At 69.5% G+C, this 55,096-nt stretch carries 52 protein-coding genes (1 of these 52 cut by a window edge); 17 read left to right on the forward strand and 35 right to left on the reverse strand.

The window, feature by feature from the left end; translation table 11 throughout:
* The first annotated feature begins 106 nt into the window (after positions 1 to 106).
* The 3 genes from AC2SGK_RS14365 to lepA all read left to right on the forward strand — a co-directional run bounded on the left by AC2SGK_RS14365 (position 107) and on the right by lepA (position 3,350).
* Entirely contained in the window at positions 107 to 607 is a 501-nt protein-coding gene (locus AC2SGK_RS14365) for an HAD family hydrolase (RefSeq protein ID WP_488324192.1), read from the forward strand.
* Positions 608 to 788: 181 nt separating this feature from the next.
* Complete coding sequence (locus AC2SGK_RS14370) at positions 789 to 1,484, forward strand: type 1 glutamine amidotransferase domain-containing protein (RefSeq protein ID WP_488324193.1); 696 nt, start codon at positions 789 to 791, stop codon at positions 1,482 to 1,484.
* A gap of 66 nt (positions 1,485 to 1,550) precedes the next feature.
* The gene (gene lepA / locus AC2SGK_RS14375; protein ID WP_488324194.1) at positions 1,551 to 3,350 is read left to right on the forward strand and encodes a translation elongation factor 4; all 1,800 of its coding nucleotides are present in this window, start codon (positions 1,551 to 1,553) and stop codon (positions 3,348 to 3,350) included.
* Positions 3,351 to 3,368: 18 nt separating this feature from the next.
* Here the strand turns inward: lepA and AC2SGK_RS14380 are convergent, their stop codons facing one another.
* The 9 genes from AC2SGK_RS14380 to guaA all read right to left on the reverse strand — a co-directional run bounded on the left by AC2SGK_RS14380 (position 3,369) and on the right by guaA (position 11,849).
* On the reverse strand, positions 3,369 to 3,758 hold the full coding sequence (locus tag AC2SGK_RS14380) for a hypothetical protein (protein ID WP_488324195.1): 390 nt from the start codon (positions 3,756 to 3,758) through the stop codon (positions 3,369 to 3,371).
* A gap of 130 nt (positions 3,759 to 3,888) precedes the next feature.
* Complete coding sequence (locus AC2SGK_RS14385; RefSeq protein WP_488324196.1) at positions 3,889 to 4,035, reverse strand: entericidin A/B family lipoprotein; 147 nt, start codon at positions 4,033 to 4,035, stop codon at positions 3,889 to 3,891.
* 62 nt (positions 4,036 to 4,097) lie between these two features.
* A complete protein-coding gene (rbsD, locus tag AC2SGK_RS14390; protein WP_488324197.1) occupies positions 4,098 to 4,481 on the reverse strand; it encodes a D-ribose pyranase in 384 nt (127 codons plus the stop codon).
* A gap of 11 nt (positions 4,482 to 4,492) precedes the next feature.
* Complete coding sequence (locus AC2SGK_RS14395; RefSeq protein WP_488324198.1) at positions 4,493 to 5,671, reverse strand: dipeptidase; 1,179 nt, start codon at positions 5,669 to 5,671, stop codon at positions 4,493 to 4,495.
* 67 nt (positions 5,672 to 5,738) lie between these two features.
* The gene (locus tag AC2SGK_RS14400; RefSeq protein ID WP_488324199.1) at positions 5,739 to 6,209 is read right to left on the reverse strand and encodes a GNAT family N-acetyltransferase; all 471 of its coding nucleotides are present in this window, start codon (positions 6,207 to 6,209) and stop codon (positions 5,739 to 5,741) included.
* Positions 6,206 to 8,020, reverse strand: a complete 1,815-nt coding sequence (locus AC2SGK_RS14405) for a M3 family oligoendopeptidase (RefSeq protein ID WP_488324200.1) — start codon at positions 8,018 to 8,020, stop codon at positions 6,206 to 6,208. Before AC2SGK_RS14405 ends, AC2SGK_RS14400 begins: the two co-directional genes overlap by 4 nt.
* Positions 8,021 to 8,090: 70 nt before the next feature.
* Positions 8,091 to 8,633, reverse strand: a complete 543-nt coding sequence (locus AC2SGK_RS14410) for a putative quinol monooxygenase (protein WP_488324201.1) — start codon at positions 8,631 to 8,633, stop codon at positions 8,091 to 8,093.
* A 58-nt stretch (positions 8,634 to 8,691) separates the two neighbouring features.
* Positions 8,692 to 10,215 (reverse strand): cryptochrome/photolyase family protein, encoded by a 1,524-nt coding sequence (locus AC2SGK_RS14415; RefSeq protein WP_488324202.1) that lies wholly within the window; start codon positions 10,213 to 10,215, stop codon positions 8,692 to 8,694.
* A gap of 74 nt (positions 10,216 to 10,289) precedes the next feature.
* Entirely contained in the window at positions 10,290 to 11,849 is a 1,560-nt protein-coding gene (gene guaA / locus AC2SGK_RS14420; protein WP_488324203.1) for a glutamine-hydrolyzing GMP synthase, read from the reverse strand.
* Positions 11,850 to 11,978: 129 nt separating this feature from the next.
* On the opposite strand from guaA, the gene AC2SGK_RS14425 reads away from it, so the two are divergent.
* Complete coding sequence (locus tag AC2SGK_RS14425; protein WP_488324204.1) at positions 11,979 to 12,494, forward strand: CAP domain-containing protein; 516 nt, start codon at positions 11,979 to 11,981, stop codon at positions 12,492 to 12,494.
* Positions 12,495 to 12,532: 38 nt separating this feature from the next.
* Here AC2SGK_RS14425 and AC2SGK_RS14430 read toward each other — a convergent pair whose 3' ends face one another.
* The 6 genes from AC2SGK_RS14430 to proS form a co-directional block, all read right to left on the reverse strand.
* The gene (locus tag AC2SGK_RS14430) at positions 12,533 to 13,867 is read right to left on the reverse strand and encodes a branched-chain amino acid ABC transporter permease (RefSeq protein ID WP_488324205.1); all 1,335 of its coding nucleotides are present in this window, start codon (positions 13,865 to 13,867) and stop codon (positions 12,533 to 12,535) included.
* Positions 13,868 to 13,879: 12 nt separating this feature from the next.
* Positions 13,880 to 14,887 carry a branched-chain amino acid ABC transporter permease gene (locus AC2SGK_RS14435; protein ID WP_488324206.1) on the reverse strand — a complete coding sequence of 336 codons (1,008 nt, stop codon included), beginning with the start codon at positions 14,885 to 14,887 and terminating at the stop codon, positions 13,880 to 13,882.
* 3 nt (positions 14,888 to 14,890) lie between these two features.
* A complete protein-coding gene (locus AC2SGK_RS14440) occupies positions 14,891 to 15,724 on the reverse strand; it encodes an ABC transporter ATP-binding protein (protein ID WP_488324207.1) in 834 nt (277 codons plus the stop codon).
* The gene (locus AC2SGK_RS14445) at positions 15,721 to 16,500 is read right to left on the reverse strand and encodes an ABC transporter ATP-binding protein (RefSeq protein ID WP_488324208.1); all 780 of its coding nucleotides are present in this window, start codon (positions 16,498 to 16,500) and stop codon (positions 15,721 to 15,723) included. Before AC2SGK_RS14445 ends, AC2SGK_RS14440 begins: the two co-directional genes overlap by 4 nt.
* A 115-nt stretch (positions 16,501 to 16,615) precedes the next feature.
* Positions 16,616 to 17,800 carry an ABC transporter substrate-binding protein gene (locus AC2SGK_RS14450; RefSeq protein WP_488324209.1) on the reverse strand — a complete coding sequence of 395 codons (1,185 nt, stop codon included), beginning with the start codon at positions 17,798 to 17,800 and terminating at the stop codon, positions 16,616 to 16,618.
* Between the two features lie 153 nt (positions 17,801 to 17,953).
* Positions 17,954 to 19,315, reverse strand: coding sequence for a proline--tRNA ligase (proS, locus tag AC2SGK_RS14455; RefSeq protein WP_488324210.1), 1,362 nt, complete (start codon positions 19,313 to 19,315; stop codon positions 17,954 to 17,956).
* A gap of 129 nt (positions 19,316 to 19,444) precedes the next feature.
* Here proS and AC2SGK_RS14460 point away from each other — a divergent pair, with 129 nt between their 5' ends.
* From AC2SGK_RS14460 to AC2SGK_RS14475, 4 genes are all read left to right on the forward strand, one after another.
* Positions 19,445 to 20,656, forward strand: coding sequence for an AI-2E family transporter (locus AC2SGK_RS14460; protein WP_488324211.1), 1,212 nt, complete (start codon positions 19,445 to 19,447; stop codon positions 20,654 to 20,656).
* A 4-nt stretch (positions 20,657 to 20,660) separates the two neighbouring features.
* Positions 20,661 to 21,365: a P-loop NTPase family protein gene (locus AC2SGK_RS14465; protein WP_488324212.1), complete on the forward strand. Its 705-nt coding sequence runs from the start codon at positions 20,661 to 20,663 to the stop codon at positions 21,363 to 21,365.
* Positions 21,366 to 21,393: 28 nt separating this feature from the next.
* The gene (locus AC2SGK_RS14470; RefSeq protein ID WP_488324213.1) at positions 21,394 to 23,559 is read left to right on the forward strand and encodes an RNA degradosome polyphosphate kinase; all 2,166 of its coding nucleotides are present in this window, start codon (positions 21,394 to 21,396) and stop codon (positions 23,557 to 23,559) included.
* A gap of 67 nt (positions 23,560 to 23,626) precedes the next feature.
* On the forward strand, positions 23,627 to 25,147 hold the full coding sequence (locus AC2SGK_RS14475; protein ID WP_488324214.1) for a Ppx/GppA family phosphatase: 1,521 nt from the start codon (positions 23,627 to 23,629) through the stop codon (positions 25,145 to 25,147).
* Between the two features lie 80 nt (positions 25,148 to 25,227).
* On the opposite strand, the gene groL is transcribed toward AC2SGK_RS14475, so the two are convergent.
* A complete protein-coding gene (gene groL, locus AC2SGK_RS14480) occupies positions 25,228 to 26,868 on the reverse strand; it encodes a chaperonin GroEL (protein ID WP_488324215.1) in 1,641 nt (546 codons plus the stop codon).
* A 41-nt stretch (positions 26,869 to 26,909) separates the two neighbouring features.
* Complete coding sequence (locus tag AC2SGK_RS14485; RefSeq protein ID WP_411836829.1) at positions 26,910 to 27,197, reverse strand: co-chaperone GroES; 288 nt, start codon at positions 27,195 to 27,197, stop codon at positions 26,910 to 26,912.
* Between the two features lie 199 nt (positions 27,198 to 27,396).
* Here AC2SGK_RS14485 and AC2SGK_RS14490 point away from each other — a divergent pair, with 199 nt between their 5' ends.
* On the forward strand, positions 27,397 to 28,401 hold the full coding sequence (locus AC2SGK_RS14490; RefSeq protein WP_488324216.1) for a TraB/GumN family protein: 1,005 nt from the start codon (positions 27,397 to 27,399) through the stop codon (positions 28,399 to 28,401).
* A gap of 9 nt (positions 28,402 to 28,410) precedes the next feature.
* Here the strand turns inward: AC2SGK_RS14490 and AC2SGK_RS14495 are convergent, their stop codons facing one another.
* Positions 28,411 to 31,251, reverse strand: a complete 2,841-nt coding sequence (locus tag AC2SGK_RS14495; protein WP_488324217.1) for a hypothetical protein — start codon at positions 31,249 to 31,251, stop codon at positions 28,411 to 28,413.
* A gap of 235 nt (positions 31,252 to 31,486) precedes the next feature.
* Here AC2SGK_RS14495 and AC2SGK_RS14500 point away from each other — a divergent pair, with 235 nt between their 5' ends.
* A complete protein-coding gene (locus AC2SGK_RS14500; protein WP_488324218.1) occupies positions 31,487 to 32,398 on the forward strand; it encodes an SIMPL domain-containing protein in 912 nt (303 codons plus the stop codon).
* 41 nt (positions 32,399 to 32,439) lie between these two features.
* Here AC2SGK_RS14500 and AC2SGK_RS14505 read toward each other — a convergent pair whose 3' ends face one another.
* Positions 32,440 to 33,726 (reverse strand): O-acetylhomoserine aminocarboxypropyltransferase/cysteine synthase family protein, encoded by a 1,287-nt coding sequence (locus AC2SGK_RS14505; RefSeq protein WP_488324219.1) that lies wholly within the window; start codon positions 33,724 to 33,726, stop codon positions 32,440 to 32,442.
* Between the two features lie 108 nt (positions 33,727 to 33,834).
* Positions 33,835 to 34,677, reverse strand: a complete 843-nt coding sequence (locus AC2SGK_RS14510; protein WP_488324220.1) for an AAA family ATPase — start codon at positions 34,675 to 34,677, stop codon at positions 33,835 to 33,837.
* A gap of 159 nt (positions 34,678 to 34,836) precedes the next feature.
* Between AC2SGK_RS14510 and dksA the strand changes: the two genes are divergently transcribed.
* A complete protein-coding gene (gene dksA, locus AC2SGK_RS14515) occupies positions 34,837 to 35,259 on the forward strand; it encodes an RNA polymerase-binding protein DksA (protein WP_411836823.1) in 423 nt (140 codons plus the stop codon).
* Positions 35,260 to 35,298: 39 nt separating this feature from the next.
* Complete coding sequence (locus AC2SGK_RS14520; RefSeq protein WP_488324221.1) at positions 35,299 to 36,420, forward strand: FAD-dependent oxidoreductase; 1,122 nt, start codon at positions 35,299 to 35,301, stop codon at positions 36,418 to 36,420.
* A gap of 64 nt (positions 36,421 to 36,484) precedes the next feature.
* Here AC2SGK_RS14520 and glmM read toward each other — a convergent pair whose 3' ends face one another.
* The 7 genes from glmM to AC2SGK_RS14555 form a co-directional block, all read right to left on the reverse strand.
* Positions 36,485 to 37,828, reverse strand: a complete 1,344-nt coding sequence (glmM, locus tag AC2SGK_RS14525; RefSeq protein ID WP_488324222.1) for a phosphoglucosamine mutase — start codon at positions 37,826 to 37,828, stop codon at positions 36,485 to 36,487.
* On the reverse strand, positions 37,825 to 38,820 hold the full coding sequence (gene folP / locus AC2SGK_RS14530) for a dihydropteroate synthase (protein ID WP_488324223.1): 996 nt from the start codon (positions 38,818 to 38,820) through the stop codon (positions 37,825 to 37,827). The genes glmM and folP overlap by 4 nt, the downstream gene beginning before the upstream one ends.
* The gene (locus tag AC2SGK_RS14535; protein ID WP_488324224.1) at positions 38,817 to 39,611 is read right to left on the reverse strand and encodes a dihydroneopterin aldolase; all 795 of its coding nucleotides are present in this window, start codon (positions 39,609 to 39,611) and stop codon (positions 38,817 to 38,819) included. The genes folP and AC2SGK_RS14535 overlap by 4 nt, the downstream gene beginning before the upstream one ends.
* 47 nt (positions 39,612 to 39,658) lie before the next feature.
* Positions 39,659 to 40,192, reverse strand: a complete 534-nt coding sequence (locus tag AC2SGK_RS14540) for a cell wall hydrolase (protein ID WP_488324225.1) — start codon at positions 40,190 to 40,192, stop codon at positions 39,659 to 39,661.
* A 366-nt stretch (positions 40,193 to 40,558) separates the two neighbouring features.
* A complete protein-coding gene (locus tag AC2SGK_RS14545; RefSeq protein ID WP_488324226.1) occupies positions 40,559 to 43,099 on the reverse strand; it encodes a putative PEP-binding protein in 2,541 nt (846 codons plus the stop codon).
* 143 nt (positions 43,100 to 43,242) lie between these two features.
* A complete protein-coding gene (locus AC2SGK_RS14550) occupies positions 43,243 to 43,923 on the reverse strand; it encodes a peptidylprolyl isomerase (RefSeq protein WP_488324227.1) in 681 nt (226 codons plus the stop codon).
* Positions 43,916 to 44,422 (reverse strand): peptidylprolyl isomerase, encoded by a 507-nt coding sequence (locus tag AC2SGK_RS14555; RefSeq protein WP_411836815.1) that lies wholly within the window; start codon positions 44,420 to 44,422, stop codon positions 43,916 to 43,918. Before AC2SGK_RS14555 ends, AC2SGK_RS14550 begins: the two co-directional genes overlap by 8 nt.
* Before the next feature lie 179 nt (positions 44,423 to 44,601).
* On the opposite strand from AC2SGK_RS14555, the gene AC2SGK_RS14560 reads away from it, so the two are divergent.
* On the forward strand, positions 44,602 to 45,804 hold the full coding sequence (locus AC2SGK_RS14560; protein WP_488324228.1) for a phosphoglycerate kinase: 1,203 nt from the start codon (positions 44,602 to 44,604) through the stop codon (positions 45,802 to 45,804).
* On the opposite strand, the gene AC2SGK_RS14565 is transcribed toward AC2SGK_RS14560, so the two are convergent.
* On the reverse strand, positions 45,801 to 46,040 hold the full coding sequence (locus AC2SGK_RS14565; protein WP_488324229.1) for a hypothetical protein: 240 nt from the start codon (positions 46,038 to 46,040) through the stop codon (positions 45,801 to 45,803). The genes AC2SGK_RS14560 and AC2SGK_RS14565 overlap by 4 nt on opposite strands.
* A gap of 214 nt (positions 46,041 to 46,254) precedes the next feature.
* Here AC2SGK_RS14565 and AC2SGK_RS14570 point away from each other — a divergent pair, with 214 nt between their 5' ends.
* Positions 46,255 to 47,187 (forward strand): class I fructose-bisphosphate aldolase, encoded by a 933-nt coding sequence (locus AC2SGK_RS14570; RefSeq protein WP_488324230.1) that lies wholly within the window; start codon positions 46,255 to 46,257, stop codon positions 47,185 to 47,187.
* 82 nt (positions 47,188 to 47,269) lie between these two features.
* On the opposite strand, the gene AC2SGK_RS14575 is transcribed toward AC2SGK_RS14570, so the two are convergent.
* The 4 genes from AC2SGK_RS14575 to scpA all read right to left on the reverse strand — a co-directional run bounded on the left by AC2SGK_RS14575 (position 47,270) and on the right by scpA (position 52,260).
* Complete coding sequence (locus AC2SGK_RS14575) at positions 47,270 to 48,559, reverse strand: homoserine dehydrogenase (protein ID WP_488324231.1); 1,290 nt, start codon at positions 48,557 to 48,559, stop codon at positions 47,270 to 47,272.
* Positions 48,560 to 48,662: 103 nt separating this feature from the next.
* Complete coding sequence (locus tag AC2SGK_RS14580) at positions 48,663 to 49,178, reverse strand: hypothetical protein (RefSeq protein ID WP_488324232.1); 516 nt, start codon at positions 49,176 to 49,178, stop codon at positions 48,663 to 48,665.
* Entirely contained in the window at positions 49,178 to 50,002 is an 825-nt protein-coding gene (locus AC2SGK_RS14585; RefSeq protein WP_488324233.1) for a glycosyl transferase, read from the reverse strand. The genes AC2SGK_RS14580 and AC2SGK_RS14585 overlap by 1 nt, the downstream gene beginning before the upstream one ends.
* Before the next feature lie 125 nt (positions 50,003 to 50,127).
* Positions 50,128 to 52,260, reverse strand: coding sequence for a methylmalonyl-CoA mutase (gene scpA / locus AC2SGK_RS14590; protein WP_488324234.1), 2,133 nt, complete (start codon positions 52,258 to 52,260; stop codon positions 50,128 to 50,130).
* A 57-nt stretch (positions 52,261 to 52,317) separates the two neighbouring features.
* Between scpA and AC2SGK_RS14595 the strand changes: the two genes are divergently transcribed.
* Together AC2SGK_RS14595 and AC2SGK_RS14600 are read left to right on the forward strand one after the other, a co-directional pair.
* Positions 52,318 to 52,845 (forward strand): DUF4174 domain-containing protein, encoded by a 528-nt coding sequence (locus AC2SGK_RS14595; RefSeq protein WP_488324235.1) that lies wholly within the window; start codon positions 52,318 to 52,320, stop codon positions 52,843 to 52,845.
* A gap of 93 nt (positions 52,846 to 52,938) precedes the next feature.
* Complete coding sequence (locus AC2SGK_RS14600) at positions 52,939 to 53,133, forward strand: hypothetical protein (protein ID WP_488324236.1); 195 nt, start codon at positions 52,939 to 52,941, stop codon at positions 53,131 to 53,133.
* Here the strand turns inward: AC2SGK_RS14600 and AC2SGK_RS14605 are convergent.
* The gene (locus AC2SGK_RS14605; RefSeq protein WP_488324237.1) at positions 53,099 to 53,761 is read right to left on the reverse strand and encodes a hypothetical protein; all 663 of its coding nucleotides are present in this window, start codon (positions 53,759 to 53,761) and stop codon (positions 53,099 to 53,101) included. The two genes, AC2SGK_RS14600 and AC2SGK_RS14605, sit on opposite strands and share 35 nt — an antisense overlap.
* A gap of 26 nt (positions 53,762 to 53,787) precedes the next feature.
* Between AC2SGK_RS14605 and AC2SGK_RS14610 the strand changes: the two genes are divergently transcribed.
* A complete protein-coding gene (locus AC2SGK_RS14610; protein WP_488324238.1) occupies positions 53,788 to 54,165 on the forward strand; it encodes a DUF4174 domain-containing protein in 378 nt (125 codons plus the stop codon).
* 4 nt (positions 54,166 to 54,169) lie between these two features.
* Here AC2SGK_RS14610 and AC2SGK_RS14615 read toward each other — a convergent pair whose 3' ends face one another.
* The gene (locus tag AC2SGK_RS14615; protein ID WP_488324239.1) at positions 54,170 to 54,538 is read right to left on the reverse strand and encodes a hypothetical protein; all 369 of its coding nucleotides are present in this window, start codon (positions 54,536 to 54,538) and stop codon (positions 54,170 to 54,172) included.
* A protein-coding gene (locus AC2SGK_RS14620) for an acetyl-CoA carboxylase biotin carboxylase subunit (protein ID WP_488324240.1) crosses the window boundary here: on the reverse strand, positions 54,535 to 55,096 show its 3' end. Its footprint extends 1,484 nt past the window's final position; the window shows 562 of its 2,046 coding nt (coding positions 1,485–2,046); its start codon lies beyond the right edge, outside the window; it ends in the stop codon at positions 54,535 to 54,537. Before AC2SGK_RS14620 ends, AC2SGK_RS14615 begins: the two co-directional genes overlap by 4 nt.

The raw sequence follows: 55,096 nt of genomic DNA on the forward strand, positions 1-55,096 counted from the left end.
CGCTTCAACGCCCTCGGCACAGCCGAGGTCGCCCGCGTCGCCTGAACCTAAAGGGGAAAGGGGAAGTCACGCCTCAAGCCGCCTTTCTGCAACAACGCCGCTCTCCATGGTCCAGACGGCGATCGAGCTGACCGACGGGCGGATCGACGGGCGGCAGATCGGCCGGATCCTGGACCTGGGGGCCGAGATGCTGGCCCATCCGGTGACGCTTCTGCCCGGGGTCGAGGATGCGCTGGACGTCTTGGCGGGGCGGCGTCTGATCCTGATCACCAAGGGCGACCTGATGGATCAGGAGCGCAAGGTCGCGGCATCGGGCCTGGCCGAGCGGTTCGGGGGCGTGGAGATCCTGGCGGGAAAGACGCCCGAGGCCTATGCGCGGGTGCTGGCGTCGCACGGGATCGCGGCGGAGCGGTTCATGATGGTCGGCAATTCGATGCGCAGCGACGTCATCCCGGTGCTGGAACTGGGCGGGACGGGGGTGTTCATTCCTCACGCGTTGACCTGGAGCCACGAGCATGCCGAGGCGCCCGATCATCCGCGCCTGCACCAGCTGCCCGACATGGCGGCGCTGCCGGACCTGGTGGCGCGCCTGGAGGCGGCGGACTGAGCCTTGGGGGAGGGGGCCGCCTTCGGCCCCATCGAGGGGCCTCGGCGGCCGCGCGATCCTGCCCGATCGCGCCGGGCGCGGGGTGCGGGCGGCGGAACCCTGAGGGAGGGCGGCGCATTAAGGCGCGTATGCCGCGCGCGAACCGCCGCGGCCCCCCATTCCCATGAAGAAGGAACATCCCATGCCCAAGGCGCTTTTCATCCTGACGTCGCATGACCGGTTGGGCGATACCGGCAAGCCGACCGGCTTTTACTGGGAGGAGGTGGCCGCGCCCTACTGGATCCTGTCGGACGCGGGCTGGCAGGTCGAGATCGCCAGCATCCAGGGCGGCAAGCCTCCGGCCGACCCGTCCTCGGAGGAGGGCGACGCGATGACGGAAGAGGTCCGCCGCCTGATGGCTGACGAGGCCGCGATGAACAAGCTGGCCCATACACAGAAGGTCGACGAGGTCGACGTCTCGGGCTGCGACATCGTCTATCTGCCCGGCGGGCACGGCACCATGTGGGACCTGCCGAAATCCGAGGCTCTGGGCCGCGTTCTGACCGAGGCCTGGAAAAAGGGCGCTGTCGTCGGCGCCGTCTGCCACGGTCCGGCGGGCCTGCTGTCGGCGCGGCTGCCGTCGGGCGATCCGCTGGTCCATGGCCGCCGCGTGGCGGGCTTCACCAATTCCGAGGAGGATGCGGTGGGCCTGTCGGATGCGGTGCCCTTCATGCTGGAGGATCAGCTGAAGGCGCAGGGCGGCAAGCATGAGAAGGGCCCGGACTGGGCGCCCTTTGCGCTGGCCGATGGCAAGCTGGTGACGGGTCAGAACCCGGCATCCTCGGCCGAGGTCGCGCGGCTGATGCTGAAGGCGGCAGGGCAGTCCGACGCCGGCTGACGCCATTTGGCGCAGGGGCCGCGAAACCCTCTTTTCGCGGCCCCTGCGCGCCTGTATAGCCCGGCCATGACCGACCTTGATCTCATCCGCAACTTTTCGATCGTGGCCCATATCGACCACGGCAAATCCACGCTGGCCGACCGGCTGATCCAGCTGACGGGCACTGTCGCCGACCGCGACATGAAGGCCCAGATGCTGGACAGCATGGATATCGAGCGAGAGCGCGGCATCACCATCAAGGCTAACACGGTCCGCATCAGCTATCCCGCCAAGGATGGTCGGACCTATGTGCTGAACCTGATCGACACGCCGGGTCATGTCGACTTCGCCTATGAGGTCAGCCGATCGATGCGCGCGGTCGAGGGATCGCTTCTGGTCGTGGACGCAAGCCAGGGCGTCGAGGCGCAGACGCTGGCCAACGTCTATCAGGCGATCGATGCGGGGCATGAGATCGTGCCGGTGCTGAACAAGATCGACCTTCCCGCCGCCGAACCCGAGCGCGTGAAGGAAAACATCGAGGAGGTGATCGGCATCGACGCGCAGGACGCGATTCCGATCAGCGCCAAGACCGGTTTGGGCATCCCGGACGTGCTGGAGGCCATCGTCACGCGCCTGCCCGCACCCAAGGGCGACCGCGACGCGCCGCTGAAGGCGATGCTGGTCGACAGCTGGTACGACACCTATCTGGGCGTGGTCGTGATGATCCGCGTGATGGACGGGGTGATCCGCAAGGGCGACCAGATCAAGATGATGCAGACCGGCGCCAGCTATCGCCTGGACAAGCTGGCCGTCCTGACGCCCGCCATGCGCGACATCGCCGAACTGGGCCCGGGAGAGATCGGCGTCTTCACCGCGTCGATCAAGCAGGTCCGCGACACGCGCGTGGGCGACACCATCACCCAGGAACGCCGCCCGGCGGACAAGGCGCTGCCCGGTTTCAAGCCCGCGCAGCCGGTGGTCTTCTGCGGGCTGTTCCCGGTCGATGCCAACGACTTCGAGCCGCTGCGCGACGCCATCGAGAAGCTGGCCCTGAACGATGCGAGCTTCAGCTATGAGATGGAGACCTCGGCGGCCCTGGGCTTCGGCTTCCGCTGCGGGTTCCTGGGGCTGCTGCACCTGGAGGTGATTCGCGACCGGCTGGAGCGGGAATACGATCTGGACCTGATCACCACGGCACCGTCGGTCGTCTTCAAGCTGCACATGCGCGACGGCGAGGTGCGCGACCTGCACAACCCCGCCGACATGCCCGACCTGACCCATGTCGACCATATCGAGGAGCCGCGCATCAAGGCCACGATCATGGTGCCGGACGAATATCTGGGCGACGTGCTGAAGTTGTGCCAGGACCGTCGCGGCATCCAGCTGGACCTGACCTATGCGGGCGCGCGGGCGATGGTGGTCTATGACCTGCCGCTGGCCGAGGTGGTGTTCGACTTCTATGACCGGCTGAAATCGGTCACCAAGGGCTATGCCAGCTTCGACTATCAGATCAGCGAGTACCGCGAGGATTTCCTGGTCAAGATGTCGATCCTGGTGAATGACGAACCCGTGGACGCGCTGTCGATCATGGTCCATCGCGACCGTGCCGAGAGCCGCGGCCGCGCGATGGTCGAAAAGCTGAAGGACCTGATCCCGCGGCACATGTTCAAGATTCCGATCCAGGCGGCCATCGGCGCCCGCGTGATCGCGCGCGAGACGCTGTCGGCGATGCGCAAGGACGTGACCGCCAAATGCTATGGTGGCGACGCGACGCGCAAGAAGAAGCTGCTGGAGAAGCAGAAGGCTGGCAAGAAGAAGATGCGTCAGTTCGGCAAGGTCGAGATCCCGCAGACCGCCTTCATCCAGGCGCTGAAGATGGACAGCTGACCCGGCCGGGTCGGTCTGTCACTCCAGAAGAAGGGGCGGGATGACCCGGCAATGGCCGGCGACCGCCGCCCCGACCGAGATCGCCTCGTCCCGCGGGCCTGCGCCGAACTGCGACAGGCCCGCGCCGGGTGCCTTGCGCGATCCGTCCAGCGTGAACAGGATGCCCTCGCCGCCCGCGCGGGGCTTGGGCGAGGCGCGCCACAGGCGCGTGCCGACGGGCTGGTCCAGCACCCGCTGTGCGAAATCCCCCGCCGCGCACCAGTAATCCGTGTCACGACGCCCGCCAGACCACGCCACCGCGATCTCGGTCGGCCCCGCCTGTGTCACGGTCATGCCGTTGCGGGCCGTGAAGGCGGCCGCCGGCAGCGGCGTCATCAGGATCAGGGCGGCAAGGATGGTGCGGCGCATGGGATCTCCGAAACGGTGGCGCGGTCAGACTGACATGGTGGGGTCGTGTGGGCAACGTGTCGAGGGTCGTGAACAAAAAACGCCCTCCGCGATGTCGCGGAGGGCGTTGGATTTGGCCGTGGAGCCGGGATCACATCCCGGCCTGAACCTCGGCGCTCTCCTGCTGAACGACTTGGCCGGCGGTGGACAGGTCGCGGCCGGCTCCCTGCACGGTCTCGCAGGCGGCGAGGGTCATCATGGCCAGAACGGCGCTGAGGCCCAGGATCTTCTTCTGCACGGCTATTCTCCTTCATGGATAAGCATATGAGCTTGCAACGCTTTCCCTGCGGGTCGGTTCCCTCAGAAGGCCACGCCGGCATGCAGGGCGATATTCGCATAGGGCGTGCATTCGCCCGTCCGCACAACCGCACGGGCGGTCCGGCTGTGCGCCTTGAACCCCTCGTGGTCGATCAGCGTCACCGCCCCGACCGCGCGTTCGGTAAAGCGCGCGCGCAGCGACGGATCGGCCTCCTGCGCCAGAAGGCTGCGCTCCACAACCAGTTCGGACAGCACCGCGTCCAGCACCTCGAAGATGCCCGGAACGCCGCGCGTCAGCGCCAGGTCGATGACGCGCACGCCCGGCGGGACGGGCAGGCCCGCATCCCCGATCACCAGCAGGTCGCCATGTCCCATGGCCGCGATCAGGCCGGACAGTTCGGCATGCAGCAGCGTCGTCTTCTTCATCGGGGGTCCTTTCAGGTCTCGGGCAGGGTCTGGGCCAGATAGGCCATCATGTTGCCGCCCATGACCTTGGCGATCTGGGCATCGGTCAGGCCCTGGTCGATCAGGGCCTGCGTCAGGGCAGGCAGATGCGCAGCGTCGAAGGGCGCGTCCACAGACCCGTCCCAGTCCGAGCCGAGCGAGACGTGATCCTCTCCGGCGACGCGGATCGCGGCGGCGATGGCCGCGGCCACGTCGGCGGGCGTCTCTCCGCAGACGACGTCGGACCAGAAGCCCACGCCGATCAGCCCGCCGGCCGCCGCGACCTGCGCCACCAGATCGTCGGGCAGGTTGCGCGGCGAGGGGCAATGCGCGCTGATCCCGGTATGGGACAGCACCGGCCGCGCGCCTGGCAGGGCCAGCACGTCGCGGACCATCCGCGGGCTGGCATGGGTCACGTCGATGATCATGCCGCGGCCGATCATCGCCAGCGCGACCTGACGCCCGAAATCGCTGAGGCCCTGACCCTCGCCCGCGCCATGCAGGCTGCCGCCCAACTCGTTGTCGAAGAAATGCGTCAGCCCTATCAGCCGGAATCCGGCGTCATGGAGGACGTCCAGATTGGCGATGTCGCCCTCCAGCGGGTGCCCGCCTTCCGACCCCAGCAATCCGCCGACCACCGTCGCGCCCTCGGCGCGATCCGCCAGCAGGGCGGCCAGATCGGCGCGGCTGCGGATCACGCGCAGGGCGGCGGGGTCGCGCGCGGCCGCGGCATGCAGCGCCTCGGCCTGGACAAGCGCGCGTTCGCGCAGCGACGTCCAGCTGCGCGGCGGGCGCAGCTGGCCGGTGAACAGGGGCGTGATGTTGTCGCCGGTCGCGGCCTCGTTGTGCTCATAGTTCTGGCCGCGCGGGCTCTTGGTGACCGTGGTGAAGACCTGCAGCGCGACATTGCCCTGGGCCAGGCGCGGAATGTCGGTATGCCCCCGGTCGTGCCGCACCAGCAGGTCGCGGTCCCACAGCAGCGCGTCGGAATGCCAGTCGCCGATCACCAGCCCTGCATGCAGGGCGCGGGCGCGGTCGCCGACCGGCCAGCCCTCGGCGGGCATGGTGACGGGGTTCATGCTGCGGTCGACTTGGGCCGGGGCCAGCGTGACGAATGCGGCGGCCCCCGCCACGACCAACAGGCCCGTGCCGATGGCGATCTTTCTCAGCATGGCGTCTCCCGGCGCTGTCCCCTTGCGCGCAGGATAGGGCGTCGCGCGGCGGATGCCACGGAAATCCTCACCGCAGGGTCAGGCGCAGGATGTGCTGGGGACCGATGCGACCGCCGAGATAGAGCGCGCCGGTATCGACGAACCCGCCGGCCAGATAGACGGCCCGGGCGACCGGGTTGGCCTGATTCACTGTCAGCACGCAGGCCGCGGCATCGGGGTAATGCCGCCGCATATGCGCGCGCAGGGCCGCGATCGCGGCCTTGCCGGTGCCGCGCCCCTGCTCCGCGCGGTCGATCATCATGCCGCGCAGGCCGACCTCGTCCGCGCGGGCCTCGGGCAGGCGGTCGGCATAGGCGCGGTCGATCTTGAAGAACCCGACCGGCACGCCGTCCGAAAGCACGGCGTGAAAGTCGCAGGAGGGTTCGTCGGCGTCGAAATGGCTGGCGATGCTGCCGCAGAACGGCTCCTGCTCGGGCGCGACGCGGATATGGGCCATGCGGGCGCGGGCGTCGCGCCCGATGCGTTCCAGTGCGATCACGCTTCCAGCGCCTCCAGCTGGTCGATGAAGCCCTCGATCATCGACAGGCCCTTGTCCCAGAAGGCCGGGTCCGAGGCATCCAGCCCGAAGGGCGCCAGCAATTCGCTGTGATGGCGCGATCCGCCTGCCTTCAGCAGGTCGAAATACTTCTGCTGAAAGTCCGGCAGCCCGTCCTCATAGGCGGCATAAAGCGCGTTCACCAGCCCGTCGCCGAAGGCATAGGCATAGACGTAGAAGGGCGAATGCACGAAATGCGGCACATAGGTCCAGAAGGTCTCGTAGCCCGGCATGTACTCGAAGACCGGACCCAGGCTCTCGTGCTGGACCGCCATCCACAGCGCGTTGATGTCGTCGGGCGTCAGCTCGCCTTCCGCGCGGGCGGCGTGCAGGCGGCATTCGAAGTCGTAGAAGGCGATCTGGCGGACGACCGTATTGATCATGTCCTCGACCTTGCCGGCCAGCAGCGCCTTCTTCTGCGCCGGATCGGTGGTGCGGGCCAGAAGCGCGCGGAAGGTCAGCATCTCGCCGAAGACCGATGCCGTCTCGGCCAGCGTCAGGGGGGTGGAGGCCAGCAGCTCTCCTTGCTCCGCCGCCAGACGCTGATGGACGCCGTGACCCAGCTCATGGGCCAGCGTCATCACGTCGCGCGGCTTGCCCAGGTAGTTCAGCAGGATGTAGGGGTGCACGGTGGTGACGGTCGGATGCGCGAAGGCGCCCGGCGCCTTGCCGGGCTTCACGCCCGCGTCGATCCAGCCCTTGTCGAAGAAGGGCCGCGCCAGATCCGCCAGCGCCGGAGAGAAGCTGGCATAGGCGTCCAGCACCGTGGCCTGCGCCTCGGGCCAGTCGATCAGGCGCGGGGTCTCGGTCGGCAGGGGGGCGTTGCGGTCCCAGACCTGCAGCTTCTCCAGCCCCAGCCAGCGCGCCTTCAGCGCATAGTAGCGGTGCGACAGGCGCAGATAGGCCGCGGTTACGGCATTGCGCAGCGCCTCGACCACCTCGGGTTCGACATGGTTCGACAGGTGGCGGCCATGCTGCGGGCTGGGCATCTTGCGCCACTTGTCCTCGATGGCCTTCTCCTTGGCCAAAGTGTTGTGGATGCGCGTGAACAGCCCGACATTGGCGGTGAAGACCGTGGCCAGCGCCCGCGCGCCTGCCTCGCGGCGGTCGCGGTCGTGATCGGTCAGCAGGTTCAGCGTGGCCTCCAGGCCAAGCGTCTCGCCCGCGACCTCGAAGGTCAGCCCGGCGGTCGTCTCGTCGAACAGGCGGTTCCAGGCGGCGGCGCCCACGACCGAATTGTCGTGCAGGAACTGTTCCAGCTCGTCGGACAGCTGATGGGGGCGCATGGCGCGCATCCGGTCGAAGACCGGCTTGTAGCGGGCAGGACCGTCGGACGCGGTGAAGACCGCGTCATAGCGGTCATCGGGGATGCGGTTGAACTCCAGCCCGAAAAAGACCAGCGGCGCGGTCAGGTCGGTGATGCGCCCCTGCAGGTCGCCCATCTGCTTGGCGCGGAGCGGATCGGTGGTGTTCTGGTAATAGCGCAGGCCCACATAGGACATGATGCGCCCTGCCAGGATGTCGATCTGCTGATAGGCCTCGACGCAGTCCAGCATCGCGGCCGCATCCAGATCGGCCAGCCGGCCCTGATAGGTGGCGGCAAAGTCGCGCACCCTGGCGTCCAGCGCCTCGATATCGGCGGTCAGCTCGGGGCTGTCCGGCGCGGGATAGAGGTCGCCCAGATCCCATTCGGGAAGCGTCCCGAAATTGCCCTTTGCCGGTTCCGCCGCGACGAACGCCATCTGTCCTGCCATGATCGGTCCTTTCCGTAACTGTCGGACCAGATGTGGACCCTGCGGGCCGGGGGTGCAAGCGGCGCGCCCGTCAGTGAGCCATCGCCGCTTTGATCCCGCGGCCGGCCAAGGCGGGATGCACCGTCACCGCGCCGGAGGCCGAGCGATGCGCGACGGGCAGCCCCTCCACATGGGCGACCAGCCCCGGCAGGGCGGAGGCGCCCACGGGCAGCAGCAGGGCCAGCGCCGCCGCGTCGGCCGCGGTCGCCGGACGGATGCGGAGCGTGACCTCGTGGCGGTGGAAATCGCGGGCGATGGCGCCGCTGCGCTGGCCCCAGGGGCTGGCAGCCGTGCGGGCCTGATGGGCGGCGAAGGCCACCGCATCGACGAAGATCTCGGACAGGGTCCAGACCATCGGGTCGTCCTCCGACTGCGCGATGTCGAAGCGCAGGCAGCCCGGCTCGGCTCGGCTGGCGGCGACGTGATTGGGCAGTAGCTCCAGCGCTGTCATCAGCTGGGCCATGTCGGCGCAGATCAGCCGCCCGTGCAGGGCGACGGGCGGTTCGGTCAGGGTCACGGGCGTGCCGGTCAGATCGGCGGTCGGGGCGTGGTGATGGCCGCAGGCGCAGTCCATGGGCAGGTCCTTTCGCGGGATGCGCAATGGTGGCCGGGCAGGGCGCCAAGGTCAAGGCTCAGACAGGCTCGCCCGCCTCCAGGCGCGCGAGGAATGCCGCCGCCTCTGCGCGGATCACGCGTCGTTTATCGGCGTCCATCCGGTCCCAGGTCGCGTAGGCGCGGCCGATGCGTGGGTTGCGTTCGAACCGCTGCCGGTGCCGCATCAGGAAATCCCAATACAGGAGGTTGAACGGGCAGGCCTTCGGGCCGGTCTTGTCAGCGACCTTATAGGCGCAACTGCCGCAATAATCCGACATCTTGTTGATGTAATTGCCTGAACTGACATAGGGCTTGGACCCGACGATGCCCCCGTCGGCGAACTGGCTCATGCCGATGACATTGGGCGCCTCGACCCATTCATAGGCATCGGCATAGACCGCCAGATACCATTCATGGACCTGATGCGGGTCGATCCCGGCCAGAAGGGCGAAGTTGCCGGTCACCATCAGGCGCTGGATGTGATGGGCATAGGCATGGTCGCGCGTCTGCCCCACTGCCTGCGCCATGCAGGTCATCTTCGTGGGCTTGCCCCAATAGACCGGCGGCAGGGCGCGGTCATGGCGCAGGATGTTGCGGGCGGTGTAATCCGGCCCCTCCAGGAAATAGATGCCGCGCATGAATTCGCGCCAGCCGATGATCTGGCGGATGAAGCCCTCGGCCGACTTCAGGCGCACGCGGCCCGCCGCATGGGCGTCGGCTGCGGCTTGGCAGACCTCCAGCGGCGAGAGCAGCCCCGCATTGATGTAGGGCGACAGGATCGAATGGTGCAGGAACGGGTCGTCCTGCAGCATCGCGTCCTGATACGGGCCGAATTCGTCCAGCGAATGGCGGATGAAGTGCCTGAGGACCTTCAGTGCGCCCTCGCGGTCGGTGGCCCAGGTGAAGGGGCGCAACCGGCCGAAATTGTCGGGAAAGCGCGCCTCGACCAGGTCCAGCACCTCGGCCGACACGGCATCGGGTTCGAAGGTCGGGGGTCGCTCGCGCAGCAGGTCGGCCTGGGCGGGCTTGCGGTTCTCGTGGTCATAGTTCCACTTGCCGCCCGCGGGCTGGTCGCCCTCCATCAGCAGGCCGGTCTTGCGGCGCATCTCGCGATAGAACCACTCCATGCGCAATTCCTTGCGGCCCTCGGCCCAGGCCTCGAACTCGGCATGGCTGGCCAGGAAGCGGTCGTCGGGCCGCTGCGTCACCGGGATGGGCAGATCGCCCAAGGCGCGGATCAGGCGCCACTCGCCCGGCTCGGTCGCGATGACGGTGTCGGCATTATGCTCCGCCGCGCGGCGCAGAAGCTCGCCGGGGATGGAATGGCTGTTCTCGGGGTCGTCCAGCGGCGTATAGGCCACGGTCAGCCCGCGGTCGCGCAATTCGGCGGCGAACTTGCGCATCGCGGCAAAGAGGAACGCGATCTTTTGCGGGTGGTGGGGGACATAGCCGGCCTCGTCCCCGACCTCGGCCATGACGATCACGTCGTCCGGCCGGGCATCGCGCAGCGCGGTCAGGTCACGGGACAGCTGGTCGCCCAGCACCAGGATCAGTCGCGTCATCATGCACCCCCGAAATGACAGGACGCGCAGGTTGCGCCGCGCGTTCCCCGGATGTCATGCGACGCGGTGCCGCGTCATTCCCACTCAATCGTGCCCGGCGGCTTGGAGGTGATGTCATAGGTGCAGCGGTTGATGCCCTTGACCTCGTTGATGATCCGCGTCGCGGTCTCGCCCAGGAACTCATGGGTGAAGGGATAGTAATCCGCCGTCATCCCGTCCACGGACGTCACCGCCCTTAGCGCGCAGGCAAAGTCGTAGGTCCGCCCGTCGCCCATCACGCCCACGGTGCGCACCGGCAGGATCGCGACGAAGGCCTGCCAGATCTCGTCATAGAGGCCGTGCTTGCGGATCTGGTCGATGAAGACCGCATCGGCCTTGCGCAGGATCTCCAGCTTCTCGCGGGTGATCTCTCCGGGGCAGCGGATGGCCAGGCCCGGGCCGGGGAAGGGGTGGCGGCCGATGAAGCTCTCCGGCAGGCCCAGCTCGCGGCCGAGCTCGCGGACCTCGTCCTTGAACAGCTCGCGCAGCGGCTCGACCAGCTTCAGGCCCATCTTCTCGGGCAGGCCGCCCACATTGTGGTGCGACTTGATCGTGACCGAGGGGCCGCCGGAGAAGCTGACGCTCTCGATCACGTCCGGGTAGAGCGTGCCTTGGGCCAGGAAGTCCGCGCCGTCGATCTGGCTGGCGTATTTCTGGAACACGTCGATGAACAGGCGCCCGATGGTCTTGCGCTTGACCTCGGGGTCGCTGACGCCCTCCAGCGCGCCCAGGAACAGGTCGCTCTCGTTCGCGTGGATCAGCGGGATGTTGTAGTTGTCGCGGAACATCTTCACCACGTTCTCGCCCTCGTTCAGGCGCAGAAGGCCGTGATCGACGAAAACGCAGGTCAGCTGATCGCCGATCGCCTCGTGGATCAGGACTGCGGCCACCGAGGAATCGACCCCGCCCGACAGGCCGCAGATGACCTTGCGGTCGCCCACCTGCTCGCGAATCTTGCGGATCGCCTCGTCCTTGTAGCTGGCCATGGTCCAGTCGCCGGTGAAGCCCGCCAGCCGGACGAAGTTCTCCAGCATGGTGCGGCCGTTCGGCGTGTGATGCACCTCGGGGTGGAACTGGACGGCATAGAAATGCCGCGCCTCGTCCGCGATCATCGCCATGGGTGCGTTGGGCGAGGTGCCGATCACCTCGAAGCCCGGCGCCAGCACGGTCACGCGGTCGCCATGGCTCATCCAGACCTCTTCGCGGCCCGTATCGAACAGGCCGGCAAAGATGCCGTCACCCTTGTGGCCCGGCGCGGGCGCGATGAAGGCGCGACCGTATTCGGCATGGTGCCCGGCCTCGACCCGGCCGCCCAGCTGCTCCATCATCACCTGCTGGCCATAGCAGATGCCAAAGACGGGGACGCCCATCTCGAACACGGCCTGGGGCGCGCGGGGGCTGCCGTCGGTGGTGACGCTGGCGGGGCCGCCCGACAGGATGATCGCCTGCGGCTCCATCTGGCGCAGCCGGTCGTCGGTCACCGTGTTGAACGGGTGGATTTCGCAATAGACGTTCAGTTCACGCAGGCGACGCGCGATCAGCTGCGTCACCTGGCTGCCGAAGTCGATGATTAGAAGGCGCTGGTGCTGGGTCATGCCATGCGCTTTAAGCGCGGTTTCATGGCCTTGCAAGGGTTTCGCGGAACCCGTGTCCCGATCGGACGTTCCGCGCCATAGACGGTCGGTCCGCAACCGGCCCCGTCACCCAGCCAGAGAGGTCCGCCAATGCTCCGTCCCAGTCTCGTCGCCGTCGGCCTGATGGCCCTGACCGCCTGCCAAGGGATCGGGCTGCCCCTGCGGACCGCTCCAACGCCCCCCGTCGAACAGGCGCTGGCGACCGAGTGTCGGGGCGATCCCGATGCGGGGCTGCGCCTTTCGGCGGCGGTGAATGCCGCGCGGCTGGCCGAGGGCAAGCCCGACCTGGCGCCCCAGGCCGATCTGGACCGCATCGCGCTGGCCCATGCCTGCGACATGGCGCGCATGGGGCGTGCCGATGTGGCCGGGTCGAACGGATCGAACGTGGTCGATCGCGCGCGCTCTGTGGGCTATCCGACCTGCGGGGTGGTGCAGCTGGTGGGCGCGGGCGGCACGCCCGAAGGCACGGTGGCCACCTGGCTGGTGCCCGGCCCGCAGCGCGAACAGGTGCTGGGCCAGTTGAGCTATCAGATCGGCAGCGGCGTCGCGCGGGGTGCGGACGGTCGGCTGTGGCACAGCACGGTCTTGGGCAACAACTGCCGCTGAATGGAGAAGGGGCGCGGTGTGACCCGCGCCCCCTTCGCTTACTTCTCGGGCAGCAGGCCCCGTGGCGCGAAGCGCAGCACCAGAAGCAGCACCGCCCCCATCGCGATAAAGCGCATGTGCGGTGCGCTGTCCAGCAGATGCGCCTTGACCGGGCCGTCGGCCATCGGGCCGGTCAGCATGGCGATCAGGGCAGGGCCCCAGACCTCGGCCTTGATCCACAGGAACCAGATGGTGACCGCGCCCAGCACCGCGCCCCAGTTGTTGCCCGACCCGCCGACGATCACCATGACCCAGATCAGGAAGGTGTAGCGCAGCGGGTTGTAGCTGGTCGGCGCCAGCAGACCGTCCAGCGTGACCATCATCGCGCCCGCCACCCCGATCACCGCCGAGCCGAGGATGAACACCTGGAGGTGGCGGCGGGTGACGTCCTTGCCCATCGCCTCGGCCGCGGTCTCGTTATCGCGGATGGCGCGCATCATGCGGCCCCAGGGCGATTTCAGCGCCAGTTCAGCCAGCAGGATGATGACCAGCAGCACCACCAGGAACAGCGACATGTAGGACAGCTTGACCCAGATGCCCGAAGCCTCGGCCGCCTGGAAGCCCCAGGACTGCGCGAAGGCCACGAAGTCGGGGTTCTGCTGCAGCGCCACCTCCTGCGCGACGGGGCGCGGGATGTTGGTGATGTTCTTGACGCCGCGGGCCAGCCAGTCCTCGTTCTTGAGGACCGCGACGATGATCTCGCCGATGCCGAGCGTCGCGATGGCCAGATAGTCAGAGCGCAGGCCCAAGGCGACCTTGCCGATGGCCCAGGCCGCGGCGGCCGCGAAGAGGCCCCCCACGACCCAGGACAGCAGCACCGGCAGGCCCAGGCCCCCGATATTGCCGTTGCGCGCGGGGTTGTTCGCCTCGATCGCGGTCACGGCGGGATCGAACAGCCAGCGATAGGCGATGAAGCCCGCGATCAGCACCACGGCGGTCAGCAGGCCGCTGCGCGTGCGCGCCCAGGCCAGCTTGGCCAAGGCCAGCGTGCCCAGCCCCACGGCCAGCGCCAGAAGCAGGCGCGTGCCGCCCGACTGCCACGCGCCCTCGACCGGCGGCAGCGAGACCAGCACGGGTGCCAGCGCGCCCATGGCCAGAAAGCCCACGACGCCCACGTTGAAGAGGCCCGCATAGCCCCATTGCATGTTCACGCCCAGGGCGGTGATCGCCGACAGGAGGCCCATGTTCAGGATGGCCAGCGACGTGTTCCAGCTGCCCGAGAACAGGCTGTTGCGCACGGTCCCCTCCAGCACGAACAGCACGGCGAGGATCGCGAACAGGATCGGCGCGCGCCAGGGGCTGGCGGATGTCGCGGCTTGACGGTTGGTTGCCATGATCTCTCCCCCTCAGACCGATTTGCCGCGGAACAGGCCGGTGGGCCTGAACAGCAGGACGACGATCAGGATGACGAAGCTGACCGCGAACTTGTATTCCGTGCCCAGAAGCTGCATCAGCCCGCCGGGTTCGTACCAGGGCGCCAGATAGCCCACCACCTTGACCCAGGGATAGGTCACCGCGACCTCGGAGAAGGCCACCAAGAAGCCGCCCGCGATGGCGCCGAGCGGATTGCCCAAGCCCCCCACGATGGCCGCCGCGAAGATCGGCAGCAGGATCTGGAAGTAGTTGAAGGCCTTGAACGACTTGTCCAGACCATAGAGCGTGCCCGCGATGGTCGCGAGGCCCGCGGCGATGACCCAGGTCATCCGCACCACGCGTTCGGGGTCGATGCCCGACAGCAGCGCCAGATCCTCGTTGTCGGAATAGGCGCGCATCGCCTTGCCGGATTTCGTACGGTTCAGGAACCAGAACAGCGCCACCATCACGATCAGGGCCACGACCACGGTCAGCGCCTGGGTCGAGCGCAGCGCCAGACCCTCCTCCAGCCCGGTCATCTCGCGGAAGTCGCGGACCGCGATCAGGAAGCGCGCGCCGTCGTCAAAGCGGATCTCGTCCACGCCGATCAGGATGCGGGTCAGGCCGTTCATCACGAACATCACGCCGACCGAGGCCATCACCAGGATGATCGGCGCTGCCTTCTGCCGGCGATAGAACTTGTAGACCGCGCGGTCGGTGCCCAGCACCAATAGCGCCGTCAGCGCGATGCCGAAGGGCAGGGCGATCAGCGCCGTGGGCAGCGGCCCTGCGCTGACGCCCAGGGATTGCAGCCCCCAGGTCAGCAGGATCACGATGCCCGTCCCAAAGGCCATGGTGTCGCCATGCGCGAAGTTCGAGAAGCGCAGGATGCCATAGATCAGCGTGACGCCAAGCGCGCCAAGCGCCAGCTGCGCGCCATAGGCGGCGGCCGGGATGAAGACGAAGTTCAGAAAGACCACGAGGGCGTTCAGGATATCCATGGCTCAGCCCCCCAGGAAGGTGCGGCGCACCTCGTCGTTCTGCATGAGTTCCCGGCCGGTGCCGGTATGGGCGTTCGCGCCCTGGACCAGCACATAGGCCTTGTCGGCGATCATCATCGCCTGGCGCGCGTTCTGCTCGACCATCAGGACGGGCAAGCCGCCCCGCGCGATGGCGATGATGCGGTCGAACAGCTCGTCCATGACGATGGGGCTGACGCCCGCGGTGGGTTCGTCCAGCATCAGCACCTGCGGCTGCGTCATCAGCGCGCGGCCCACGGCGACCTGCTGGCGCTGGCCGCCCGACAGCTCTCCGGCGGCCTGGCGGCGCTTGGCGGCGACGGCGGGGAACAGCTCATAGACCTGCTCCATCGTCGCGCGGATGTCGTCGCGGCGGATATAGGCGCCCATCTCCAGGTTCTCCTCGACCGTCATGGACGGGAAGATGTTGTTGACCTGGGGCACGACGCCCATCCCCGCCTTGACCCGGTCCTGCGGGTTCAGCGCGGTGATGTCCTGGCCGTTCAGCCGGACCGAACCTTGGCGCAGGTTCAGCATGCCGAAGATGGCCTTCATCGCGGTGGACTTGCCCGCGCCGTTGGGACCCACGATCACGGCGATCTGGCCCTGTTCGACCGCGATGGTGCAGTCGTGCAGGATGTCGGTGCCCTTGCCGTATCCGCCGGTCATGCCCTCGCCGATCAGGAAGGGATCGCCTGCGCGCCCCGCGCCCAGGGGGCCGGAACGGCGGGTGCCGTCGATCGTGCCGCGCCCGGCCGGGTTCACCACCGACAGGTCGCGGCTGCCGCGATTGCCGAAGACAGCGTCCTGGTCGCTCATCCCACCATGTCCTTGTTCTTCAGGCCGGTGCCCAGATAGGCCTCGATCACCGCCTCGTTCTTCATGATGTCCTGGGCGCTGCCCTTGGCCAGCACCTTGCCCTCGGCCATCACGATCACCGGGTCGCAGAGCTTGCCGATGAAATCCATGTCATGCTCGATCACGCAGAAGGTGTAGCCGCGCTCCTTGTTCAGCCGGATGATCGCGTCGGCGATGGTCATCAGCAGGGTGCGGTTCACGCCCGCGCCGACCTCGTCCAAAAAGACGATCTTGGCGTCGACCATCATCGTTCGGCCCAGCTCCAGCAGCTTCTTCTGGCCGCCGGACAGGTTGCCGGCCTTCTCATGGGTCAGGTGGCGGATGGTCAGGAAGTCCAGAACCTCGTCGGCCTTGCGACGCAGTTCGGCCTCCTCGCGCTCGATCCGGCCGCGCTGGAACCAGGTCTTCCAGATCGTCTCGCCGGACTGCGCGCCGGGAACCATCATCAGGTTCTCGCGCACGGTCATCGAGCTGAACTCATGCGCCAGCTGGAAGGTGCGCAGCAGGCCCTTGTGGAACAGCTCATGCGGCGGCAGGCCGGTGATGTCCTCTCCGTCCATGAAGACGCGCCCCGAGGTGGGGGGCAGCACGCCCGCGATCACGTTGAACAGCGTCGATTTGCCCGCGCCGTTCGGCCCGATCAGCCCGGTGATCGAGCCGGTCTCGATCGTCAGGCTGGCGCCGTCGACGGCGCGGAACCCGCCGAAATGTCTGTGAAGGTCCTCGACCCTGATCATTCTTCCACATCCCCGTCTTCACGTTCTGGGTGAAGATGTGCCGTCAAGCGGCTGTTATCATTGAAAATCGGCCCGGCGTCCCAAAGGATGCCGGGCCGGTCGTCAGGTGACGTCCTCAGCGGTAGCCGACGACCTCGATCTTGCCGTCGGTGAACTGGATCTCGCGGAAGGTGCCGGCGGATTCACCGGGCTCGACCAGCTCGACCGCGGTCGCGCCGACATAGTCGACATCGCCGCCGCCGTTGATGATCTCCAGCGCCTTGGCCAGCTGGCCCGGCAGGATCTGCTCGCCGGGGCCGTTGGCCACATCCATGACGTGATCCTTGTAGACCGCCGGATCGGAGGACTTGGCCTTGGCCATCGCCATCAGCATCAGCGCCGCCGCGTCATAGGCCTCGCCCGAGAAGGCGCCCGAACCGTCGAAGCCCGCGGCCTCGGCCATCTTCAGATAGGTCTCGCGGCCCTCGCCCTCGGCGGCGGGGTTCTGGCCGAAGCTGCCGTCGATCTCGGAGCCGAAATTCGTCTCCAGCGCGGCGCCGACCATGCCGTCCGGGAAGACGAAGGTGTCGAAGGCGCCGGTGTCCAGTGAGGCGCGGACCACGCCCGAACCGCCCTGATCGACATAGCCCACCACGACCAGCGCGTCGCCGCCCGCCGCGGCCAGGGCCGCGACCTCGGCCGAGTAGTCGGCCTTGCCGTCGTCATGCGCGCTGTTGGTGGTCACGGTGCCGCCCGCGGCGGTGAAGGCCGCGGCGAAGCTGTCGGCCAGGCCCTTGCCGTAGTCGTTGTTGGTATAGGTCACGGCGACGTTCTCGATCCCGCGCTCGCGCACGATCTCGGCCATCACCTCGCCCTGGCGGGCGTCGGAGGGGGCGGTGCGGAAGAAAAGGCCGTCATCCGCGATGTCGGTCAGCGCGGGCGAGGTGGCCGAGGGCGAGATCATCACCATGCCGTTCGCCTTGGCCACGTTCTCCAGCGAGGCGATGGTCTCGCCCGAGCACATGCCGCCGATCATGCCCTTGATGCCTTCGGAGGCGATCAGGCGCTCGACCGTCGCGGTGGCCGCGGCGGCGTCGATGCAGGTGCTGTCGCCGGTCACCGCGACGACGGTCGATCCGTCCAGCAGCAGGCCCGAGTCGCTGACTTCCTTCATCGCCATCTCGGCGCCCTGCTGCATCGCGGGGGCCATGGATTCCAGCGGTCCGGTGAAGCCGAGCGAGATGCCCAGCTTGATTTCTTCGGCGCCCGCGGCACCGGCCAGAAGCGCGCCGGCGGCGGTCGCAAGAAGAAGTTTTTTCATGTGGAAGTCTCCCAGTTGGAACATTGTCCTGCGCGTCACGTTAGGGGCGACCCTTCCAAAAAGAAAGTGCGTTGTCGCGCGCATTTGCATGGTTTTCGGACAGGTTGCCCGGTCCGGGGGCGGCGGTCCGGGCAGACCGCCGTCCCCTGGAGTTCACCCCGCGACGCGGCCTGCGGCCTGCACCGGCTGATAGATCTGCTCCAGCCGGGCGATGGCCTCCTGCGGGGACATCTCCTCGGTCTCGCCGCTGCGGCGGCAGGTCAGCTCGACCTTGTTCGCGGTCAGGCCGCGCGGGCCCACGGTGATGCGCCACGGCAGGCCGATCAGGTCCATGGACGCGAACTTCGCGCCCGCCCGTTCGTCACGGTCGTCATAGAGCGGGTCCAGACCCCGCGTCTGCAGTTCGGCATAGATCGCGTCGCAAGCCGCGTCGGTCGAGTTGTCGCCCTGCTTCAGGTTGACGATGCCCACGTGGAAGGGCGTCACGCCCTCGGGCCAGATGATGCCCTTGGCGTCGTGATTGGCCTCGATGATCGCGCCCAGAAGGCGGCTGACGCCGATGCCGTGGCTGCCCATGTGGACGGGCACGCGCGCGCCGTCGGGACCCACGACCGTGGCGCCCATGGGCTCGGAATACTTGGTCCCGAAATAGAAGATCTGCCCGACCTCGATGCCGCGCGCGGTGCGGCGGCGCTCCTCGGGGACCTCGGCATAGACGGCCTCGTCATGGGTCTCGTCGGTGCGGGCATAGCGGCTGGTGAACTCCTCCAGCACGGCCTGGCATTCCTCGACGCTGTCATAGTCGATCGCGCGGTCGCCGAAGGTCAGGTCGGTGATCTGGCTGTCGTAGAAGACCTCGGACTCGCCCGTCTCGGCCAGGACCAGGAACTCGTGGGTGTAGTCGCCGCCGATCGGACCGCCATCGGCGCGCATCGGGATGGCCTGCAGGCCCATCCGCTCATAGCTGCGCAGATAGCTGACCAGATGCCGGTTGTAGGCGTGCAGCGCGGCCTCCTTGGTCAGGTCGAAATTGTAGCCGTCCTTCATCAGGAACTCGCGGCCGCGCATCACGCCGAAGCGCGGGCGGATCTCGTCGCGGAACTTCCATTGGATGTGGTACAGCGTCAGGGGCAGGTCCTTGTAGCTGTTCACATGGGACCGGAAGATGTCGGTGATCATCTCCTCGTTGGTGGGACCATAGAGCAGGTCGCGCTTGTGGCGGTCCTTGATGCGCAGCATCTCCTCGCCGTAATCGTCATAGCGGCCGCTCTCGCGCCACAGGTCGGCGGGCTGCAGCGTGGGCATCAGCATCGGGATGTGACCGGCGCGGATCTGCTCGTCATGGACGATCTGCTCGATGCGCTTGAGCACCTTGAACCCCAGGGGCAGCCAGGAATAGATCCCCGCCGCCTGCTGCTTGATCATGCCCGCGCGCAGCATCAGGCGGTGGCTGACGATCTGCGCCTCCTTGGGGTCTTCCTTGAGGACGGGCAGGAAATAACGCGACAGACGCATGGGCAGGGTCCTTGATGACGGTTCCGGGCAGGGTTAGCGGATCGTCCGGGCCTTGCCAAGCACGCCGCTTGCAACGACAAGCGCGGGGCGGCACTCTGGCCGACAGACATCACCGACAGGGGCAGGCCCATGCACATTCCCATTCGCAAGCAGGTCATGTGGTGGGGCATCGCCGCCCTGACCATGGCGATCCTGCTGTGGCTTCTGGGACAGGCCGTCCTGCCCTTCATCCTTGGCGCGGGCGTGGCCTATCTGCTGGACCCGCTGGCCGACCGGCTGGAACGGGCGGGCCTGTCGCGGACCATGTCGGTGGTGGTGATCACCGTGGCCGTGGTGCTGTCCTTCGTCGCGGTCGTCCTCTTGGTCGTGCCGCTCCTGGTGCGGCAGGCCAGCGCGCTGATCGAGACCGCGCCCGCGATGATCGAGCAGGGGCGGCTGTTCCTGGACACCCGCTTTCCCGACCTGATCCCGCAGGGCGCGGGGCTGCAGCAGACGCTGACCGATCTGCAGGCGGCGGTGGGCGATCAGGCCGGGCGCGTCGCCTCGACGCTGCTGGGGTCGCTGACCGGGCTGATCGGCACGGTGGCGCTGCTGGTGATCGTGCCGGTCGTGGCCTTCTATCTGCTGCTGGACTGGGACCATCTGGTGCGCGCCGTGGACACGCTCCTGCCGCGCGAGCATGCCGCCACCATCCGCACCCTGGCCGCCGAGATCGACGAGGCGCTGTCGGGCTTCCTGCGCGGGCAGGCGGTGGTCATCGCCATCCTGGGGACGTGGTATGCGCTGGCGCTGATGCTGGTCGGGCTGCCCTTCGGCTTCTTCATCGGCATCATGGCGGCGATGCTGTCCTTCATCCCCTATGTCGGCGTCCTGATCGGGGGGGCCACGGCCATCGGCGTCGCGCTGTTCAGCTTCTGGGGCGATCCGCTGTGGATCGGCGCGGTCGTGGCGATCTTCGGCCTGGGCCAGGTGGTCGAGGGCAACTATCTGCAGCCCAAGATCGTGGGCGGCCATGTGGGCCTGCACCCGGTCTGGCTGCTCCTGGCGCTGTCGGTCTTCGGGGCGCTGTTCGGCTTCGTCGGGCTGGTCCTTGCGGTGCCGATGGCCGCCGCCCTGGGGGTCCTGGCGCGGTTCCTGATCGCGCGCTATCTGGAAAGCCCGCTGTTCACCGGGCAGGGCGTTCCGGACGAACCCGCCCAGCCCCTGCTGGTCGAGATGGTCCCCCCCGGCACGGTCGCCGAGCGCATCCGCTTGGCCCGGATGGAGGCCGACCGCGTGCGCAGCCAGCAGCACATCCAGACGATGCAGGAAGACCTGGCCCGACGCGACGACGGGGCCTGACCGCGTGACCCCGTTCCCGTCCGCCCGGCAGCTGACCCTGGACCTGACGACGCCCCCGGCCCATGCGCGCGCCGATTTCCTGCCCGCGCCCGCCAATGCCGACGCGCTGCGGGTGCTGGACCGACCGCAGGACTGGCCGTCGGGGCGGATGCTGCTGATCGGGCCGGAGGGGGCGGGCAAGTCGCATCTGGCGGCCTTCTGGGCGGCCGAGAACGGCGCGCGGCGCATCAGTGCCTCGGCGCTGCGGCCCGATGCGGCCGACCTGCTGGCCGCCGAAGGGGGCGCGGTCGTGGTCGAGGATGCCGATCATGCGGGCTTTGCCGCGGGGGCGGAACAGGCGCTGTTCCATCTGTGGAACCTCTGCGGGCCGCGCGACTGCCTGCTGCTGCTGACCGCGCGGACGCCGCCGCGCGACTGGGGGCTGGTGCTGCCCGATCTACGCTCGCGCATGGATGCGATGCCGCAGGTGCGGCTGGGCCCGCCCGACGAGGCGCTGCTGGCCGCGGTGCTGGTCAAGCTGTTCGCGGATCGTCAGCTGGCCGTGCCCGCGGGGCTGATCGAGTGGCTGGTGCTGCGCATGGACCGCGATCTGGGCCTGGCCCGCCGCCTGGTCGCCGAGATGGACGCCGCCGCCATGGCCGAGAAGGGGCCGGTCACGCGGCGCATCGCGGCCGAGCTTCTGGACAAGCTGTCCGAGGCTGACGCATGATCGGGGCCACGCCAGCCGCCGGACGATCATGACCCAAGCCGATTTCCTTCGCACCCCCTTTCCCGAACCCAAGGACCTGCCCGGAGGCACCCCCGAAGGGCCTGCGCGCTTCTTCAACCGCGAGCTGTCCTGGCTGTCCTTCAACTGGCGCGTGCTGGACGAGGCGCGCAACCCCCGCGTGCCGCTGCTGGAGCGGCTGCGCTTTGTCTCGATCAGCGCGACCAACCTGGACGAATTCTACACCGTGCGCGTCGCGGGCCTGCGCGAGCTGGTGCGCGAGGGAAGCACCACGCCCTCGGACGACGGGCTGTCCCCGGCCGAGCAGCTGGCCCTGATCAACGCCGACGCGCGCCGCCTGATGGGCGCTCAGCAGGGCGTCTGGAACACGCTGCGCCGCGAGATGGAACAGGCGGGCATCTGCATCCTCTCGCGCCAGCGCCTGACCCGGGCGGAGGAGGAGTTCCTGTACGACCATTTCCAGAACCGGGTCTTTCCGGTCCTGTCGCCTTTGGCCATCGACCCGGCGCACCCGTTCCCCTTCATCCCGAACACCGGCTTCTCGCTGGCGCTGGAGCTGGCGCGCGAGACCGATGGGCGCCAGATGCAGGCGCTGCTGCCGATCCCGGCGCAGCTGCCGCGCTTCGTGCCGCTGCCGGGCGGGCAGCGCTTCCTGAGGCTGGAGGATCTGCTGCTGATGCATCTGTCCAGCCTGTTTCCGGGCTATCGCGACACCGGCCATTGCAGCTTCCGCGTGCTGCGCGACAGCGACCTGGAGGTCGAGGAAGAGGCCGAGGACCTGGTGCGCGAGTTCGAGACCGCGCTGAAGCGCCGCCGCCGCGGCAGCGTCATCCGGCTGAAGATCACCGCTGGCGCCCCCGACCGTCTGCGCCGCCTGATCATGGAGGAGCTGGAGGTCAGCCCCGACGAGGTCATCGAGGTCGAGGGCCTGCTGGGCATGGCCGACCTGAAGGAGCTGGTGCTGGACGACCGCCGCGACCTGCTGTGGCCCTCCTTCACGCCGCGTGTGCCCGAACGGGTGCAGGACCATGACGGCGACATGTTCGCGGCCATCCGCCAGAAGGACATGCTGCTGCATCACCCCTACGAGACCTTCGACATGGTGGTGCGCTATCTGGCGCAGGCGGCGCGAGATCCGGACGTGCTGGCGATCAAGCAGACGCTCTATCGCACCAGCCGCGACAGCCCCATCGTGGACGCGCTCTGCGAGGCGGCCGAGGCCGGCAAGTCGGTGACCGCGCTGGTGGAGCTGAAGGCCCGCTTCGACGAGGCCGCCAACATCCGCCAGTCGCGCAGGCTGGAGCGGTCGGGCGCGCATGTCGTCTATGGTTTCGTGAACTACAAGACGCATGCCAAGATCAGCACCATCGTGCGGCGCGAGGGCGACGGGCTGGTGACCTATACCCATTACGGGACGGGCAACTACCACCCGATCACCGCGCGCATCTATACCGACCTGTCGCTGTTCACCTGCAACCCGGCCCTGGGGCGCGACGCGACCAAGGTCTTCAACTATCTGTCCGGCTACGTGCAGCCCGCCGGGCTGGAGAATCTGTCGATCTCGCCCATCGACCTGAAGTCGCGGCTGATCGACCTGATCGGTCGCGAGGCGGAATATGCCCGCCAAGGCCGCCCTGCCGCCATCTGGGCCAAGATGAACTCGCTGATCGAGGTCGATGTCATCGAGGCGCTCTATGCGGCCAGCGCGGCGGGGGTGCGGATCAGCCTGGTGATCCGCGGCATCTGCGGAATAAGGCCGGGCATCAAGGGGTTGTCCGAGAATATTCGCGTGAAGTCCATTGTCGGGCGATACCTGGAGCACAGCCGCATCGTCTGCTTCGGCTCGGGTCACGGGCTGCCTTCGGCCAAGGCGCGGGTCTTCATCAGCTCGGCCGACTGGATGGACCGCAACCTGAACCGCCGGGTCGAGACGCTGGTCGAATGCGTGAACGACACCGTCAAGGCGCAGATCGTGAACCAGGTGATGGCCGCGAACATGGCCGACGAGGCACAGAGCTGGCTGCTGCAGCCGGATGGCCGCTACCTGCGTTACCTTCCTGAAGGGCGCGACGATCTGTTCAACTGTCACCGCTTCTTCATGGAGAACCCGTCCCTGTCGGGCCGGGGCACGGCGGGGGCGCGTGACGTTCCGGCGCTGACCCATTCGGCGGATTGACGCTCAGGCCCGGCCGGGCCAAGACACCGGCCCGAGACGGCGAACCGACAGCAAGGAAGGCGCAAGGATGAACGGCGTGCGAACCACCACCGGACAGACGATCGAGCCATTCGGCAACACCTTCCGCAAGCTGCCCAAGCGGGCGCTGAAACGCATCGGCGTGGTCGATGTGGGGTCGAACTCGATCCGCCTGGTGGTCTTCGACGGGGCCGCGCGGTCGCCGGCCTATTTCTACAACGAGAAGGTCATGGCCGGCCTGGGCCAGGACATGGCGCGCACCGGCCGGCTGAACCCCAAGGGGATCGAGCGGGGCTTTTCCGCGCTGGCCCGCTTTGCCGCCCTGGCGCGCAGCATGGGGATCGAGCCGCTGACCTGCGTCGCGACCGCGGCCGTGCGCGAGGCCGAGGACGGGCCCGCCTTCCAGGCCCGCGTTGAGAAGGAGACCGGCCTCAAGCTGCACATCATCGACGGCGAGGAGGAGGCCCGGCTGTCCGCCCAGGGCGTACTGCTGGGCTGGCCCGATGCGCGGGGCCTGGTCTGCGACATCGGCGGCAACTCCATGGAGCTGGCGGAGGTGGCCGATGGCAAGGTCGGGCGGCGCGTGACCTCGCAGCTGGGGCCGTTCCGCCTGCAGCAGGTGCCGCCCGAGACGCTGCGCGAGCATATCGCCACCATTCTTCGCAGCCTGGCCGAACAGATGGGCACCGATCACGAACGCATCTATCTGGTCGGCGGGTCGTGGCGGGCGCTGGCGCGGCTGGACATGGAGCGGACTGGCTATCCCATGACGGTCCTGCACGAGTACCGCATGACGCCGCAGTCGCTGTCCGACACGATCGGCTGGATCGAGCGGCACGACCTGGGCAGCTTGCGGTCCAAGGTCGGCATCTCCGCCTCGCGGATCGAGCTGGTGCCGCTGGCCGCCAAGGTCCTGTCGCAGATGATCGAGGTGTTCCGCCCCAAGGAGCTGGCCGTCTCCAGCTACGGCATCCGCGAGGGGCTGCTCTATGAGCACATGTCCGACACGCTGCGCCGCCGCGACCCGCTGCTGGAGGCCGCCCGCTTCACCGAGAAGCAGATGGCGCGCCTGCCCGGTTTCGGCAAGAAGCTGTTCCAGTTCCTGGCGCCCCTGTTCCCGGACATGCCGCCCGAGCGCGAGCGCCTGGTCCGCGCCGCCTGCCTGCTGCACGACACCGCCTGGCGCGCGCATCCCGACTACCGGGCCGAGGCGTGCTTCGACAACGTGACCCGCGCCAACATGGCCGCGCTGAGCCATCCCGAACGGGTGTTCCTGGGGCTGGCGCTTCTGCACCGCTACAAGAACAGCCGCGCGGAATCGCATATGGCGCCGCTCTTCGCGCTGCTGGACGACGCGCAGATCCGCGATGCGGAGATCCTGGGCAAGGCCATGCGGTTCGGCGCGATGTTCGCCATCGACGATCCGTCGGATGCGGCCAGCCTGCGGCTGAGGGGCGACACGCTGGAACTGCGCCTGACCGCCACGGGCCGCCGCCTGATGGGCGAGGTGGCCGAGTCGCGCTTTCTGTCGCTGTGCAAGTCGATGGGCGTTCAGGGCGTCACGCGCTGAGCGTCGCGGCGACCGGCCATGAAAAAGGGCGCCCGATCGGGGCGCCCTTTTCCGTTTCCGCCGGATGGCAGAGGGGATGATTACATCATCCCGCCCATGCCGCCCATGTCGGGCATGCCGCCGCCGGCCGCAGCCTTGGGCTCGGGCTTCTCGGCGATCATAGCTTCGGTCGTGATCAGCAGACCGGCCACCGAGGCGGCGTCCTCCAGCGCGGTGCGGACGACCTTCGCGGGGTCGATCACGCCGAACTTGAACATGTCGCCATATTCCTCGGTCTGGGCGTTGAAGCCGAAGGACTTGTCGGCCGACTCGCGGACCTTGCCGGCAACCACGGCGCCGTCGACGCCCGCGTTCTCGGCGATCTGGCGCATCGGAGCCTCCAGCGCGCGGCGCACGATGGCGATGCCGGCGTTCTGGTCGCTGTTCTGGCCTTCCAGGCCTTCCAGCACCTTGCCGCCCTGCACCAGGGCCACGCCGCCACCGACGACCACGCCTTCCTGGACGGCCGCACGGGTCGCGTTCAGGGCGTCATCGACGCGGTCCTTGCGCTCTTTCACCTCGATTTCCGACATGCCGCCGACGCGGATCACGGCAACACCGCCAGCCAGCTTGGCCACGCGCTCCTGCAGCTTCTCCTTGTCGTAGTCCGAGGTGGTCTCCTCGATCTGCTGACGGATCTGGGCGACGCGGGCCTCGATCTCGGGCTTGTCACCGGCGCCATCGACGATGGTGGTGTTGTCCTTGTTGATCGTGACCTTCTTGGCGCGGCCCAGCATGTCGATGCCGACATTCTCCAGCTTCATGCCCAGGTCTTCGCTGATCACCTGACCGCCGGTCAGGATGGCGATGTCCTGCAGCATGGCCTTGCGGCGATCGCCGAAGCCCGGTGCCTTGACGGCCGCGATCTTCAGGCCGCCGCGCAGCTTGTTGACGACCAGCGTGGCCAGGGCCTCGCCCTCGACGTCCTCGGCCACGATGACCAGGGGCTTGCCCGACTGGATCACGGCTTCCAGCAGCGGAACCATCGGCTGCAGCGACGAGAGCTTCTTCTCGTGCAGCAGGATGTAGGCGTCTTCCAGATCCGCGATCATCTTGTCGGGATTGGTGACGAAGTAGGGCGACAGGTAGCCGCGGTCGAACTGCATGCCTTCGACGACTTCGACCTCGGTCTCCATCCCCTTGTTCTCTTCGACGGTGATGACACCCTCGTTGCCGACCTTCTGCATCGCGTCGGCGATCTGACGGCCGATCGAGGCTTCGCCGTTGGCCGAGATGGTGCCGACCTGGGCGACTTCGTCGCTGTCGTTCACCGGGCGCGAGGCGGCCTTGATGGCCTCGACGACCTTCGAGGTGGCCAGATCGATACCGCGCTTCAGGTCCATCGGGTTCATGCCGGCGGCGACCGCCTTCATGCCCTCTTTCACGATGGCCTGGGCCAGGACGGTGGCGGTGGTGGTGCCGTCGCCGGCCTCATCGTTGGTGCGCGAAGCGACTTCGCGGACCATCTGGGCGCCCATGTTCTCGAACTTGTCGGACAGCTCGATCTCCTTGGCGACCGAGACGCCGTCCTTGGTGATGCGGGGCGCACCGAAGGACTTGTCGATCACAACGTTGCGGCCTTTCGGGCCGAGCGTCACCTTGACCGCATCGGCCAGGATGTTGACGCCTTTCAGCATGCGGTCGCGGGCGTCCGTGCTGAACTTGACTTCTTTCGCAGCCATTTGATTCTCCTGAATTCAGTGTTGAGGAAAGGGATCGACGATCAGGCCAGAACGCCCAGGATGTCGCTTTCCTTCATGATCAGCAGTTCTTCGCCGTCGACGGTCACCTCGGTGCCCGACCACTTGCCGAACAGCACGCGGTCGCCGGTCTTGACGGACGGCGCGATCAACTCGCCGGAATCCTTGCGCGCGCCTTCGCCGACCGAGATGATCTCGCCCTCGGCGGGCTTCTCCTTGGCGTTGTCGGGGATGATCAGACCGCCCTTGGTCTTTTCTTCCGACTGGACGCGGCGGACCAGCACACGGTCATGCAGCGGTTTGAATGCCATTGTCGAACACTCCGATGTTTCAGGTTGCAGTGTTGCACTGTTGGCACTCACCGGATGCGAGTGCCAATGGCGGAGAAATAGGACGGGTGCGACCGCCTGTCAACGGGGTCGCCGCCCGTTCCGCGACCGTCGGTACTGGTTCGCGCGCCCGCGATATGTCAGCCTGTGCGCCACCCCGGCCCCCGTCGAAAGGACCCAGATGCGCCTGCTGATCGCCGCCGCCCTTCTTGCCCTCTCCGGCCAGTCGGCCCTTGCGGCCTGCACCGGACGCGACCTCATCGCCGCCCTGCCGCCCGAGCGGGCCGCCGCGATCCGCGAGGCCAGCGAGGCCGTGCCCTATCACGAGGGGCTGCTCTACCGGGCCGAGCGCGGCGATCAGCGCATCACCCTGGTCGGCACCTATCATTTCCCCGATCCGCGGCACCAGGCGACGCTGGACCGCGTCGCCCCGGCGTTGGCCGCGGCCGATGCGCTGTTCGTGGAGGCCGCGCCTGCGGATGAGGAGCGTCTGGCCAAGGCCTTGGCCGCCGATCCGACGCTGATGGTCGATCCCGACGGCCCCACGCTGCCCGAGCGGCTGGAGCCTGCGGAATGGGACGCGCTGGCGGAGGCCATGTCCGACCGCGGCACCCCCGGCGTCATCGCCGCGCGCATGCGGCCGTGGTACGTGGCGTTGATGCTGGGCGTGTCGCCCTGCATGGTGCGCGCCATGGCCGACGGCAGCGGAGAGCAGGGCCTCGACCGGATGCTGGCGCAGAAGGCGCAGAAGGCGGGCGTCCCGGTCCGGTCGCTGGAGCCGTGGGACACGATCTTCGGCCTCTTCGCGGGGCTCAGCCCCGAGGAGGAGCTGGACATGATCCGCGCGGGCCTGCCCGCCGCGCGCTATGCCGACGATTATGCGGTCACGCTGACCGACGCCTATTTCCGCGGCGAGGTCTGGAGCATCTGGGAGTTCGGCCGCTTCGACGCCTATGCGAATTCCGGCCTGTCGCGGCAGGCCGTGGACAATCAGCTGAGCCTGGTCCGCACGCGGCTGATGGACGACCGCAACCGCGCCTGGATCGCGCCGCTGGTGCAGGGGGCGGAGCGCGCCGGGCCGGACGGCATCGTCGCGGCCTTCGGCGCGCTGCACCTGCCCGGAGAGGCGGGGGTGCTGTCCCTGCTGGAGGATCAGGGCTTCACCATCACCCGCCTGGACGGGTGACGGCGGGCGTCACTGGCCGTTCAGCACGCCCAGGGCATGGGCGCGGCCCTGCTTGACATAGGTGATGCGGCTGTCGCCGATCTCGCTGATCGTGCCGCCGTTGATGCGGTCGCCGAGGCGCAGCGTCAGCACGCGCCCGTTCGACAGGCGCACCAGCGCGCGGCTGGCGCGGCCCGCGCCGATGGTGCCGATGATCTGCGTGCTGCTCAGCTGGATGCCGTCCTTGACGGTGGCGCTGGCGGCGGCGTTGCCGATGGCGCTTTGCGGGACGGCGGCGACGACCTCGGGCTCGCTGTCCACCTCCGGCGGCTGATAGCGCTGGTTGCGCGAGGCGGCGGCGCGGGCCTCGGCCTCGGCTTGGGCGCGGGCGCGGGCTTCGGCCTGGGCGCGGGCCTGCGCCTCGGCACGGGCGTCGGCGGCGGCCTGGGACCGGGCGCGCGCCTCGGCCTGGGCCTGCAGCTCGTCGTCCAGGCGGCGCTGTTCGGCGATCGCGGCCTCGGCCGACTGCGCCTCGGCGGCGGCACGCAGGTCGGGGGCCGATGGCGCCAGCGCTGCGGCTGCGGGCGCGGCGGCGGCCATCGCGTTGACCGCGGCCCCGCCGGCACGACGCGGCGGGATCGCCGACGAGGTCAGCGCGCCAAGGCCCACCGCGCCGGGTCGCGCGGGGCTGGCGTCGATGGCGGCGGCGATGGCCTGCTCCACCGCCGGATCGGCGCTGCGGCCGCCCGGCCGGGCCAGGGGCCGGGCCGAGCGGGCGATGGCACCCGCCGGGGCGGCCGTGGGCGCGGTGGCGACCGACGGTTGGGTGACCGGGGCGGCCAGGCTGGCGCGGGCGGTCGGGCGGGGGCTGCTGACGGCTTCGGCCACCGCGGCCTCGACCGCGCGCTGCGACGGGGCGCGCACCGAGACCGGCTTGCGCGTCGGACGCGCATCGGCCAGCTGGAAGACCAGCCCGCGTTCGGCCGGGCTCAGCCCGCCGTTCCCGGCCTGCGCGGTGCGCAGATCGCGCAGCTGGGCGCGGATCGCGTCGCGTTCGGCTTGCGTCATCCGCAGCGGCTGGTCACCCTCCGCCGCGCTGCCCTCCTCCAGAAGCGACAGCCGTTCGGGACGCGAGGGCGGGCGCGATCCGGCCTGACCTTCGGGGCGCTGCGGCGTGGGCGCGCTGGTCTGCGCCGTGTCGGACGCGGTGCTGCGGCCACTGGGCGGCCGGGATGCGGGTGCGGCGACCGGCGCCGCGGGCGCTGCGGCGCGGGGCGCTGCGGCCGGGCGCGATGGCGGGCGCGAGGCGGCGACCGGCGTCGGCGTGGGTCGGTTCTGGACCTCGAAGGGCAGGGGGTTCGCAGGCACCTGCGGCTGGCGGTCGGGCGCGGCCGGTGCGGCGGCTGCGGCAGGCGTCGCGCGCGGGGGGCGGGCCGAGCTGGCCAGCCGCTCGGCTACGGGAGCGGGCGCGGGGGTCGCCGCGGGACGCGGCGTCGGCGCGACCGGTGCCGCGGCATTCTCGGTCACGGGGGATCCGGTGGACGCGGTCTCCGTGGTGGCGGGCCGGGGTGCGGCGACCGGGGCTGCCAAGGCGGCGACGGATGTGGCCGCGGCCGCCTGTTCGGAGGTCGCGACCGGTGCCGCTACGGCCGGTTCGGGCAGCGGGGTCGTCGCGGGCGCGGGCGCGGCGCTGGCGGCACGGGCCTGTGCCAGCGCTTCGGCCAAAGCCAGGTCCAGCGCATCGGGTTGGGCCGGACCCTGCGGCGCGGGTGCGGGAAGGGCCTCGGGCGCGGTCTCGGCGACGGTGGCGGGTGCGGCAGGAGTGGCCTCGGGCGCCGGCAGCGGCGTCGCTTCGGGCGCGGGGGCTGCGGTCACCACCTCGCCCTCGGGCGCGGGACGGCCCAGCAGCACCAAGGCCAGCACCAGCGCCATGGACAGCCCGCCGACCAGCACCGGCAGGCGGGCCGGGTCCAGATCGCGCAGCCGCTCGACCAGGCCGGGCGCCTTGGCGGGTTCGGGTGCGGGTCCCTGACCGCGTTGGCTGCGGGCGGCGGCGGCGCGGCTGTGCACCGCCTCGGCGCGCGGCGACAGGCGGCGCGCACTGAGGGGCGGGGTGGTGCCGTGGCGGATCACCGCGCCGGGCGCGGCGGGCGCCGGATCGTCGACGGGCGCCGGGGCGGCGGCGACGGGCGCGGTGGCGACGGACGGGGCGGCGGGCGCGACCACCACATGCGGCGTGATGCGCGAAATGACGGTCGCGGGGATCGGCGCCGCGACCGCCGGGGCCTCCGCCTTCGGGGCGTCGGCGACCGGAACGTCGGTCATCGGGGCGTCGATCACCGGGGCCAGGACGCGGGCCTGGCTGAGGTCGGGTCCGCTGAAGGGGCGGCGGTTGAACCGCTCCTGCGCCAGGCGCGAGGGACCGAAGTCGGGGCAGCCGTCGAAGCGGTCGTCGCCCGGACGGGCCTGGAAGCCCGTCGGACGGAAGCCCTGGGCGCAGGCGAACTCCTCGGCCTCGTCCAGGGTGCGGCGCGAGACGGCGGCCACGCGCAGCGTCTCGATGTCGCCGTTGACGGCCGGGCACCAGTCGAAGGCCAGCTCATCCGCGCCATAGGGGGTCGCGGCCTCCAGCGCGCGGGCGATGGTGGCGGCGGTGTCCGACCCGAAGGGCACCGTCAGCACGGTGTAGAGGATCTGGTCGTCGGGGATCACCAGCACGGTGTCCAGTTCGCCGATTTGGCCGCCCGCCTGCTGACGCAGCCCGTTCAGCACCGAGGCCAGATCGCCGCGCGCAAAGCGCGCCTGGCCCAGCGGCTGCCAGTCGAGGCCGTCGCGGCATTCCAGCTGCACCGCCTCCTGGGTGAAGCTCATGGCGAATTCGGGAGGCGCGGCGTGCTGGTTCATGGCTGTCTTCACTGCTCGGGGTGCGGCGCGTGGGCGTGCCCCGCGACGTCGTTATACACGCTCCATCACTACCCCAAATTGTGGAGTGTTGAAAGAAGAACTGCCATATCTGTGATCGGATTTCGGGCATCGGGGGCTAGGAACAGGGGCGGGGGCAGGGCATCAAGGCGGCATGGATACCGCGATCAGAAAGGATCCTTCGATGCGACCCACTTTCAACGGCCGCGCCATGCGGCGCCTGACGCTGACCGCCGCGCTGGCGGCGCTGAGCGCGGGGCCCGTCCTGGCCGCCCCCATGGCCTGCGGCCCCGCCGGACCCTCGCGCCTGATCGTCACCGGCGAGGGACAGTCCCGCATCGCCCCCGACATGGCGACCATCCAGCTGGGCGTGACCACCCAGGCCGACAGCGCCGCCGCTGCCATGGAGCAGAACAGCACCCAGCAGCAGGCCGTGATCGACGCGCTGACCGGCGCGGGCATCGCCGAGGCCGACATCCAGACCTCGGGGCTGAACCTGAACCCGCTGATGCAGTATGGCGAGAACCAGGCCCCGACCGTCACCGGCTATCAGGCGACGAACACCGTGGCCGTGCGCGTCGCCGACCTGGCGCGCCTCGGCGAGGTACTGGACGCGATCGTGTCGGCCGGCGCGAACGAGATCGGCGGCATCAGCTTCACGCGTGAGGATGGCGCGGGCGCGCTGGACGAGGCGCGCGGACAGGCGGTCGCCGATGCGCGCCGCAAGGCCGAGCTGCTGGCCGAGGCGGCGGGCGTCGATCTGGGTCCCGTGCTGACCCTGCGCGACATCCAGACCGGCGGCGGCGCCCCGGCGCCGATGATGCGCATGGAGGCCGCCATGGCCGACAGCGTGCCGGTCCAGCCCGGTCAGGTGCAGATGTCGGCCCAGGTCGAGATCGAGTTCGCCCTGGCCGGCGAGGGCGCCTGCGCCCCGATGGGCCATCGCGGTCATCACGGCGGCCCCGAGGGCGGTCCGGGGAGTGGTCCGGGGGGCAAGCCGGTCCATCCGCCGATGCCCGGCGACGGTGCCCCCGCGCCCGACGAGCCGGTCGTCCCGGGCATCGTGGAGCCGCTGCCCGAGGCTCCTGCCAACTGACGTGACGCGCGCGGGCCGGGACGACCCGGCCCGCGCACCCCTCAGGCCGTGGCCTTTGCCAGCGCCTGGTCCAGGTCGGCGATCAGGTCGTCCGCGTCCTCGATGCCGACCGACAGGCGCACGACCTCGGGGGCGGCCCCGGCGGCGCGCTGCTGCTCCTCGGTCAGCTGGCGGTGCGTGGTCGAGGCCGAGTGGATCACCAGAGAGCGCGCATCGCCCAGGTTCGCCACATGGCTGAACAGCGTCAGCGCATCAACCAGCCGCACCGCCGCCTCATAGCCGCCCCTGATCGCGAAGGTGAACAGCGCCCCCGTCCCCCTGGGATAGAGCCTGCGCGCGGTCGCGTTCCACGGAGAGCTGTCCAGCCCGGCATAGGTCACCCGCTCGACCCGCGGATCGGCCTCCAGCCAGGCGGCGACCTTTCGCGCGTTCTCGACATGGCGGGCCATGCGCAGGGGCAGGGTCTCGATCCCCATCAGCGTGTAATGCGCGCCCTGGGGATTCATGGTCATGCCCAGATCGCGCAGCCCCACCGCGATGCCGTGGAAGGTGAAGGCCATGTTGCCGAAGGTCTGGTGGAAGACCATGCCGTGATAGGCGGGCTCGGGGGCCGACAGGCTGGGAAACTTGTCGCTGGCCGACCAGTCGAAGCGCCCGCTGTCCACCACAACGCCGCCCGTGACGGTGCCGTTGCCGGTCATGTACTTCGTCAGGCTGTGCACGACCAGGGTCGCGCCCATCTCGATGGGGCGGCACAGATAGGGGGTGGCCAGGGTGTTGTCCACGATCAGCGGCACCCCCGCCGCATCGGCCACCGCCGCGACGGCGGGAATGTCGGTGACATAGCCGCCGGGATTGCTGATCGATTCGCAGAAGACCGCCCGCGTGTCCGCGTCGATCGCCGCGCGCAGCGCCTCGACATCGTCCATGTCCACGAACTTCACCGACCAGCCGAAGCGGCGGATCGTGTGGCTGAACTGCGTGACCGTCCCGCCATAGAGCCGGGTCGAGGCCACGATGTTGCGCCCCGGCGCCATCAGCGGGAACAGCGCCATGATCTGCGCCGCATGGCCCGATGAGCAGCAGACCGCGCCCGCGCCCCCCTCCAGCGCCGCGATGCGCGCCTGCAGTGCCGCCACCGTCGGGTTGGTCAGGCGCGAATAGATGTAGCCCACCTCCTGCAGGTTGAAGAGCCGCGCCGCATGATCGGCGTCGCGAAAGGCATAGGCCGTCGTCTGATAGATTGGCACCTGACGCGCGCCGGTCGCCGGATCGGCCTGCGATCCGGCATGGATCGCCATCGTGTCAAAGCCCTGTGCGTCGGTCATGCTGGTCCCCCCTTGGTGATGACCGGCGAAGGGTAATCCGCCGGTGCGGGCGCTCACAACCGGGAAAGGGTTTCGCCTTTCGCGCGTCCGGACAGCAGGCGTCTTCTCTCAGCGGCCCTGCCGGCGCGCCATGAAGGCCAGCTTCTCGAACAGGGCCACGTCCTGCTCGTTCTTGAGCAGCGCGCCGTGCAGGCGGGGCAGCATGGTGGCGGGGTCGCGGGCCAAGTCCTCGGGGGACAGGTCCTCCGCCAGGATCAGCTTCAGCCAGTCCAGGAACTCGCTGGTCGAAGGCTTCTTCTTCAGGCCCGGCGCCTCGCGCAGTTCCAGGAACTGCGACAGGGCCGTCTCCAGCAGGCGCGGCTTCAGCCCCGGATGATGCACCGCGACGATGGCCTTCAGCGTCTGCGCGTCGGGAAAGCGGATATAGTGGAAGAAGCAGCGGCGCAGGAAGGCGTCCGGCAGCTCCTTCTCGTTGTTCGAGGTGATGATGACCACGGGGCGGTGAGCGGCGCGGACGGTCTCTCCGGTCTCGTAGACGTGGAACTCCATCCGGTCCAACTCCTGCAGCAGGTCGTTGGGAAACTCGATGTCGGCCTTGTCAACCTCGTCGATCAGCAGCACGACGCGGGAGGGGGCGGCGAAGGCCTGCCACAGCTTGCCCCGGCGGATGTAGTTGCCGACGTCATGGACCCGCGCATCGCCCAGCTGGCTGTCGCGCAACCGGCTGACGGCGTCATATTCGTAGAGGCCCTGCTGCGCCTTGGTCGTGGACTTCACGTGCCATTCGATGATGGGCATGTCCAGGCTGGCCGCCACCTGGCGGGCCAGTTCGGTCTTGCCGGTGCCCGGCTCTCCCTTCACCAGAAGCGGGCGTTCCAGCGTCACGGCGGCATTGACCGCCAGCGCCAGATCGGGGGGCGCGACATAACGGTCCGTTCCGGTGAACTGCATGAAAACTCTCCTTCTGTGCAGGCGCTTGGCGAAAAGGGGATGTTCGGGCCGCGAGAGCCGTTCCGCCCTTTAAGGCTAGTGACAAGCAGGACGCCATACTTTATGGGGGCGCGCAAGGTGCCGGTATTTTTGCTCCGCCCGGCACTGCCGGAGGACGTAATGAAAGCCCAGACCTTCCTGCCCCAGGACTATCGTCCCGCCGAGGACGAGCCCTTCATGAATGAACGCCAGCGCGAATATTTCCGTCGCAAGCTGGAGGCGTGGAAGCAGGAACTGCTCGACCAGTCGGCAGAGACCCTCGAAGGCCTGCAGGACAGCGCCCGCAGCGTGCCCGACCTGGCCGACCGCGCCAGCGAGGAGACCGACCGCGCGCTGGAACTGCGCACGCGCGACCGCCAGCGCAAGCTGGTCAGCAAGATCGACCAGGCCCTGCGCCGCATCGAGACCGGCGATTTCGGCTATTGCGAGATGACCGGAGAGCCGATCAGCCTGCGCCGCCTGGATGCCCGCCCCATCGCCACGATGACGCTGGAGGCGCAGGAGCGTCACGAACGCAAGGAGCGGGTCCACCGCGACGACTGATCCGCACGGGGCCCGTCGCCATACCGCAGGAGGGCTGCCGTGACCGCGCTGTCGAACCGTCCCATCACCGTCATCGGCGCGGGCATCGGCGGGCTGACCGCCGCGCTGGCCCTGGCGCGGCGCGGCGCGCGGGTCGTCGTCCTGGAACGCGCGCCGGCGCTGGGCGAGGTCGGGGCGGGCATCCAGCTTTCGGCCAATGCCGTGCGGGTCCTGGACGCGCTGGGCCTCGGTCCCGCGCTGGAGCCCGTCGCGCTGCGCAATGCCGCGGTGCAGCTCAACGATGCGCGGGGCAGGCGGGTGCTGCGCATGGACCTGCTGGCGCACCGTCCCGACGCCCGCTTCCTGCTGATCCACCGCCCGCGGCTGATCGCCCTCCTGGCCGACGCCGCGCAGGCCGCCGGCGTGACCCTGCGGCTCGGGGTGGAGGGCAGCGCTCCCGAGGACGGCCTCTGCATCGCCGCCGACGGGCTGCGCAGCGCGCATCGGGCGGTGCTGAACGGGCCGCAGGTGCCGTTCTTCACCGGCCAGACCGCATGGCGCGCGGTCATTCCCGATCCCGGAGGCCCGGCCGAGGCGCATGTCTTCATGGCCCCCGGCCGGCATCTGGTCAGCTATCCCCTGCCGCAGGGCCTGCGCAACATCGTGGCGGTCGAGGAACGCGCCGCCTGGCATGACGAAGGCTGGTCCCATCCGGGCGATCCCGACCGTCTGCGCGCGGCTTTCGCCGACATGCGCGGCCCGGTGCCCGGCTGGCTGGCAGAGGTGCGCGAGACGAACCTGTGGGGCCTGTTCCGTCATCCGGTGGCCGCGCGCTGGCATGACGACCGGCTGGTCCTTCTGGGCGACGCCGCCCATCCGACGCTGCCCTTCCTGGCGCAGGGCGCGGGCATGGCGATCGAGGATGCCTGGACGCTGGCCGCCTGCCTCGACGCGATCCCGGATCAGGGCGCGGCATTGGCCCGCTATCAGGCGCTGCGCCAGCCGCGGGTGACACGCATCGTGGCGGCCGCGAACGGCAATGCGCGCAACTATCACCTGGGCGGCGTGAAGCGGGTGGGAGCGCATGCCGTCCTGCGGGTGGCGGACCGGCTGGCGCCCTCGATCATGCCGGGGCGGTTCGACTGGCTCTACGACTTCGATCCGGTGGCGCAGCGCCCCTGAGGCCCGCCGCGCGACGCGGGGGGTCCGGGGGGCGCATAGCCCCCCGGCCGTCGCGGGACGCAGGTCACGCCGCGCGTTCGACCGCCGCGACGATGCCGTCCACGACCTCGCGCAGGACGGTCTCGTCCTCGGCCTCGGCCATCACCCGGATCAGCGGCTCGGTCCCGGACTTGCGGATCAGGACGCGTCCCGACCCGGCCAGCCGCGCCTCGGCATCGGCGATCATGCGGCGCACCGGCTCCGCGGCCAGCGGATCGGCCCCCGCGGCAAAGCGGACGTTCTTCAGCATCTGCGGCACCGGCTCGAACTGGCTGACCAGGTCGCTGGCCGTGCGCCCGGTCTCGGCCATCGCGCCCAGCACCTGCATCGCCGCGACCAGACCGTCGCCGGTGGTGGCGTAGTCGGTCATCACGATATGGCCCGACTGCTCGCCGCCCAGGTTGAAGCCGCCCTCGCGCATGCGCTCCACCACATAGCGGTCGCCGACCTGGGTCCGCTCCAGCCGCAGCCCGCGCGTGCCCAGATACCGCTCCAGCCCCAGGTTCGACATGACCGTTGCGACCAGCGCGCCGCCCGACAGGCGGCCCTGTTCGGCCCATCGCCCCGCCAGCAGGGCCATGATCTGATCGCCGTCCGCCACGCGGCCGGTCTGGTCCACGATCACCACCCGGTCGGCATCCCCGTCCAGGCTGATGCCCAGATCGGCGCCATGGGCGCGGACAGCCTCGGCGCAGGCCTGCGGATGGGTACTGCCGACGCCGTCGTTGATGTTGAACCCGTCCGGCTTGACCCCGAGCGGGATGACATCCGCGCCCAGCTCCCACAGCACGTCGGGTGCCGCGCGATAGGCCGCGCCATGGGCGCAGTCCAGCACCACCTTCAGCCCGTCCAGCCGCAGCCCGGCCGGAAAGGTCGTCTTGGCATACTCCATGTAGCGGCCGCGCCCGTCCTCGATCCGCTTGGCGCGGCCGATCTCGGCGGGTTGCGCCGGCTGCAGCGCGCCCTCGACGATCGATTCGATCTCGGCCTCGGCCTCGTCGGACAGCTTGAAGCCGTCGGGGCCGAAGAACTTGATGCCGTTATCCTCGGCCGGGTTGTGGCTGGCCGAGATCATGATCCCCAGATCGGCCCGCATGGACCGCGTCAGGAACCCCACCGCCGGCGTCGGCACCGGGCCCAGCAGCAGGACGTTCATGCCCGTGCTGGTCAGCCCCGCCGTCAGCGCGTTCTCCAGCATGTAGCCCGACAGGCGGGTGTCCTTGCCGATCACCACGCGGTGGCGGTTGCGGCCGTCGCGGCGGAAATAGCGGCCGGCGGCGGCACCGAGGCGCAGCGCCATCTCGGCGGTCATCGGAAAGCTGTTGGCGCGGCCGCGCACGCCGTCGGTGCCGAAAAGTTTCCTGCTCATGCCTCTGCCTCTTTGGTCTCGTTCAGGGCCGCGATGAGGCGCAGCGCCTGTGCATGGGGGGCCACGTCATGGACGCGGTGGATCTGGACGCCCTGGGCCGCGGCGGCCACGGTCAGGGCCAGGGTGCCGGGCAGGCGGTCCTCGGGCGCCTCGGCGCCGCCGATGCGTCCGATGAACCGCTTGCGCGACACGCCCAGAAGGATGGGGCATCCCAGCCCGTGATACAACGATATCCTGCGCAGGATCGCCAGGTTGTGGGCCTCGGTCTTGCCGAAGCCGATGCCCGGATCGACCAGGATCGCGCCGCGCGGGATGCCCGCCGCCTCGGCCCGCGCGACCCGCGCATCCAGCGCGTCATAGACGTCCAGCAGGACGTCGCCATAGCGCGGATCGTCCTGCATCGTCTCGGGCAGGCCCTGCGCATGCATCACGCACAGCGGCACGCCCCGCGCCGCGACCAGCCCGGCCAAGGCGGGGTCGAAATCCAGCCCCGACACGTCGTTGACCATGCCCGCCCCGGCCTCCAGCGCGGCCTGCGCCACCGCGGCCTTGCGCGTGTCGATGGACAGGGGCACCGCCCCCCTGACGCCGGCGATCACCGGGCGGATGCGGGCGATCTCCTCGGGGATGGCGATCTCGGCCGCGCCGGGGCGGGTCGATTCGCCGCCGATGTCCAGCAGGTCGGCACCATCGTCGATCAGGCTGCGGGCCTGCGCCACGGGGTCGTAGCGGCCGCCGTCGGAAAAGCTGTCGGGCGTCGCGTTCACGATGCCCATCAGGCGCGGCCGCGTCATCGTCAGCCCCAGCAGCGGCTGGCGCGGTACGGTCAGGGTGGCGATCACCGCATCGGGGGCGCGGTCCACGACCTGAGGGGCGCGGCCCCGTTCCAGCCGTTCCAAGAGGGTAAAGCCGGTCCAGCCGCCCGCCAGCCGCCAGCGCCCGCCCTCGGGCTGCGGGATGGGCCGGAAATAGGCACGGGGCGCGCTGCTCATGGGGTGGCGGGAACCACCCGCGCGACGGTCACGTCCAGACCGTCCGGCGCGGTGGGCAGCGGGTCGGAGGCCGGGCCGGCCACGTTAATGCGCGCCGCGCCCAGCCTGCCGGCCAGCCAGAAGGCCAGCGCGGCGGGGGTCTGGCCCGCGGCCTCGGCATCCACGGCAAGGCGGGTCGGCGCCCAGATCACCGGCTGGCGCAGCTGGATCGCGGCGTCCAGTTCGGTCCGCGTCTCGGCGACCTCGACGGCCAGATCGCCGCCCAGGGTCCAGGCCGCCCGGTCCAGCGCCAGAAGCGCCAGGCGACGGGCATGGGGGCCGCCGGTCGGCTCTGCCGCGACCTGCGGCAGGATCACGACCGCGCCCTCGGGCAGGGCCGCGCCCGGCGCGTGCAGCAGGATCGACACGGGCGCCGCGACCCCGGTCGCCGCCACCCTGCCGCGATGGCGCAGGATGCTGACCCCAAGCGCGCCGGGACCGCGGTCCAGCTTCTCGACGGTGACGGCGATGCAGGCGGCGCGGGGATGGGCCAGGACCTCGGCGGCGATGCGCTCGGCCAAGGTCTCGACCAGGTTATAGCGCTGATCGGCCAGCGCGGTCTCCACGGCCTGGGTCAGCACGTCATAGGACAGCACCAGATCGACGTGATCGCCCGCGCCTGCCACCGTGTCGCGCAGATCGACGAACAGGTTGAATCGCAGCCGCTGCGGATGACCGCGTTCGGACTGGAAGGCGCCGATCTCGGCCGAGAGGACGTGGTCGCGCAGAAAGATGCGGTCAGGATGTTCCATGTCCGCCATTCACAGCAAATCCGACGCGCGGGCAAGCCCCGCATTGGTCAGTTCGACGCGACGCGCTGATTGCCGCGATAGAAGATGTGCCGCCCGATCTGGACGGTCCGCTCGAACCGGCGGGCCCAGGGGGGACTGACGGCGGGGGTGTGGAAATAGGTCGCGCCGCCGGTCAGCTGGCGCGGCGCGCCGGCCAAGGCCTCGGCCGCGATGTCCATGGCGCGCAGATAGGCGGCCTTGTTGCGGATCGGCTTGGCGCCGCCGATGGTATAGCTGAACTGACTGGGCTGATTGATCACGCCGCAGACGGTGCGGGGGAAGGCGCCGCTGTCCACGCGGTTCAGGATCACCTCGGCCACGGCCATCTGACCCTGGCGGCCCTCGCCGCGGGCCTCGTGGTAGAGCGCCTCGGCCATGCATTCCAGATCCTCGCGCGACACGGGCTGGCTGCGGGTGCTGGCCAGCTGCAGCGTCTCGGGCGGGGTGTCGGGGGTGATCTCGGGCTCGACCGGCATGGCGTCGGCATAGAACAGCGGCGTCGGGCGGGGCGCGTTGGCGGCGGCCTTCAGCGTCGAGAACATAGCGCTGTCATCGGAGAACAGCGAACCGTTCCCCCCTGCGGCGGCAGTCGTGGACAAGAGGGGCATGGCTGTTGCGGCACATAAACAGAGGCGCGCCAGCCGGTGAGACAGCTTGGGCATAGTCAGTCCTAATACAGGTCCCGTCTTGACGGGGGATTAAGACCCGGTCCGGCGGAGGCATCCGCAGGGCGGGCGGGCTGACGAAGTGATTAGGTTTTTCACGATCGGGCCGGCCATCCCACATCGCCGTGAGGTCGGGAACGGGCCCGTTCGGCGCGTTTTTGGGCATGTTTCCGCCACAGGCATCTTGCGATTCCGGCGGGAACCGGCACAGGTGCCCGTCCGCGTCAACCGTTGGTTGAGGAATCAGTCAGCCGTCACGCCCATCCGCCCGCGGATCGCGGACTGGGCCGCGGCCAGCCGCGCGACCGGCACCCGGAAGGGCGAACAGGAGACGTAGTCGACCCCCGCGCGGTGGCAGAAGGCGATGGATTCGGGGTTGCCGCCATGCTCTCCGCAGACGCTCAGCGTGATGCCGGGGGCCTGGGCGCGGGCGCGCTGCACGCCGGTCAGGACCAGCTCCCCGACCCCGTCCTGGTCCAGGACGTGGAACGGGTCCTCGGCATAGACGCCCTGGCCGACATAGGTGCCCATGAAGCGCCCCGCATCGTCGCGCGACAGGCCGTAGGTCATCTGCGTCAGGTCGTTGGTGCCGAAGGACAGGAAGGCGCAATGCGCGGCGATGTCGCCTGCGCGCAGGGCGGCGCGCGGCGTCTCGACCATCACGCCGAGGCGATAGGTGAAGTCGGCGCGCATCTCGTTCCTGACGGCGGCGGCGACGGCGTCGATGCGGGTGCGCACCAGCTCGACCTCGCGCATGGCGCTGACCAGCGGGATCATGATCTCGGGGACGACCGGATCGCCCTTGCGGCTGGCCTGGACCGTCGCCTCGAAGATCGCGCGGGCCTGCATGTCGTAGATCTCGGGGACGGTGATGCCAAGGCGCACCCCCCGCATGCCCAGCATCGGGTTGAACTCGGTCAGCGCCTCGACGCGGCGGGTCACGTCCGACAGGGGCAGGTCCAACGATTCGGCCAGCTCGCGCAGCCCCTCGCGGTCATGGGGCAGGAACTCGTGCAGCGGCGGGTCGAACAGGCGGATGGTGACGGGCAGCCCGGCCATGATCTCGAACAGGCGGGCGAAGTCCTGGCGCTGCATGGGCAGGATGCGGTCCAGCGACAGGCGGCGGTCGCCGGGGCTGTCGGCAAAGATCATCTCGCGCATGGCGGGCAGGCGCTCGGCGTCGAAGAACATGTGCTCGGTCCGGCAGAGGCCGATGCCCTGCGCCTGAAAGCGGCGCGCGGTCTCCGCGTCCTCGGGCGTGTCGGCATTGGCGCGCACGCCAAGCCCCCCCACGCCCGCGGCCCAGTCCATCAGCTGCGTGAAGGCGTCGTCCAGCGCCGGCGGCAGCAGGACGGCCGCACCCGCCAGAACCTCGCCCGAACTGCCATCGATGGTGATCTCGTCGCCCTCGGTCAGGACCCGGCCGCCGGCGCGCAGGGTGCGGGCGCGGGCGTCGATGCTCAGCCCGCTGGCCCCCACGATGCAGGGCAGGCCCAGACCGCGCGCGATGACGGCCGCGTGGCTCGTGGTGCCGCCCCGTTCGGTCAGCACGCCGACCGAGGCATGCATGCCGCGGATGTCCTCGGGGACGGTCTCGCGGCGCACCAGGATGCAGGGCTCGCCCCGCGCATGGGCCGATTGCGCGGCGGCGGCGGTGAAGACGATGCGCCCGGTCGCGGCGCCGGGACTGGCATCGATGCCGCGCGCGATCACGTCGCGCGGCGCGCGCGGATCGACCTGATGGTGCAGGAGGTCCGCCAGCGCGCGCGGCTCGACCCGCATCAGCGCCTCCTCGGGGGGGATGATATTGTCGCGGGCGAGGCTCACGGCGATGCGCACGCCCGCCCGGCTGCCGCGGGCCACGCGGGTCGCGTCGATGACGCTGATGCGGCCGCCGGTCACGACGAACTCGATCTGCATCTCCTCGCGCAGGCGTTCGCGCGCGGCGATCCCGAAGCGGACCAGATCGGCGAAGATCTCGGGCGCGGTCTCCTCCAGCGAGGGGCCGCGCTCGTCGCGGGTCAGATACAGCGTCTCGGCCCCGGCGCCGACGGTGGGGCCGTGGCGCTGGCCGCGGAAGCGGCCCGTCACGCGCGGCGTGCCGGTGACGGGGTCGATGAACTGGATCGTGCCCGAACCGCAGATGCCGGGGCCAAGCGCCAGCGCCATCTCCTGCACCACCAGGCCCAGGGGGGCGTCGGCGGGCGCGCCCTTGGCCTGGCGCAGCAGCCGCGCGGTCGGGCCGTCCCAGGCCCGCGCCATGCTGCGCAGCACCTGGGCCAGCTGTTCGGCGGGGTCCTGGGGGAAGGGCTGATCCATCTCCGCCTGATAGGAGCGCAGGGCCTGGGACAGCGCTTCGGGGCCGTCATGGCTGAACAGGTCCGGGTCCAGCCGCGCGATGTGGATGGCATAGTTCTGCACGAAGGACAGATAGACCGCATCGGCATTGGCCTGCCCGATCTGTCCGGCCAGCCGCGCGTGCAGGTCGGCATTCACCCCCACGTTCAGCACCGTTCCCGGCCCGCCCCATTCGGGCATCGCCGCCGACGGGCGCACGCTGACCAGACCGCTGCCCGCAAAGATCGCGCGCAGCGCATCCACGGGCATGGCGCGACCCTGCGCGATCAGCCGCACGGTGTCCGCGCCGATGGCGAAGCTGGGCGGCACGGGCAGCTGCATGCGGACCAGACGCTGCAGGCATTTCGCGCGCCAGCCATGCGTCTCGCGCCCGATGGGGGCGGAGGGCGTGATCTGCTGGGCGAGGTCGGGGGTCTGGATGCTCATGTCCCGGGCATCCTAGGAGGCGCGCCGCCCGCCCCGCAAGCGGTATATGCGGCGGCGCAGCACAAACCCTGCGGCCTGTCGGCGCAGGGTTCCGTCGGGAAAAGAGGGGCCGCGTGGCCCCCCTTCATCGCATCGGCAAGGGCTCAGCCCGCGTCGGCATCCTCGGCCGGGGCATCCTCGGCGGGGGCGTCCTCGGCGGGCGCCTCCTCGGCGGGCGCCGCGTCATCGGCACCGGCGATGGTGACCGACAGCATGTAGTCGGGCTCGGTCACGGCGCCGTTGGCCGCCGCGTCGCCCTTCTTGATCGCGTCCAGAACCTCCCAGCCCTCGATCAGCTGGCCCACGACGGTGTATTCGCCGTCTAGGAAAGGCGCCGGGGCCAGGTCGATGAAGAACTGGCTGTTGGCGCTGTTGGGGTCCATGGCGCGGGCCATGCCCACCGTACCGCGGTCGAAGGTCGCGTCGCTGAACTCGGCCTCCAGGTCGGGCAGGTCGCTGCCGCCCATGCCGGCCATCGCGGTGTCGCCGTCTTGGCGGCCGTTCTCGACGTCGCCGGTCTGGGCCATGAAGCCGTCGATCACGCGGTGGAAGACCACCCCATCATAGGCGCCCTGATTGGTCAGCTCGACCAGGCGGGCGACGTGGTTCGGGGCCAGGTCCTCGCGCAGGTCCAGGACGATCGTGCCCTTGGAGTTGCCCTCGGCATCGGCGACCTCGATCACCATGTTCGGGCCGTCGGTGTCCTCGACGGCGGGGTTGGTGCCCTGCGCGGTCGCGGCGGAGCCCAGCATCAGCAGGGCGGGGATCAGGGTCAGCTTACGCATCGGCGGCCACCTTGACGCTGATCATGCGGTCGGGGTTCACCGGCGGCTCGCCGCGGGCGATCTTGTCGACATGCTCCATCCCCGAGATGACGCGGCCATAGACGGTGTACTGGCCGTTCAGGAAATGGTTGTCCTTGAAGTTGATGAAGAACTGGCTGTTCGCGCTGTTGGGGTTCTGCGACCGGGCCGCGCCCAGGGTCCCGCGGTCATGCGGTAGCTTGGAGAATTCCGCCGGCAGGTCCGGCAGGTCCGAACCGCCCGTGCCCGAACGGCCCGGGTTGTAGTTCTTTTCCATGTTCGCGTGCTCGACATCGCCGGTCTGGGCCATGAAACCCTCGATCACGCGGTGGAACGCCACGTTGTCATAGGCGCCGGCGCGGGCCAGCTCCTTCATGCGCTCGGCATGCTTGGGCGCCACGTCCTTCAGCAGCTCGATGACGACGGGGCCGTCCTTGAGCTCGATGATGACGGTGTTCTCCGGGTCCTTGATCTCGGCCATCTGGCCCTCCTTTGTCAGGTGCGACCCCTGATCTAGGGGCTGTCGCGGCCCGGTGCAACGCGCGAAACCGTGACGGGGTCCCGATGCGGTCGCGCGGGCGCGGCCCGATCGGGCGCGGTTGACGCCGCGCCCGCCATGCGGGACAAGTTCCGCCAAACTAGGACCCTGAGGGATGCGACATGGCAAAGTTCAACACCATCGACGACATGGATCTTGACGGAAAGGTCGTGCTGACCCGCGTCGACGTGAACGTTCCCGTCGAGGACGGCCAGGTCACCGACACGACGCGCATCGACAAGATCGTGCCGACGGTCAAGGACATCCAGGCCAAGGGCGGCATTCCCGTCCTTCTGGCGCATTTCGACCGCCCCAAGGGCAAGCGCGTGGACGCCATGAGCTTGCGCCAGATCCTGCCGGCGCTGGAGGCGGCCCTGGGTCAGCCGGTGGTCTTTGCCGAGGACTGCATCGGCGGCGCGGCCAAGCGGGTCGTGGCGGCGCTGGAGCCGGGGCAGGTGGCCCTGCTGGAGAACACCCGCTTTCACGCGGGCGAGGAGGAGAACGACGCTACCTTCGCCGCGTCGCTGGCGGCGCTTGGCGGGGCCTATGTGAACGACGCGTTCTCGGCCGCGCACCGGGCGCATGCCTCGACCGAGGCGCTGGCGCGCCTGCTGAATGCGGGTGCAGGCCGGCTTATGGAGGCCGAGCTGAAGGCGCTGGACGCGGCCCTGGGCGATCCGCAGCGGCCGGTGATGGCGGTCGTGGGGGGCGCCAAGGTCTCGACCAAGCTGGAGCTGCTGACGAACCTGGTCGAGAAGGTCGATCATCTGGTGATCGGCGGCGGCATGGCCAACACCTTCCTGGTCGCCAAGGGAACGGAGGTCGGCAAGTCGCTGGCCGAACGCGACATGGCCGACACGGCCCGCGCGATCCTGGACAAGGCCGAGGCCACGGGCTGCCGCATCCACCTGCCGGTGGACATCGTGGTCGCGCGCGAATTCAAGGCGGGCGCCGCGTCCGAGACGCTGCCCGTCGATCAGTGCCCCGCCGATGCGATGATCCTGGACGCGGGCCCCGATACGGTCGAGGCGCTGCGCCAGGCCATGACCGCCTGCCGCACGCTGATCTGGAACGGCCCCCTTGGCGCCTTCGAGATCGCGCCCTTCGACGCGGCCACGAACGCCGCCGCGCAGGCCGCGGCCGATCTGACCGACCAGGGCGTGCTGACCTCGGTCGCGGGGGGCGGCGACACGGTCGCAGCGCTGAACAAGGCGGGCGTGGCCGAGAGGTTCACCTTCATCTCGACCGCGGGCGGCGCGTTCCTGGAGTGGATGGAGGGCAAGACCCTGCCGGGCGTTGCGGCCCTCGAGGCGGCGCGGCGCTAGGGCGCGTCCGGTCGGGCGGTCCGCCGCCCGATCGTCTGCTCCTGGTAGCCCGAGAGCATCCGCAGCCAGTCCGCATAGGGCATGGGCGGCGTGAGACGCGGCCGGTCAGACGGGCCGCTCCGATCCTGGGGATCGCCCTCGCGCACGGCCTGCCGCGCGGCGGTGGGTGGGGTGCGGGCATCGGTATGGCCGCCGCCCGTGGCGGGGGGATGGGTCGCGGGACTGATCGTCAGCATCGTTGCCTCCGTTGGAGATGGACGGGCCGGTAAGCGTCACCGAAGGGTGCCGGGCATTTGCCGAAAAATCGATGGAAATGCGTCTAAGGTTTTAGCGATCGCCTGTTCCGCGCGGGGTCGCGGACCGCGCATCGGCCTGTTTTTGTTAGCGTAACCAGCATTGCCCCCGGATGGGTGCGTGCTATCCAGCCCGCATCACCCAAGGAGGATTTCCATGCAGATGACCGAGACGGTGCGCCGCATCCTGGCCCATTACGAAGGCGAGACGCCTGGCGTGAAGGCGCAGCTGGCGCGGATGTTGATGACCGGCAAGCTGGCCGGCACCGGCAAGATGATCATCCTGCCCGTCGATCAGGGCTTCGAGCACGGGCCCGCCCGGTCCTTCGCACCGAACCCGGCGGGCTATGACCCGCATTACCATTACCAGCTGGCCATCGATGCGGGGCTGAACGCCTATGCCGCGCCCCTGGGCATGATCGAGGCGGGGGCGGACACCTTCGCGGGCCAGATCCCGACCATCCTGAAGGTGAACAGCGCCAACAGCCTGATGTCGGGCACGGCCGGAAAGAACCAGGCGATCACCGCGTCGGTCGACGATGCGCTGCGGCTTGGCTGCGCGGCCATCGGCTTCACCATCTATCCGGGGTCGGACATGGCGCTGGACATGTTCGAGGAGATCGTCGAGATGCGCCGCGAGGCCGCGGCCAAGGGCGTGGCGACCGTGATCTGGTCCTATCCGCGCGGCGAGGCGATCACCAAGGATGGCGAGACCGCCATCGACGTGGCCGCCTATGCCGCCCAGATCGCGGCGCTGATCGGCGCGCATATCATCAAGATCAAGCTGTCGACCGACCACCTGATGCTGCCCGAGGCCAAGAAGGTCTATGAGGAGAAGGGAATCGACGTCGCGACCCAGGCCGCGCGCGTGCGCCACTGCATGGAGGCGAGCTTTGGCGGGCGCCGGATCGTGGTGTTTTCGGGCGGAGCGGCCAAGGGTGCGGATGCGGTCTTTGACGATGCGCGCGCGATCCGGGACGGTGGCGGCAACGGCTCGATCATCGGGCGGAACAGCTTCCAGCGGTCGCGCGAGGATGCGCTGGCGATGCTGGGCAAGCTGGTCGACATCTATCTGGGCAAGGACGCCTGACCAAACGGACGCGCCCCCGAAAACGGGGGCGCGACACGATCAGCGCCTTGCGGCGCGGGACGGGGGCCGGTGGCCCCCTTTTTCACACTTCCTCGATGCGCAGTTCGACCGGGTCGCTGACCAGGACGCCGGTGCGGGGCAGGGCCTCGATGGCGTAGTCGATGGCCTCGGGCGTGGTCTTGTGGGTCACGACCAGGACCGGGACGCTGGCCGGGCTGTGCTGGCCGTATTGGCGCATCCGGTCGATCGAGATGCCGGCATCACCCAGGACCGTCGCGACCTTGGCCAGGGCGCCGGGTTTGTCCTGCAGCTCCAGGCGGATGTAATAGGCGGCGGGCACGGCCGTGCGGGCGGGCTGCGCCGCGGTCAGGCTCCCCGCGGGCTGGCCGAAGACCGGGAGGCGGACGCCGCGCGCGATCTCGACGATGTCGGACATGACGGCGCTGGCGGTGGGGCCTTCGCCCGCGCCCGCGCCGCGCAGGACGATCTGGCCCACGCTGTCGCCCTCGATCACCACCATGTTCGTGCCGCCCACCAGCTGCCCCAGGGGGCTGTCTGCGGGCACCAGGCAGGGCGACATGCGCTGTTCCAGCCCGCGCGCGGTCATCTGCGCAACGCCCAGCAGCTTGATGCGATAGCCCATGTCGCGGGCGCGGTGGATGTCGTCGATGCTGACGCGCTCGATCCCCTCGATCTCGACGGCGTCGAAATTGACCTGGGTGCCGAAGGCGATGGAGGACAGGATCGCCAGCTTGTGGCCCGCATCGATCCCGCCCACGTCCAGCGTCGGGTCGGCCTCCAGATAGCCCAACTGGCGCGCTTCCTCGAAGACCGCGTCATAGGGCAGGCCCGCGCTCTCCATCCGGGTCAGGATATAGTTGCAGGTGCCGTTCATCACGCCCATCACGCGGGTGATGCGATTGCCGGCCATGCTCTCGGTCATCGACTTGATCACCGGGATGCCGCCCGCGACGGCAGCCTCGAAGCGGATCACCCGGCCCAGATCCTCGGCCAGCTGCGCCAGCTCTTGGCCGTGCATAGCCAGGAGCGCCTTGTTTGCGGTGACGACATCCTTGCCGGACCGTAGCGCGGCCTCGATGCTGGCGCGCGCGATGCCCGCGTCGCCGCCGACCAGTTCGATAAAGACGTCGACGTCATCGGCCGTGGCGACCGCCATCGGGTCCGTCTCCCACCGATAGGAGGAGAGGTCCGCGTCGCGGTTCTTCATGCGGTCGCGCGCGCTGACCGCGGTGATCGCGACCAGACGCCCCGAGCGCATGGCCAGCAGGTCGGCGTGTTTCTGGACGATCTTGACGACACCGATCCCGACGGTGCCAAGCCCGGCGATGCCGAGGCGGAGGGGGGACGACATAGGTTCCTCTCATCCTTGATTTCGCGGGTGTTAGCGCGCCGGGCCGTCTGTTGCAACGCGCGAAGCGGTCGCGGCGCGCCGCTGTGGCACCGCTGCCGCGCGATCAGGGGTCGGTGCCCGCCCATTCGCCCTCGATGCCCGTCCGGCGCATCACCGCGACCACCTGGCGCGCGGCCTGCAGGGTGCGGTCGCGAATCTCGGTCACGTCGGCGGCGGTCATGTCGTCGGGATGGCGTTCGCCGCGCGTGTTGATGAAGGTGGGATGCCAGCTGCCGGGCAGCGCGCCGGGCCGCCAGGAGGCATGGCAGAGCAGGTTCCGCAGGCGTCGTAGCTGCGGCAGCTCCTGCGGCAGCGGGCCCAGATCACCCGCCGCGCTCCGCCGCGCGGCGGCCAGGAAGCTGTCGATCAGCGTGCCCAGGGTGTCATCGGCCAGATCCTCCATCCGGCGCAGCCAGGCGTGCAGGGCGCGATCGCCCGCATCCTCACCCAGCCCCTTGCGGGTCAGAGAGAAGATCGCCCGCTTCAGCGCCTCCTCCAGAAAGCCAAAGGCCGCGACCGCGTGACCGAGCGCCGCGGCCATCTCGTCGGGCAGGCGGTCGGGGGCGCGGGGCAGGGCCATCACTCACGCCACAGCCGGTCCACCCAGGAGGTCGGCCGGACGTAGTGGCGCAGATGCTTCCACGCGCTTTCCCGGCGCGGCCCGGTGAGGGTCGCGCGCAGATGCGCCAGCGGCGGGCGGGCGGGGTCGGCCTCGTCCCATCGGCCCAGGATGGCGTCGGGCGGGTTCAGGCTGCCGGGGAACATCACGATGCGGGTGCCGCGCGGGATGCGAGGCTCCATCAGATAGTTCAGCGGGAATGGCGGGACGCAGTGGAACCGAAAATGCGCCAGCCAGCCGCGCGGCCAGAAGGTGACGCCACCCGGCGCGTTGCGGGTGACGAAGCGCTGTTCGTACTTGTAGGTGTCGGCGGCGCCCTGCGGATCGGCGGCAAAGATCTGCTGCAGCGGCGCCAGCTTGCCCACCCGCATGCGATAGACCGAGGTCTGGCCCATCTTCTCGAAGGGCGTGTTGGGGTTCAGGCCCAGGATCGTGTCGTCCGGGTCGCCATGCTCGAAGAACGCGTCCAGGCTGCCCGTGACGATTACGTCCAGGTCCAGGAATAGCACTACCCCGGTCACGTCGCCCAGATCGCCCCAGAGCCGCGATTTCGGCCATTTGCCGCGCGTGTTCACGGGCGCCTGATAGGCGAAGTCGGGCAGGGGCCGCACCGCCACGTCCGGATGCAGCCCCGTCCCGTCATCGGTGAAGCAGAACAGCCGGAAGGGGGGCGTGATGTTGCGCGCGATCATCGCGTGCAGGCGGTTCACGTATTCGGGGCCGAATTTGGTGCCCCACTTGATGCAGATGATCTGCTTCGTCGATCCGTTCCGCCCGTCACTCATGGTCCACCCGTTCCCGTTTCGCGCAGGGTTTCACAGCCACCTTCCCGAGGCAAGCCGACCCCGCGCCCGTCGCCACGGCCGGGGGGTGCGGGGGGCTGGCCCCCCGCCGTCGCGGGACGCAATCCTCAGGCGCGCGCCTCGCGGATCAGCTGTAGGATCTCGGCGGCAGCCGAGGGGATGTTGGTGCCCGGCCCGAAGATCGCCTTGACGCCCGCGCGGCGCAGGAAGTCGTAATCCTGCTGGGGGATCACCCCGCCGCAGATCACCAGGATCTCGCCCGCGCCGGCGGCCTTCAGCGCCTCGATCAGCTTGGGCGCCAGGGTCTTGTGCCCCGCCGCCTGGCTGCTGATGCCCACCACATGAACGTCGTTGTCGATGGCGTCCTGGGCGGCCTCCTCCGGCGTCTGGAACAGCGGGCCCACGTCGACGTCGAAGCCGATATCGGCGAATGCCGTGGCGATCACCTTGGCGCCCCGGTCATGGCCGTCCTGGCCCATCTTGACGACCAGCATGCGGGGGCGGCGGCCCTCCTCCTCGGCGAAGGTCTCGACGTCGCGCTGGATCTGGGCAAAGCCCTCGTCGCCCTCATAGGCCGCGCCATAGACGCCGGTCAGGGTGCGCACCTCGGCGCGGTGGCGTCCGAATTCATCTTCCATGGCCATGCTGATCTCTCCGACGGTGGCGCGGGCGCGGGCGGCCTCGACGGCGGCCTCCAGCAGGTTGCCGCCCTCGCGGGCGCGGCGGGTCAGCTCGGCCAAGGCGGCGGTGCAGGCTGCCTCATTGCGGGCCTCGCGGATGCGGTTCAGGCGGGCGATCTGACTGTCCCGGACGGCGACGTTGTCGATGTCCAGAATGTCGATCGGATCCTCCTTCTCCTTGCGGTACTTGTTGACGCCGACGATCACGTCCTCGCCCCGGTCGATCAGGGCTTGGCGGCGGGCGGCGGTCTCTTCGATGCGCAGCTTGGGCATGCCGCTGGCCACGGCCTTGGTCATGCCGCCCATCGCCTCGACCTCCTCGATCAGGGCCCACGCCTTCTCGGCCAGCTCCGCCGTCAGGCTCTCGATGTAATAGCTGCCGGCCAGCGGATCGACGACATGGGTGATGCCCGTCTCCTCCTGCAGGATCAGCTGGGTATTGCGCGCGATGCGGGCGCTGAAATCGGTAGGCAGCGCGATCGCCTCGTCCAGCGCGTTCGTGTGCAGCGACTGCGTGCCGCCAAGCGCCGCCGACATCGCCTCATAGGCGGTGCGGATGACGTTGTTGTAGGGGTCCTGCTCCTGCAGGCTGACGCCCGAGGTCTGGCAATGCGTGCGCAGCATGAGGCTGGACTGCTTCTTCGGTGCGAACTCGGACATGATCCGGTGCCACAGCAGCCGCGCGGCGCGCAGTTTCGCGATCTCCATGAAGAAGTTCATGCCGATGGCGAAGAAGAAGGACAGCCGCCCCGCGAAAGCGTCCACATCCATGCCCGCCGCGATGGCCGCCCGAACATATTCGCGCCCGTCTGCCAGGGTATAGGCCAGCTCCTGGACCAGGTTCGCCCCGGCCTCCTGCATGTGATAGCCCGAGATCGAAATGCTATTGAACTTGGGCATCTCCGATGAGGTGTATTCGATGATGTCCGCGATGATCCGCATGCTGGGCTCGGGCGGATAGATGTAGGTGTTACGGACCATGAACTCCTTGAGGATGTCGTTCTGGATGGTCCCCGACAGCACGGCGCGGGAATGGCCCTGCTCCTCTCCGGTGACGATGAAATTGGCCAGGATCGGGATGACCGCGCCGTTCATGGTCATCGACACCGACACGCGGTCCAGCGGGATGCCGTCGAACAGGATCTTCATGTCCTCGACCGAATCGATGGCGACGCCGGCCTTGCCCACATCGCCCTCGACGCGGGGATGGTCGCTGTCATAGCCGCGATGGGTGGCCAGGTCGAAGGCCACCGACACGCCCTGCTGCCCCGCTGCCAGCGCGCGGCGATAGAAGGCGTTCGATTCTTCGGCGGTGGAGAAGCCCGCATATTGCCGGATGGTCCAAGGCCTGCCTGCATACATCGTGGCGCGCGGGCCGCGGGTGAAGGGGGCGATGCCCGGCAACCCGTCCAGATGCTCCATCCCCTCCAGATCGGCGGCGGTGTAGAGCGGCTTGACCGCGATCCCCTCCAGCGTGTCCCAGGTCAGGCTGTCGGGATCGCGCCCCTTCAGTTCGGCCTGCGCCAGTTTGCGCCAGTCCTCCAGCGTGGGTTTTGTCATGATACGTCCTTTCCTGCCGACCGTCCTGCCCTATATTCAGGACATGACGAGGTGCCGATGAGATTGAGATTATTCATTATCGTGATGGCCTTGGCCGCGATGGGTCCGGCGCGCGACGAAGCCCCGCCCGATGCGGACAGCGTGTCGCGGGTCAACCCCGCCCGCCTGCCGCCGGTGGCCGCGCGCGAGCCCGCCCCCCGGGCCGAGGACCCCGCGCCTCGGCCGGACCGGCTGGAGTTCCTGTCCGCGAACGACGCCGCACCTGCGGATTTCCTGTGGAGCCGGCGTCCGGTCGTGGTGTTTGCCGACACGCCCGACGATCCGTCCTTCGTCCAGCAGATCGCCGCGATGGAGCGCGACGGCGCGGCCTTGGTCGGGCGCGACGTGGTGGTCGTCACCGACAGCGATCCGGCCTCCGGCAGCCCGTGGCGGCGCGACCTGCGTCCGCAGGGCTTCTCCCTGGTGCTTATCGACAAGGACGGGCAGGTCAAGATCCGCCGCCCAAGCCCCTGGGACGTGCGCGAGATCGGCCGCGCCATCGACCGCCTGCCGCTGCGCCGCCAGGAGGTCGGCCCGGCGCGATAGGCCGGGACCGCGCGAAACTTGTGGATTTGCGGCGCGTTCCCTATATCATCAGGGCAGGCGGGCGTCCGGCCCGCCATCGAAACGGAGCAGATCATGCCAGCATCCAAACCGGCACCCGCATCGCGCGCTGATCGCACCATCCGCAGCGTGGACAGCGATCCCCGGGTGCAGATCGTGACCCGTCCCGACGACAGGACCCCGCAGGCCGCAAGCCGCGCGAACGAGATCGTGCGTGTCCTGGGGTTGCCGCCCATCACCGGCCTCTCGGGTCCGCGGATCGGCTATTGATCCGGCGCGGGTCGCGTTCCAGATCGGCCCGCATCGCCGCCAGCTCCCCCGGAAGGTCACGCCGCAGCCGCTCGACGGTATCGGCATCGACCTCAATCGCGGGCTTGGGCAGGCTTTCCGTCAGCGCGGCGATGGCGCGCAGCCCCGCATCGCGCGCTTCGCTGGTGAGCAGCAGATAATCGGCCATCATCCCGCCACGCCGCGCCGCGGCCTTCTGCGGGGCGCGCTGCATGTCCTCGGCCAGCGACATCATCACCGCCAGAAGCCGGTAATAGAGCACGATCGGGTCGATCACCGACCGGGGCAGGATGTTGATGTCGCCGATGACCGCGGCATAGATGCGGTCGTTCGCGTGGCGCGGCGGGCTGGGCTCCAGCCGCCCGGCACGGGCCAGTGCGATCAGCCGTTCCGCTTCGGCGGCGTCGGGGGTCTGCCTTTCCAGCGTGAAGACATGGGCGCGGATCTCGGCCAGCAGGGCGCGCTGCAGGTCCTCGCGGCGCAGCAGGCGCTGCGACTCGTCGCGCGCCGCACTTTCGCGCCGCGCGACGATCCAGCCCAGGGCCACGAAGGCCCCGCCGACCAAGGCCTGCTGCAGCTGCGGGCTGAGATAGGCGTCAAGCGGCGCCATGACACCCCACCCCGAAAGGAGATCCGATGCCCCGTCTGATGCTGACCGCCCTGACCGCGCTCTGGCCCGTCATGGCCCCGGCCGAAACCGCCCGCAGCGCGGAGCCGGACATCCTCGAGCGGCTGCGGTGGCAGGCGCGGCCCATCGTGGTGCTGGGTCCGCCAGACGATGTCGCCCGACAGGTGGCGCTTTTGGAGGAACGCGGCGCCGATCTGACCGAGCGCGACGTGGTGGTGCTGACCGACGGGCCCGGCGTCGCGGCGCTGCGCGACGGGCCGGGCTTCCGGGTCCTGCTGATCGGCAAGGATGGCGGGGTCAAGCTGGACCAGCGCGCGCCCGTTGCGGTCGACACCATCCTGTCGCTGATCGACAGCATGCCGATGCGCCGGCGAGAGGCGGAGTGAACGCTCACCGCCGCACCCTCCGGTCGGCCGCCAGCGCGGCCAGACCTGCCAGCGCATGGCCCAGGGCCGCGGCCACCGCCGCCTGACGCCAGGTCGCGGCCCCCTGCAGCAGCGCGATCAGGCAGCCGCCCCAGATCGCCGCGGTCAGAGGCAGGGCCGCCGCCCAGAAGCGCCATCCCCGCCAGCGCCCGGCCGTCAGGCCGAAGGTCAGCTGGAACAGCGCCAGCCCGACCAGCGGCGGCAGCAGATAGGCCAGCGGCACCGTCATGCCCAGCATCGGAACCGTCCGCGCCGCCACCGCCGACAGCGTGCCCGCCGCCCCGGCGACGCCCAGCAGGGCGGCCAGAAGATAGGCGGGCAGGGCGCGGATCATTCGAACTCCATGATGACGTCATCGACCTTCAGGCTCTCGCCCGGCGCGGCATTCACGGACTTGACCACGCCCTTGCGTTCGGCGCGCAGGATGTTCTCCATCTTCATGGCCTCCACGGTGGCCAAGGCCTGGCCCTCCTGCACCTCGTCGCCTTTGGCTACGTTGATCGTGACGACCAGGCCGGGCATCGGGCACAGCAGGAACTTCGACGTGTCGGGCGGCAGCTTCTCCGGCATCAGCCGGGCCAGCTCGGCCGCGCGCGGCGCGCGGACATGAACGCGCAGATCGGCCCCGCGCGTGCGCAGCCTGAGACCCGCCGCGATCTTGTCGACCTTGAGCAGCAGCGGGCGCCCGTCGACCTCCAGCCGCGCCAGCGCCTGACCGGGGCGCCAGTCGCCCTCGACCCGGATGCTGCGGCCCGCGATGGTGACATCGGCGCCCTGCGCATCGGCCGCGATGCGCACTGGCCAGTCCTGCCTGTCCGCAAAGACCACCCATTCGTCGCCCACATGACGTTCGTGGTTGTCCAGACGCCCGCTGATGCGCGTGCGGCGGATC

The organism is Paracoccus sp. NIOT.M2S5SZ12 (genome assembly GCF_057748165.1).

Excerpts from the sequence above, each read along its gene's own strand:
- glmM (WP_488324222.1), bottom strand. The coding sequence starts at position 37,828 with ATGAGCAGGAAACTTTTCGGCACCGACGGCGTGCGCGGCCGCGCCAAC.
- AC2SGK_RS14415 (WP_488324202.1), bottom strand. The coding sequence starts at position 10,215 with ATGACGCGACTGATCCTGGTGCTGGGCGACCAGCTGTCCCGTGACCTG.
- guaA (WP_488324203.1), bottom strand. The coding sequence starts at position 11,849 with ATGACCCAGCACCAGCGCCTTCTAATCATCGACTTCGGCAGCCAGGTG.
- AC2SGK_RS14505 (WP_488324219.1), bottom strand. The coding sequence starts at position 33,726 with ATGACCGACGCACAGGGCTTTGACACGATGGCGATCCATGCCGGATCG.
- AC2SGK_RS14490 (WP_488324216.1), top strand. The coding sequence starts at position 27,397 with ATGCGCCTGCTGATCGCCGCCGCCCTTCTTGCCCTCTCCGGCCAGTCG.
- AC2SGK_RS14500 (WP_488324218.1), top strand. The coding sequence starts at position 31,487 with ATGCGACCCACTTTCAACGGCCGCGCCATGCGGCGCCTGACGCTGACC.
- AC2SGK_RS14440 (WP_488324207.1), bottom strand. The coding sequence starts at position 15,724 with ATGAGCGACCAGGACGCTGTCTTCGGCAATCGCGGCAGCCGCGACCTG.
- AC2SGK_RS14445 (WP_488324208.1), bottom strand. The coding sequence starts at position 16,500 with ATGATCAGGGTCGAGGACCTTCACAGACATTTCGGCGGGTTCCGCGCC.
- AC2SGK_RS14605 (WP_488324237.1), bottom strand. The coding sequence starts at position 53,761 with ATGGCGCCGCTTGACGCCTATCTCAGCCCGCAGCTGCAGCAGGCCTTG.
- AC2SGK_RS14570 (WP_488324230.1), top strand. The coding sequence starts at position 46,255 with ATGCAGATGACCGAGACGGTGCGCCGCATCCTGGCCCATTACGAAGGC.
- AC2SGK_RS14595 (WP_488324235.1), top strand. The coding sequence starts at position 52,318 with ATGAGATTGAGATTATTCATTATCGTGATGGCCTTGGCCGCGATGGGT.
- folP (WP_488324223.1), bottom strand. The coding sequence starts at position 38,820 with ATGAGCAGCGCGCCCCGTGCCTATTTCCGGCCCATCCCGCAGCCCGAG.
- AC2SGK_RS14535 (WP_488324224.1), bottom strand. The coding sequence starts at position 39,611 with ATGGAACATCCTGACCGCATCTTTCTGCGCGACCACGTCCTCTCGGCC.
- AC2SGK_RS14545 (WP_488324226.1), bottom strand. The coding sequence starts at position 43,099 with ATGAGCATCCAGACCCCCGACCTCGCCCAGCAGATCACGCCCTCCGCC.
- AC2SGK_RS14470 (WP_488324213.1), top strand. The coding sequence starts at position 21,394 with ATGACCCAAGCCGATTTCCTTCGCACCCCCTTTCCCGAACCCAAGGAC.
- AC2SGK_RS14550 (WP_488324227.1), bottom strand. The coding sequence starts at position 43,923 with ATGCGTAAGCTGACCCTGATCCCCGCCCTGCTGATGCTGGGCTCCGCC.
- AC2SGK_RS14460 (WP_488324211.1), top strand. The coding sequence starts at position 19,445 with ATGCACATTCCCATTCGCAAGCAGGTCATGTGGTGGGGCATCGCCGCC.
- rbsD (WP_488324197.1), bottom strand. The coding sequence starts at position 4,481 with ATGAAGAAGACGACGCTGCTGCATGCCGAACTGTCCGGCCTGATCGCG.
- scpA (WP_488324234.1), bottom strand. The coding sequence starts at position 52,260 with ATGACAAAACCCACGCTGGAGGACTGGCGCAAACTGGCGCAGGCCGAA.
- AC2SGK_RS14435 (WP_488324206.1), bottom strand. The coding sequence starts at position 14,887 with ATGGATATCCTGAACGCCCTCGTGGTCTTTCTGAACTTCGTCTTCATC.
- dksA (WP_411836823.1), top strand. The coding sequence starts at position 34,837 with ATGAAAGCCCAGACCTTCCTGCCCCAGGACTATCGTCCCGCCGAGGAC.
- AC2SGK_RS14365 (WP_488324192.1), top strand. The coding sequence starts at position 107 with ATGGTCCAGACGGCGATCGAGCTGACCGACGGGCGGATCGACGGGCGG.
- AC2SGK_RS14615 (WP_488324239.1), bottom strand. The coding sequence starts at position 54,538 with ATGATCCGCGCCCTGCCCGCCTATCTTCTGGCCGCCCTGCTGGGCGTC.
- AC2SGK_RS14425 (WP_488324204.1), top strand. The coding sequence starts at position 11,979 with ATGCTCCGTCCCAGTCTCGTCGCCGTCGGCCTGATGGCCCTGACCGCC.
- AC2SGK_RS14540 (WP_488324225.1), bottom strand. The coding sequence starts at position 40,192 with ATGTTCTCGACGCTGAAGGCCGCCGCCAACGCGCCCCGCCCGACGCCG.
- AC2SGK_RS14560 (WP_488324228.1), top strand. The coding sequence starts at position 44,602 with ATGGCAAAGTTCAACACCATCGACGACATGGATCTTGACGGAAAGGTC.
- AC2SGK_RS14450 (WP_488324209.1), bottom strand. The coding sequence starts at position 17,800 with ATGAAAAAACTTCTTCTTGCGACCGCCGCCGGCGCGCTTCTGGCCGGT.
- AC2SGK_RS14370 (WP_488324193.1), top strand. The coding sequence starts at position 789 with ATGCCCAAGGCGCTTTTCATCCTGACGTCGCATGACCGGTTGGGCGAT.
- groL (WP_488324215.1), bottom strand. The coding sequence starts at position 26,868 with ATGGCTGCGAAAGAAGTCAAGTTCAGCACGGACGCCCGCGACCGCATG.
- AC2SGK_RS14610 (WP_488324238.1), top strand. The coding sequence starts at position 53,788 with ATGCCCCGTCTGATGCTGACCGCCCTGACCGCGCTCTGGCCCGTCATG.
- AC2SGK_RS14430 (WP_488324205.1), bottom strand. The coding sequence starts at position 13,867 with ATGGCAACCAACCGTCAAGCCGCGACATCCGCCAGCCCCTGGCGCGCG.
- AC2SGK_RS14600 (WP_488324236.1), top strand. The coding sequence starts at position 52,939 with ATGCCAGCATCCAAACCGGCACCCGCATCGCGCGCTGATCGCACCATC.
- AC2SGK_RS14380 (WP_488324195.1), bottom strand. The coding sequence starts at position 3,758 with ATGCGCCGCACCATCCTTGCCGCCCTGATCCTGATGACGCCGCTGCCG.
- AC2SGK_RS14485 (WP_411836829.1), bottom strand. The coding sequence starts at position 27,197 with ATGGCATTCAAACCGCTGCATGACCGTGTGCTGGTCCGCCGCGTCCAG.
- AC2SGK_RS14575 (WP_488324231.1), bottom strand. The coding sequence starts at position 48,559 with ATGTCGTCCCCCCTCCGCCTCGGCATCGCCGGGCTTGGCACCGTCGGG.
- lepA (WP_488324194.1), top strand. The coding sequence starts at position 1,551 with ATGACCGACCTTGATCTCATCCGCAACTTTTCGATCGTGGCCCATATC.
- AC2SGK_RS14410 (WP_488324201.1), bottom strand. The coding sequence starts at position 8,633 with ATGGACTGCGCCTGCGGCCATCACCACGCCCCGACCGCCGATCTGACC.
- AC2SGK_RS14495 (WP_488324217.1), bottom strand. The coding sequence starts at position 31,251 with ATGAGCTTCACCCAGGAGGCGGTGCAGCTGGAATGCCGCGACGGCCTC.
- AC2SGK_RS14395 (WP_488324198.1), bottom strand. The coding sequence starts at position 5,671 with ATGCTGAGAAAGATCGCCATCGGCACGGGCCTGTTGGTCGTGGCGGGG.
- AC2SGK_RS14405 (WP_488324200.1), bottom strand. The coding sequence starts at position 8,020 with ATGGCAGGACAGATGGCGTTCGTCGCGGCGGAACCGGCAAAGGGCAAT.
- proS (WP_488324210.1), bottom strand. The coding sequence starts at position 19,315 with ATGCGTCTGTCGCGTTATTTCCTGCCCGTCCTCAAGGAAGACCCCAAG.
- AC2SGK_RS14585 (WP_488324233.1), bottom strand. The coding sequence starts at position 50,002 with ATGAGTGACGGGCGGAACGGATCGACGAAGCAGATCATCTGCATCAAG.
- AC2SGK_RS14580 (WP_488324232.1), bottom strand. The coding sequence starts at position 49,178 with ATGGCCCTGCCCCGCGCCCCCGACCGCCTGCCCGACGAGATGGCCGCG.
- AC2SGK_RS14555 (WP_411836815.1), bottom strand. The coding sequence starts at position 44,422 with ATGGCCGAGATCAAGGACCCGGAGAACACCGTCATCATCGAGCTCAAG.
- AC2SGK_RS14510 (WP_488324220.1), bottom strand. The coding sequence starts at position 34,677 with ATGCAGTTCACCGGAACGGACCGTTATGTCGCGCCCCCCGATCTGGCG.
- AC2SGK_RS14475 (WP_488324214.1), top strand. The coding sequence starts at position 23,627 with ATGAACGGCGTGCGAACCACCACCGGACAGACGATCGAGCCATTCGGC.
- AC2SGK_RS14565 (WP_488324229.1), bottom strand. The coding sequence starts at position 46,040 with ATGCTGACGATCAGTCCCGCGACCCATCCCCCCGCCACGGGCGGCGGC.